Here is a 55,175-nt window from a genome sequence, read left to right as displayed (position 1 = left end):
CGTGCTGGTCGTCGTGCTGCTGTTCTACAGCGGCGAACTGGTGCATCGCGACCGGCAGACGCGCATTGCCGACGTCGGCGACGCGCTGCCTTTACCCGACTGGGTGCCGCTGGTGGCACGCAGCGGCACGCTGGCGGCGGTGGTGCTGGCCTTCCTGGGCGCTGGCGCGGTGGTGGCTGTCGGCATCCAGCTCATCAAGGGCGGTGTCGACATCCAGCCCCTGCTCTATCTGAAGGGCACCTTCATCAATGCCGCCTATTTCGTGCTGATGGGCCTGGCGTTGCTGGCCCTGCAGGTGATGGCCGGCAACCGTTACGCCGGCTATGCGGCGGGCGCGGCGTTGCTGGCCTCAGGCGCGCTGCTGCAGGGGGCACGACTGGACGACCGGCTCTACAACTTCGCGTCGCTGCCCCCTCTCGTCTATTCGGACATGAATGGCTATGGCGACCTGTCGGGCTGGGCCTGGTTCGCCCTGTACTGGGGCCTGGGCGCCGCCGCGCTGCTGGCCCTGGCGCAGATGCTGCGCACGCGGGGTACGCCGCCCACCACGCGCCAGCGCCTGGCCGCAGCGGCGCGGGCGCTGGGTGGGCGCCGGGGCCTGGTGCTGGCCACCTGCCTGGGCGCGTTCACGGCGGCGCAGGCCTGGATCTTCTACAACACCCATGTGCTGAACCGCTACACCTCGGCCGAGCAGCGGCTCGACGCCCGGGTGGACTATGAAAAGGCCTACCGCGGCCTGCTGGGCCGGCCCCAGCTCAGCCTGGCCGCACTGCGCGCCGAAGTGGAGATCTTTCCGGCCCAGCGCGCCGCCACGCTGCGCGCCCACTACACGCTGCGCAACGACACGACCGCCCCCATCGCCACGCTGTTCTTCCAGAGCGACGTCGACACCGACACCGTCATCGAGCAGTTGCCGCCGCACCGCGTCACGCGCGATGACCCACGTTTCGGCGTGCTGCTCATCGAGCTGGACCAGCCCCTGGCGCCCGGTGCCACCTTGCTGCTCGACGCCCACGTGCAGGTGCGCCCGCGGGGCTTCACCAACAGCGGCGCACTGGGGCGCATCCACGAGAACGGCACGCTGTTCACGCTGGAGGATTTCTTCCCCAAGCTCAGCTACGACGCCTCGCAGGAGCTGGACGACCCGCGCGACCGCTCGGCGCGCGGCCTGGGTGCACCGCACCGCCTGCCCGCACTGGAAGATGCCGCCGCGCGCCAGCACAACTACCTGGCCCAGTACGGCGTCCCTGCCGGCCTGATCGATTTCGAGGCCACCGTCTCCACCAGCGCCGACCAGACGGCCATCGCCCCCGGCGACCTGCAGCGCCAATGGGAGAGCGGCGGACGGCGCTACTTCCACTACAAGATGGCCTCGCCCATCCTGCCCTTCGTGTCCTTCCAGTCGGGGCGCTGGCAGACGCGGACCGCCCGCTGGCAGGGCGTCGACATCACCGTCTTCCACGACCCCCGGCATGCGTGGAACGTCGACCGCATGCTGGCCGGCGCCCAGGCCGCGCTGGCCTACAACAGCGAGCACTTCGGCCCCTATCCGCACAAGGCACTGCGCATCGTCGAGACACCGCTGTACCAGTCCTATGCGCGCAGCTTCCCGATGACCGTGCCCTTTTCCGAATCGCTGGGCTTTGTCAGCGACCTGCGCGAGCCCGGCGGCGTGGACCATGTCTTCTACGTCACCGCGCACGAGGTGGCGCATCAATGGTGGGGCGACCAGGCCATCGCCGCCAATGTGCAGGGGGCCGGCCTCATCACCGAGTCGCTGGCGGAATACTCGGCGCTGATGACGATGAAACAGCGCTTCGGGGTCGAGGCCTTGCGGCCCATCCTGCGTTTCGACGCCGACGAATACTTCCGCGGCCGCGGCGCCGAACGCGTGGGCGAACTGCCGCTGGTACGCGACGAAGGGCAGGCCTACATCACCTATCGCAAGGGCAGCCTGGCGCTGATGCGGCTGAAGAACGCCATCGGCGAAGCTGCCGTCAACCGCGCCCTGGGCCGCTTCATCGCCGAACGGCGCTACCAGGGCCCGCCCTATGCCACCAGCCTGGACCTGCTGCAGGCCCTGCGCGCCGAAGCGCCGGCCGATCAGCAGGCCCTGATCGGCGAGCTGTTCGAGCGCATCGTCGTCTACGACAACCGTGTACTCGCCGCCACGGCCAAGCCACGCAGCGATGCGCAATGGGACGTCACGCTGCAGCTCAGCCTGGCGAGGTTCGAGGCCGATGCCAAGGGCAGGGAAACGCCGCTCACCGACGACCAAGCCGTCGAAGTCGCCCTGTTCGCCGCCGCCGACCGCCCGCTTTACCGCGCCGCGCACCGCCTGCCTGCCGGCACGTCCACGCTGACCGTCACGGTCAAGGAGAAGCCCATGGCGGTCGCGCTCGACCCCGATGGCCTGCTGCTCGACCGCATCCCGGCGGATAACCGCCGGCACGTCGACTAGAGCCGGTTCAGCTGCTTGAACTCGGCCGCGCGCCGGCGCGACATCGCGACCTTGAACCCGCCCGCCAGCGTCATCTCCAGGCTGCCGGCGGGCGAGGGCCCGACGTTCTCGACAAAGCGCAGATTGACGATGTGGCGCCGGCTGACGCGCGTGAACTGCTGCGGGTCCAACCTGGCCTCCAGCTGGTTCAGCGAGCGCAGCAGCAAGGGCCGGTTGCCGTCGAAATAGACCCGTGTGTAGTTGCCCTCGGACTCGAACAGCGCGATGCGGTCCAGGGCCACGAACCAGCAGCGCTCGCCGTCCTGGATGAAGACCTTGCCGTCCGGCGCCTGGGCCTTGTCCGCCGGGGCTGGTGCAGCAGGCTTGAACTTGGCGAGCGCCTGGGCCAGCCGCTGCGGTTCGATGGGCTTGAGCAGATAGTCCAGCGCGTTGACGTCGAAGGCGCGCAATGCATGTTCGCTGTAGGCCGTCGTGAAGATGACGGCCGGCGCCGCATCCAGCGCAGCCAGCAGGTCGAAGCCGCTGCCATCGGGCATCTGGATGTCGAGGAACACCAGGTCCGGCGTCAACGCGCGGATGGCCTGCAAACCTTCCGCCACGCCGGCCGCCTCGGCCACCACCTGCACGTCCTCATGCTCGCCCAGCAGGCGGCGCAGGTCATTGCGCGCCAGGCGCTCGTCGTCGATGACGGCGACCCTCATGCCGTGGCCTCTGCCGGCAAGGTGACGGTGGCTGTCACCCAGCCCTCGCTCTCGTCGATGCTGCAGGTGGCCGTGGCGCCGAACTGCAGGGCCAGGCGCTGGCTGGCGTTGGCCAGGCCGACGCGGGTCGAGGCGCTGTCGGTGATCAGCCGGCCCTCGTTGGCCACCGTGATGCACACGCGCCCCGGCTCGCGCCGCGCGGCGATGCGGATGCGGCAAGAGCCGGTCGTGCGCTCCACGCCGTGGCGCACGGCGTTCTCGGCCAGCGTCTGCAGCACCATGGGTGGCAGCATCACGCTGCCCAGCTCGGGCGGCACGTCCACGGCCAGTTGCAGCCTCTCGTCAAAACGCAGCTTTTCCATGTCCAGATAGGCGTTCACGGCGGCGAGTTCCTCGTCCAGCCTCGCGGTGGGTCGATGCCCGGCCTGCAGGCTGTGCCGCATCATGCCCGCCAGCTGATTGATGGCGCGCGCCGCGGCGCCGGCATCTTCATAGACCAGGGCGCGGATGCTGCTCAGGCAGTTGAAGAAAAAATGCGGGTTGACCTGCGACTGCAAGGCGCGCAGCTCGGCCTCCTTGACGCTGACCTCCAGCCTCAGCTTCTCCACCTCGAAACGCTCGGCCCGCCGGCGCGACAGCGCCACGGCGTAGCAGAGCGTCCAGAACGCAAACACCATCAACCACAGCAGCACCAGCAGCACGAGGTCGAAAGCCAGCTCGTCCGCGCTGTCGGCGAAAAAGGCGCCGCCGCGGAACATCAGGTCGGACAGCAGCAGAAATCCGGTCTGCATGACGGCCAGGGCCAACAGCCCCGCCGCCAGCCGCGCCATCGGCAGGCCGCTGGCGCGGTCTATCCAGGCGCGGCGCCTCAGCAGCCCTCGCCAGGTATGGGACAGCAGCAGCCCGGTCATCGAAACGCACAGCTTGGCGACCGCAAAGCGCAGGCCGGCGCGCCAGTCGCCGAAAGACGAAGACAGCACGCCGAAGGTGGCCAGGGTGCCCCAACCGGCCAGCTGACAGACCCAGTAGTCGCGCTCCGTGCGTGTCAAGCTTCCCTCGTCTCCACTTCTGATGCCGGCGATTGTCACGGCCGGGCGGCGGTCGGCCGCCCGCGGTGGGCCAGGCAATATGTCTCACTTGAGACGGGTGTTGCAAATTGCCCGACCCCAGCCGCGGCCAAGCCTCGATAACGCACGCACGGCGCGGGCGCCGGGCCGCTAGTCTGCCCGGACTGCAGTTCCCGATATCGCCCTCACACATGGACAGCGCCAGCAACACCCCTTCGTCCGGCTTGCGTCAGAAACTCATCATTGCCGCCATCGTGGCCACCGCGCTGCTGGCCGTGCTCGGCCTGTCGACGCTGCACGAGCGCACGGCCAGCGAGGTTCAGGCGCGCAAGAACGCGACGGCCCTGGCCTTCGAGAAGGCGCCCGAACAATGGCTGGCTCACCCGCGCGAAGCCTCGGAATTCGAGCGCGCCCTGCAGGCCAAGGACGTCGCCGCCGTCGGCGTCAGCGGCAGCCTGGTGCTCTACACCGACCGCGCGGGCCACTTCTTCAGCACGCGGCTGATCGACTGCGGCCTGGGCTGCAAGCATGAGACCGGCGCCCGGTTGGGCGAACTCAGCGTGGCCCAGGGCTTTGCGCTGACCGACATCGACGTGGACGCCCGCACCGGCGGCCAGCGCCTGTTCCAGTCCCTGGAGCGCGTGGCCGGTGTGCTGGGTCCCATCCTGCTGTTGCTGCTGGTGGCCGGGCCGCTGGTCTATCTGCAGATGCGCGGGTCACTCGGCCAACGCACCCGCCTCGCCGAGAAATCCCGCACCCGTTTCGATGACGTCATCGGCGCCGAGGAAGCCAAGAAGGCCCTGCGCCGCGTGGCCGCCTTCATGAAGGATCCCAAGCAGTACGCCGCCGTCGGCGCCAAGGCCCCGCGCGGCGTGCTGCTCGACGGCCCGCCCGGCACCGGCAAAACCCTGCTGGCCAAGGCCCTGGCCGGCGAATGCGGCGCCAGCTTCATCAGCGTGGACGGCTCCTATTTCAGCTCCATGTTCTATGGCGCCGGCATCGGCAAGGTGAAGGAGCTGTTCAAGAAGGCCCGCGAGTCGGCGCCCTGCATCATCTTCATCGACGAGATCGACGGCATCGGCAAGCGCAGCAACGGCAAGGAAGCCGGCACGGGCGGCGGCGAGCAGGAACAGAACCGCATCATCAACCGCCTGCTGGTGGAGATGGATGGCTTCTCCGCGCTGCACAACGTCGTCGTCATCGGCGCCACCAACCATGTCGACAACGTCGACGAGGCCATGCGCCGCCCGGGCCGCTTCGACCTCATCGTGCGCACCGCCCTGCCCACCGTGCCGGAACGCGAGCAGCTGTTCGGCCTCTACCTGGGCCAGACCAAGGCGGCGGACGGCATCGACCTGGCCTCCATCGCCCGCACCGCTGCCGGCATGTCGCCGGCCGACATCGCCAACTGCGTCAACCGCGCCGCCGCCTATGCAGCCGAGGCCGGCGAGACGCTGGTCAGCCAGGAGCGCGTCTACCAGTCGCTGGAAACCCACCAGCTTGGTGGCGAGGTCAGCAATACCAAGGACCTCATCACGCCCGAAACCCTGCGCCGCATCGCCTTCCACGAGTCTGGCCATGCCCTGGTGGCCCATGTGCTGGAGGCCGGCAGCGTCGAGCGCGTCAGCATCGAGCCACGCGGCCCGGCCCTGGGCGTGACCTATGTGGCCCGCGCCAACGAGGAACCGTTGTACGGCGAGCGCGAGCTGCGCGGCCGCCTGGCCATGATGCTGGCCGGCCGCGAGGCCGAGCTGATCGCCTTCGGCAATGCTTCCTCGGGCGCCGCCGACGACCTCAAGCGCGCCTCCGAACTGGCCACCAACATGGTCGGCTCACTGGGTTTCGGCAAGACCTTCGGCCTGCTCAGCATGGCCGGCGTGCCGCGCGAGCTGATCGGGCCCGACGTGCAGAAATCGGTGCTCGACGAAGCCCGCGCCCTGCTGGAGAGCGCCCAGGCCGAGTGCCGCCGCGTACTGGAGGAAAAACGCGACCGACTCGACACGCTGACCGAGATGCTGCTCGGCCATGAAACCGTCAGCGGCGCGCCGCTGAAGCGCGTGCTGGCCGGCGAGCCGGCCTGACCGACGGCGCTCTCAGGCCGCCAGTGCTGCGGGCCGTGAGGGCGCCGTGGCGCGTCCGACGGACGCCTGGCCTCGGCCGCGCAGCTGACGCCTGTCGGGCGTGGACTGCCAGCCCACCAACAGCGCGGCGATATCGGGCAGGCTGTCCACGTCCACGTCCATCAGGACGGCTTTGGGCAGGAGTTCCACCACCCTGGCGCCACAGGCCGTGGCGATGGTGCCGGCGTTTCGCACACTCTCGCGGTCTGCGGCATTGTTGAAGAAGACATAGCGCGCCATCGATGTCGACATGGGCCACCCGGTTCTGAGCTGAACGTAACTGGTGGCAAACGGCGTGCCCAGACGCGTCAGTCAGCGCTGTGGCGGCAAGCGCTTCACGGTCTGGCGGCTTTTCCAGAAATCGGCCCAGGGATCCACTTTCTGCAGTGACAAGTGGTCACGCGCTGTCTTCACCGTCCATTGCGCACCACCCTTCACCTCGGCCAATTGGTCCCAGGCCACCGGCATGGAGACGCCCAGGCCCGGCCGGGCACGCGCCGAGAAGGCCGCCACCGTCGTCTGGCCTTCGCCGTTGCGCAGATAGTCGATGAAGATTTTGCCGACACGATTGCTGGGCCCGCTCTTGGCGACAAAGCGCTGCGGGATGGCGCGCGCCATGTGGGCGACGACCGCGCGGGCAAAGTCCTTCGCCTGGGCGTTGTCGATCTTGGGTTTCAGCGGCACCACCACATGCAGGCCCTTGCCGCCACTGGTCTTGAGCCAGCTGCGCAGGCCCAGTTCCTCCAGCATGGTGCGGGTCAGCAGGGCCGCTTCCTGCAAATGCGCCCAGGGTACGCCCTCGCCGGGGTCCAGGTCGAAGACGATGCGATCCGGCTGGTCGATGTGGGCGGTGGTCGTGTTCCAGGTGTGGAACTCGACGACATTCATCTGCGCTGCCGACACCAGGCCTTCTACCGAATCGACGACCAGCAGCGGTTCATGCCCGGGCCACAGGTCGGCATCGAGCTGGCGGATGCCGGGCATGGGCGTCTCGGCATGCTTCTGGAAGAACAGCTGGCCCGCAATGCCACGCGGCGCGCGCACCAGGGATACCGGCCGTTCGCGCAGATGCGGCAGCAGCCAGTCGGCCACGCTCTCGTAGTAACGCGCCAGGTCGAGCTTGGTGACGCCCGATGCGGCATCGATGACCCGCTCCGGATGGGAGACCTTGGGCGCGGGCTTGGTGGCCGCTGCCGTCACGGCCTGCTCCCGCGTGATGGCGCTGGCCGGCTTGTCCTCGCGGACACCGCGAAAGCTGGCGTGCCGGATATGGCCGTCGGCCGTCCATTCGCCAAAGGCAATCTCGACCACCAGCTTGGGCCGCACCCAGCGCTCCTGCCCGCGCGAACGACCGCCGCGCCGGCTGGGCGGCGGCGCCTCGGGGGCCACGGCCGGCTTGGCCGTCTCCAGCTTCACGAGCTGCTTGTGCAGGGCCTTGCCCTGGACGGATGACCAGCCTGTGCCGACGGCGCCGGCATGCCGCAGCCGCCCCTGCCCGTCGTGATAGCCCAGCAGCAGCGCACCGACCTCGCCCGGCGAGTTGCTGCGGTCGGTGAAGCCGAGCACGACGAACTCCTGGCGGCGCTGGCATTTCAGCTTCAGCCAGCTGTCGCTTCGCCGGTTCACATAGGGCGAGTCGGCCCGTTTCAGGATGACGCCTTCCAGGCCGATGCGGCAGGCGGCGTCCAGCACCTCGGCCGGTCCCGCCGGGAAAGCCTCGCTGAAGCGGATGCGCGGGCCTTCGTGGCCCTTCAGCAGTTTCTGCAGCACGGCGCGGCGGCTTTGCAGCGGCACGGCGCGCAGGTCGCGGTCGCCAAGGAAAGGCAGGTCGAAGAGATAGAAGACGATGTCCTCGTTGCGCGCGCCATCAATGGCGTCCTGCAGGCGGCCGAAGTCAGGCACGCCGGCCTCGTTCAGCACGACGATCTCGCCGTCCAGCCAGGCCCTGGCGATGCCGAGCTGCTCGACCTCGGCGGCCAGATGCCTGAGCTTGGCCGTCCAGTCATGGCCGTTGCGCGTGATCAGCCTGGCCTTGCCGGCCGACAGGCGCACCAGCATGCGATAGCCGTCGAACTTGTTCTCGACCACCCAGTCGACGCCAGGCGGCACGGCGGTCGCCAGCGTCGCCAGCTGCGGCTCCAGCGTCCTGGGCAGGGCCGCCTTGACGGCCTTGGCGAGGTCGGGCGTCGCCGGCGTCTCGCCGCGGCCCTCGCGCGCTTCGATCAGGCCCAGCGGCGTTTCGACGACGCTGTCCGGCAGCGCCGTCACGACGTCGTACTCGCTGCTCGGCCGCGCCCAGGCATCGCCCTTCTTCTTCAGCAGCAGCCACGCCTCCTGCTTGTCGCCCGGCTTGGCGATGCGCACCAGCTCCCACAGGCCGGCCAGCTTCTCGCCGTGCAGCTGGAAGATCAGCTTGCCCTGCTTCAGCCCCTCGTGCGGATCGCCAACCGGCGTCCATTCGCCACGGTCCCAGATGATGACGCGGCCGGCGCCGTAATGGCCCTTGGGGATGTCGCCTTCGAACCGGTTGTAGCTGACCGGGTGGTCTTCCACGCGCACGGCCATGTGCTTGACCTTCGGGTCATAGCTCGGCCCCTTGGGCACGGCCCAGCTCAGCATCACGCCGTCCAGCTCGAGGCGGAAGTCGTAATGCAGGCGCGAGGCCCAGTGCTTCTGGATGACAAAGGCCAGGGCCTTGGCCTTCTTGCGGCCGACACGACCCTGGGGCTCGGCGGTGCCGCTGAAATCACGCTTGGCGTTGTAGCGCGCCAGCGGTACTTCGGCGGCCGGCCGGGCTCTGGCCATCAGCGCTGAGCGCGTGCACGCTTGGGCGCGGGCTCGCTCTCGGTTCGTTTGGCCGCGGCCTTCTTGCGCGCCGGCAGCGGCGTGACTTTGGCGGAAGTCTTGGTGCCGGTCTTGGCCGACGGCGCCTTGCCCAGGCTCGCACGCAGGGCATCCATCAGGTCAATGACCTGGCCGCCGCCCACCGGACCATGCTCCTCGCGCGAGGAGGTGACGATCTTCTTGCCCTTGACCTTCTCCTCGATCGCCGCGAGCACCCTCTCCTTCTCCTCGTCGTGGAACTGTTCGGGGTCGAAGCTGTCCGCGGCGATCTGGCCCACCAGCTGCAGGGCCAGCTGCAGCTCAGGCTTGGAGACGGCGGTCTTGGGGATCTCCAGCGCAGCCAACGACCTCACCTCGGCCGAGTAGCGCAGCTGCTGCAGGATCAGGCCGTCCTCGTTGGCCCGCACCTGGGCCACGTACTGCTTGGCCTTCCAGGGCCATTTGGCCAGAGCGCAGCGGCCGGACTGGCGCAGGGCCTCTGCCAGCAGGGCATAAGGCTTCTCGCCGCGCTTGTCGGGGGCCAGCAGATAGCTCTTGTCGTAGTACAGCGGGTCGATGGATTCCAGCGGCACGAAGCTGACGATCTGGATGACATGGCTGCTGCCCTCTTCCAGCTCCTTGAGCTCGTCGGGCGTGAAGAGGACGAACTGGTTGTCCTCGATCTCATAGCCCTTGACCATGTCCTTGCGCTCGACGACCTTGCGGGTGCGCTCGTTGACGTACTGCTGCTTGAGCCGCGAGCCGTCCTTGTCCAGCAGGTTGAAGCGGATGTCGGCCCCGGACTCGGTCGCCGAATACAAGCGCACGGGCACGTTGACGAGTCCGAAACTCAGGGTCAGAGAGGCAATGGAGCGGGTCGAGGTCGCCATGGGGGTCTCCTGTTCAGCCCCTCAGGGCAACCGCCATGCCCGCAGCGGGCACGCCGATTGCTCCAGCCCACCTCCTGGCACTCACCGCTCCGGCCATGCCCTTCATGTCCCACGACCCGTTCAGCCTTCTGTCGATGCATGACCTGCCGCAGCGATCCGTCGTCCGCCCCCCGCAGCGCCCCGCCCTCTTCCTCGACATGGATGGCAGCCTCGTGGAGAACCTGTCCCACGACACCGATCCGCTGCAACTGCGCTTCATGCCGGGGGTCGGCGAAGCGCTGGCGCGCCTGCAGGCGGCGGGCCTCGCCCTGGTCGTCGTCACCAACCAGAGCGGGCTGGCGCACGGTCGCTTCACGCGGGCCGAGTTCGCGCGCCTGCAGCAGGTGCTGCTGCAGCGCCTGCTGCACGACCACGCCGTGCGCGTCGACGGCGTCGAGGTCTGCCCCCATGCGCCGGACAGCGAAGGGCGGCCCGCCTGCCTGTGCCGCATGCCGGCGCCAGGCATGCTGATCCGTGCCGCCCACCGCCATGGGCTGGACCTGAAGCGCTCCTGGATGGTGGGAAACACGCTGGACGACGTCGAGGCCGGCCATCGCGCCGGCGCGGGTGGCCTGCTGCTGGACAGCGGCGCCGAGACCGCCTGGCGCCGCTCGCCGCTGCGCGAGCCCGATGCGCGCTTCTTCGACTGGCCCAATCTGGCGACCTACGTCGGGAAGCTGGCGGGCAGCCCTGCGGCCGTGCCGGCGGAATGGCTGCCGCGACCGCAGGCCAGCTACACGGCCGCTGTGCCGGCGGCCTGAACGCGGCGTCAGCATCTGCGGCTGGGCGTCGGCACGGTGGGTTTACAAAAAAAGCCGCCGGGCGCAACGGCCCGGCGGCTTGACCTGGCGCGAGGATGATCAGATCTTGCGGTTGTCGCGAGTGTCCCTGACGGCCTCGCGCACGTCGCCGACGGCCTTCTGGGCCTTGCCTTCCACCTGGGTGGCGGCACCCTTGACTTGCTGCTCGGTGCTGCCGATGGCTTCACCCAGCTTGCGTTGCGCCTTGCCGGCGACGTCCTTGATGCTGCCCTTGATTTGGTCGCTGTTCATGATGTGCTCCTTTGCGATGACCCCTCATGGCGACTTGCCTAGGGAATGCCGTCAGGTTAAGCGTTAGGCCTTCTGCGCAGCACCGGCCCAGGCCTTGTCTTCGGGTGGGTCCAGTCCTACGGGTTGGCCGCGTCCGCTCTTCCTACGCACGCGCCGCGTCTCGTCCGCTGTCCCGCCCTTGCGGCCAGGTCCATGCTCCTCCTACCCTCAACTCACAGGAGAACATCATGGGCAAATACCTCCTCGCCTGGCTGCTCGGCGTTCCGGGCATCGTGCTGCTGCTGGTGTATCTGTTCTTCCACTGACGCACAGGCCCGCGGCCCGGCGCCTTGCCGGGCCACGGGCTTCTTGGCCGCTTTTTCAGGCCACGCGCCGACGCCGGTCCACGGCGTCGATCTTCAGCATCTGGCGATATTTGGTGACGGTGCGGCGCGCCACAACCAGACCCTGCTGCGCCAGTTGGCGGGTGATCTCGGCATCAGACAGCGGCGCATCCGCGCTCTCTGCCTCGATGATGTCCTTGACCAAACCACGGATGGCCGTGCCCGAGCAGGCGCTGCCGTTGGCGCTGATCATGGCGCGGCTGAAAAAGTACTTCAGCTCCAGCACGCCGACCGGCGTGGCCATGTACTTGTTGTTGGTCACGCGTGAGACGGTGCTCTCGTGGATGCCGACTTCCTCCGCAATCTCCTTCAGCCCCAGCGGCTTCATGGCCATCGCGCCGTAGTCAAGGAAGTTGTGCTGGCGCCTGACGATGGCCTCGGCCACGTCCAGGATGGTGGAGAAACGCTGCTCGACATTGCGCAGCGTCCAGCGCGCCTCCTGCAGATGGGCGCCCAGTTCGCTGTTGGCCGCCGTGCGGTGGCGCTGGAACAGGTTGGCGTAGACCTGGTTCAGCCTGACCTTGGGCACGATGGCCGGGTTGAGCTGCACCGTCCACTGGCCCCTCACCTTCTTCACGATGACGTCGGGCACCACATAGGCGACATGCGACGAGCCGAAGCGCCAGCCAGGTCGCGGGTCGAGGCGGCGGATGCGGTCACAGACGGCCTCCACGCGCGCTGGCGCTTCGCCCAGCTGCCGGGCCAGCGTGGCGACGTCGCGCGCCGCCAGCGCTGACAGATGCTGGGTGATGATGGTCTGGGCCAGCTGGCGCGTGTCGGGGCAGTCGATGCCAGGCAGTTGCAGCAGCAGGCATTCGCCCACGTCGCGTGCCGCCACGCCCGCAGGGTCCAGCGATTGCACCAGCTTGAGCGCGAACTGCATCTCCTGCAGCTCGGGCTGGGGATCCAGCCCCGCGACACCAACCAGCTCATCCAGCGGCGTGCGCAGATAGCCATCGTCATCCAGCGATTCGACGATGGTGCGCGCCAGCGCCAGGTCGCGCTCGGACAGCGGCAGCACATTGAGCTGTCCGTGCAGATGCGTCGTCAGCGAGGTCTCGACGGCCATCATGTCCAACGCGCTGAGTTCGCCGTCCTCGGCCCGGCGCTGGCCGCTGCCGTCGGCGGCCCAGAGGTCGCGGTCGCTGTTTTCCTCGTTGACGGCGGTGACGTCCACGTCGGCCGGCACCGCTGACATGTCGGCATCCGCTTCCGTCACGGCGGCATCGGCATCGTCCATCAGGCCGGACAGGCTCGACAGCTCGGGCGCGCTGCCGGCCGCGCCAGCTTCGGCCAGCGGCATCGCACCATCATCACCTTCGGGGATGTCCCCGTCCTCGGCCTCGAGGAAGGGGTTGCGGCCCAGGGTGTCGCGCAGCATGGCCGCGAAGTCCAGCGACGACATCTGCAGCAGGCGCACGGCGTGCTGCAGTCGCGGTGACAGGGTCTGGGTTTGCCGGTGGTCGGCTCTGAGATCCATGGAGGGCACTTGGATTCCTCTTGCGGGGTCGGGAGCGCGCTCTATCGCTGCAGCGCGGCAGGGGCCAAACCTTCACAACGCAACGTCCGTGCCGGGAACGGTGTTTTCCATGCATCCGGACACACAACCGCGTTTCTCCTTGTTCGACAAGGGTTTGCGTTGGCATTTCCGCAGGGTGGCGACGCGAGCCGGACCTGCGGCTTGCAGAATTTACCGATCCCGTGTGTGGCGGCGGGCAAATTCGGTAAAGCCTGCCATGCCCGCCCTGCGATTCGGGCTCGCCGGCAGGCCTGGCAAGGCGCGCCCCTTGCCCGAGATGGGCAAAGACATTTCTGTGGCCGGGGACGGGTCAGGCGCTATGGTTGCGGCCGCGCCGTCGCGCCCCGCCCCATCCCCGTCATGCCGGTCACCATCCGCTCCCGTCTGCTGCTGCTCGTGCTGTCCATCCTGCTGCCCGGCATGCTGGGCGTTGCCTGGCTCATCGGCAGCACCTACGAGGCCGAGCGCGACGCCCACGAGCGCAATCTGCGCGACACGGCCCGCGCCCTGTCCATGCTGGTCGACGGCGAGCTCTCGCGGCGCGCCGCCATCGCCCATGTGCTGGCCCAGGCCCCGGCGCTGGATGGCCCCGAACCGCTGGACGAAGACCGGCGCCTGGCCTTCGAGCGCCTGGCGCGGCGTGCCATGCAGGGGCTGGACGGCTGGGTGGAGCTGCGAGCGCCGGGCCGGGTACTGCTGAGCACGCGCCTGCCCGAAGGCAGCATTGGTGAAGCTGCCGGCCCGCCGGCGCTCAGCGCCAGCGCCGTCATGCTGCCCCTGCAGGTCCTCGCACCGACCGCTGCTGGCCAGCCCGAGGAACTGCACGCCGCCTGGGTGGAGCCTGTGACACGCGGCGGCGGCCTGCTCTACAACCTTGTCATCACCGTGAGGCCTTCGGAGCTGCAGCGCATCGTGCAGGCCCAGGCGCCTCACCCCGGCTGGATCGGCACCGTCATGGACAGCAGCGGGCGTCTCGTGGCGCGGCTGCCCGGAGGCGCGGATTTCGTGGGCCGCGAGGGCAGTGCCGAGTTGCGCCAGCGCATGGCAATTGCCCGCGAAGGGGCCTTCCAGTCGACTTCGCTGGATGGCGTGGCGACCGCCGGCTACTACAGCACATCACCGCTGGGCTGGAGCTATGTCAGCGCCATGCCGCGCGAGGAATTCGCCGGCCGCATGCCCCGCGCCGTGCAGCGCGTGGCCATCGGTGCGCTGGTGTTGCTGGGCCTGGCCCTGGGCGGTGCCGTCTGGGTGTCACGCCGCATCGAGCGGCCCATCGGTTCGCTCAAGCGCCTGGCCCAGGACCTGCAAGCTGGCCGGCCCGTGGTGGCCGAACCCACCGGCATGACCGAGGCCGACGAAGTGGCCGAGGCGCTCGCGTCGGCCGGCCAGAGCATGGCCAGCGCGCGCGCCGAGCTGGAGCGCAGCGTGGCCCAGGCGGTGGAGCGCACCCGCCAGGTCGAGCAAAAGGGCGCCCAGAGCCAGCGCATCGTCGCGCTGGGCCGTCTGACTGGCGGCGTGGCCCACGAGTTCAACAACCTGCTGGGCGTCATCAGCAACAGCATGCACCTGATGCAGCGCCATGCCAGCGCCGCAGACCTGCAGGGACCGCTGAGCGCCACGCAGCGCTCGGTCGACAAGGGCAGCCAGCTGACCCAGCATCTGCTGCGCTTCGCCGGCAAGCGCCCGGTGCGCGTGCAGACCCTGTCGATGGCGCGCTACCTGCCCGAGGTGCAGGAGCTGATGCGCAGCGTGCTGGGCCGGCGCATCGAGATCAAGGTGAAGGTGGCACCAGACGTCTGGCCCGTGCGGGTGGACGTCAACGAGCTGGACCTGGCCCTCGTCAACCTGGCGCTGAACGCCCACGACGCCATGCCCGCGGGCGGCGAGCTGCGGCTGCGGGCCGGCAATGCGGACGACGCCGACAAGGAGGGCCTGCAGAACCTGGCTCCCGGCGACTACGTGCTGCTGACCGTCAGCGACGACGGCATGGGGCTGGACCCCTCCCTGGTCGAGCATGCCTTCGAGCCCTTCTTCACGACCAAGGGCGTGGGCCAGGGCAGCGGCCTGGGTCTGAGCCAGGTCCACGGCTTCGCCACCCAGGCCGGGGGCACGGCGCGCCTGGCCAGCACGCCGGGCGTGGGCACGACGGTGTCGCTGCTGCTGCCGGTGGCCAACGATGCGCAGGAGGCCCAGAAGCCGCCTCCCGCCGACACCCCGTTGCAGAGCATTGCCGGCAGCACCGTGCTGCTGGTCGAAGACGATGTGTCGCTGGGCGACGTGACGGCTGCGCTGCTGATGGCCCATGGTGTGCGTGTGCTGCGCGCCAGCGAGCCCAGTGCCGCCCTGCTGCAACTGGACGGCGGCGCCGCGGTCGACGTGGTGCTGAGTGACGTCGTCATGCCCGGCAGCATGGATGGCGTCGCGCTGGCCCGCCTGCTGCGCGATCAGCGCCCGCAGCTGCCGGTGGTGCTGATCACCGGCTTCAACAACACGGCTGTCGGCGACAGCGAGTTTGTCGTGCTGCGCAAGCCCTGCGCGCCCGCCGAACTGCTGACCGCGCTGCGCTCGGCCATCACGACCGCCCGCGCCACCCACGCGCCACCGCTGGCCTGACGAGCGCGGGCACGCGGAATGCCCTTGACCGGACTGGACGCCCGCCGGCTGCGGCCGGGCGGTGCGCCTTCATTGAACCGCGAAAGGACATGCCATGAGCAACGACGACATCATCGACACGCTGAACGACCTCATCGAAACCTCCAAGGATGGTGAGTACGGCTTTCACGCCTCGGCGGAATACCTGAAGGATCCGTCCACCAAGCAGTCCTTCGAGCGTCGCGCCGAGGAATGCCGCCAAGCTGCTGCCGAGCTGCAGTCCCTGGTCGTTCGCCTGGGTGGCAAGGCCGAGGACAGCGGCACGGCCGCCGGCGCCATGCACCGCGGCTGGGTGGCGGTGAAGGGCACGCTGGCCGGCTACACCGACAAGGCCATCCTGGAGGAGACCGAGCGCGGTGAAGACAGCGCGATGAAGGCCTACCGCGAGGCCCTCGAGCAAGCCCTGCCGCCCGATGTGCGCCTGGTGGTGGAGCGCCAATACGAAGGCGTCAAGCGCAACCACCTGCAGGTGCGCACGCTGCGCGACCAGGCCCGCGCCGCTGTTTAAGGAGCCCCTCGCCCAGTCCCACGCCGCTGTACGCGGGTGGGCCTGGTCGGTCTTGCAGACCGCGCAGCCGACGGAGCGGCTTCCCTTCGGCAGGCACGACAAGTCCACAGGACTTGCCGTGTCCGGCCTCAGCCCCGAGGGGACGGCGATGCTTGCCGTATCGACCGGCAAACATCGCCAGAGCGGACCGGCTAGGGAACCGCCCGGCGCTCGGTCCGCAGGAAACGAAACGCTGCCCTAGCTTCGGCCGGGGCGATGTGAGGATTCGGCATCGGCATCGCCGGGCCGTTCCTCGCCTTCTTCATCCTCAAGACTCGTGGCCGTGTCGACGGCATCGAGCAGGTCGTCCAGATCCTCGCCCTCACCCGGCGTGAAGACGCGATCCACGCCGATGTCCGCGCCATCGCGCACACCCGCCTCGCCTTCGCTGGCCGCCAGGGACTCGCCCAGCGGCAGCGGTGACGCCTGGTCGTCGCGCAAGGCCACGTCCACCGGCAGGCCCGGGTCGCTGGCATCGTCATCACTGTCCAGACCGGCCACATCACTGCCGGTATCCGAGCTGTCGCCCGGTCCCAGCGTGGCCTTGTCGCGACCAGCGGGCTCGGCAGGGGCGGAATCGACTCCAAGCAGACTGCTGCGTGCCATGAGAACCTCCAGCGATGAAACGCGGGACGGCCCCGCAGGATGCTTGAGGCAAGGCATGTTCCGCCCCGGCACCAAGCTCACGGGTTGTCGTAGCTGCGCAGCGCCTCCACCGCGAAGCCATGTTCACGGGCCATCTGCGTCAGGGCCTGGCGGCGCTCGTCCGCCAGCGACGGCCGGCGCGACAGCAGCCACAGCGTGTCTCGCGCGGCGCTGCCGATCAGCGCCTCGTCGTAGGCCTCATCGACATGCAGCACGCCCTGCTCGTCCCAGGCCAGCGGCAGCCAGCGCAGGGCCTCGGGCCAATGGCTGATCCTGAACCGTCCGCCGTGGCTGCCCTGCACTGCTTCCACCAGCGCCTCGCTGCCATGGGTGCCGCTCGCATCGATGCGGCGCTGCAGCAGATCCAGCCTGCCATCGTCACGCGGCAGCAGGCCGATCTCGGGGGCCTGGCTGGCCGGTTGGCCATGCGCCGCCAGCTCGCCGACGATGAACCAGCGGCCGCTGAGCCGCTTCAGGTCGACGTCGGCGACGGTCGCCAGCGGCTCGTCCCGACGCCCACCCAGCAGGCGCTCGACCAGGGGCAGGCCCAGGGTCAAGAAGCTGCCAGCCGTGGCGGGGCTGACACGCTGGCGCCAGCGCTCGGGCAGCAGCGGCCAGGCCAGGCCAATCAGCTGCATCCAGGGCAGGCGCGCCAGCAGCGGCGCGCCGCCCGACGTAGGGGGCGCGGGCGGTGCGGGCCGGCGCCACAGCGCGGCCAGGGCCGCCACGGTGAGCAGGCCGGCGCCGACCGGCGGCAACCACTGCCGAGGACTGAGGCGGTCGCGCAACTGACCGCTCAGGCTGGCAACGTCGCGGCGCAGCCTGTCCTCGCGGGCGATCAGCCGCTGCTCGACCGCCAGGATGCGCGCATCGATATCGCCCTTCATCTCAGCGCGCGACGGAGCGTTCATGGTGGCCTTCCTCGGGCAAGGGCCCGGGCTCGGGATCGGGTGCGACCATCAGATGCCGGCGCGTGGCCGGCAGCTTCAGCATCGGCAACAGGGAGCGCACGCGCAGCAGGGCCGCGACGATGGCCAGCACATTGACCGCGATGGCCACCAGCAGGGCGACCGCCCATGGCATGCCCGCCGTCACCAGCAGCCTGACGATGGCGGCCCACATCGCCAGCCACGCGGTCACGCCCAGCACGGCCACGGCCACCAGCAGGGCGACGATCTGGGCCAGGGCCTGCAGCGCGCGGTGCAACTCCAGCGACAGCAGCTCCACGCGGTCGCTGACGAGGCCGGGCAGCTCACGCCACAGGGCCTGCAGCTGCGCCATCACGGACGCAGCTGCAGGGTGCGGTTCAGGCCCGGGCAAGCCGGGCTCGGGGTCGATCAAGGCCGCCTCAGCGCGCAAGGCGGGCGATGAGCACGCCGACGGCCAGGGCCGTGGCAACGGCGGCCAGCGGATGCTCGCGCACCGTGTTGCGCAGGCTCTCGGCCCATTCGTCGCCCAGCTCGCGCGCGTCGCTGGCGCGCTGGCTCAAGGCCTCGCCGGCGGCCTGCACGCCGTCCTGCACGCGCTGCACGGCGGGCGCAGCAGTTTCGGCCATGCGATCGATGGCGCTGTGTGCGCCCTGCACGACGCGGTTCAGCACGTCGTGGCCGACGGCGGCGCCCTTGTCGACAGCATCACCCGCCTTGGTGGCCGCGTCGTTGATGGCGGTCGCGGCCGGCGCCGGTGTCGCGGGCGAAACCGAAGAGGTGGGGAAAGGGGAGTTGGCAGTGGTGGTCATGGTGGTTCTCGGGTGGGGTGAATCGGAAAGAGGTTCAGCGCGTTGCGCTGCGGCGGTTGGCGGCAGAACTTGCGGCAGGCCTTGCTGACGCCGGCCTAGATGGCGCCAACGCTGCCGGTCACCGGGAGCACGATGCCGGTGATGTAGCCGGCGCAGGCTGGTGAGGCGAGGAAGACATAGGCCGGCGACAGCTCCTCGGGCTGGGCCGCGCGCTTCATGTCGGTCTGCTTGCCGAATTCGGCCACCTTGTCGGCCGGCGCATCGGCCGGATTCAAAGGCGTCCAGACCGGCCCCGGCGCCACCGCATTGACGCGGATGCCGCGTTCGAGCAGGTTGCTGGCCAGCGACTTGGTCAGCGCATGGATGGCGCCCTTGGTGGCCGAGTAGTCGAGCAGTTTGGCGCTGCCCTTGAGGCCGGTCACCGAGCCGGTATTGATGATGGAAGCCCCGCGCTTCAGATGCGGCAGCACGGCGCGGGCCATGCGCAGATAGCCGCCGATATTGGTGTTCAGCGTCTCCATCATGCGCTCGTCGTCGATGTCCTCCAGCGAAGCGGCATGCTCCTGGAAGGCGGCGTTGTTGACGAGGACGTCGATCCTGCCGAAACGCGCAATGACCTGGGCCACGGCGCTGTCGCACCAGGCACTGCTCTTCACGTCGCCCTGCAGCAGCAGGCATTGACGGCCCTCGGCCTCGATGCAGCGCCGCGTCTCTTCGGCGTCCTCGGTCGACGAGTGATAGGCCACCGCCACGTCGGCGCCCTCACGCGCGAAAAGCACGGCCACGGCGCGGCCGATGCCGGAGTCGGCGCCCGTGATGAGGGCGACGAAGTCCTGCAGCTTGGCACTGCCGCGGTAGTCCGGCGCCATGAAGCGCGGTGCCAGCTCCAGGTCAGCCTCGCGGCCGGGTTTCTGCAGGTGCTGGGCCGGCAGGTTCTCGGGCTGCTCGCGCGCCCCGGCCTGAACGGCGCCGCCGTCGTCGGGCTTCGCGGCTTGGGCGGCGTCGGCCTGGTCCTGGCGTTTCTGGATGCCGCGCTGGGTCCCGAGCGTCTTGTCGGTAGCGCTCATCACGACCCCTTCTTCATGGCGGCGGCTTCGGTCTCCTTGCCCGAAGGCGTCTGCGCATCCAGGCCGCGGTCGGGCGACTCGGCCACCTGGGCGATGTCGCCCGGGCGTTCGATGAGCTCCTCGATGATGAAGTGGCCGTAATGCTGGGCCCGCTCAGCGCCGCAGCGGCGCGCCACCTCGGCCACTTCGGTCGCCTGGTCGTCGTTGCCCACCTTGACCACCAGCCAGTGGTAGCCCTTGGCGGCCAGGGCCCGGTGGGCCAGCACCAGGTTCATCTCCTGACCCACCGCGGCAATCGGGCTGGCATGGGCAATGTCGACGTCGATCTGGTTCAGCATCTCGCGATCGCTGTAGTGGTGCACGGCGGCATCGTCGAGGCCGAGGTCGGCCATCGCCTGGCCGGCGCGGGCGGCCTGCCCGGCCTCGGGAAATGAAATGACGACATGCCCGACGGGTTTGAAGACGCCGAAGCTGCGCGGTGCGTCGGTGGTGGCGGCAGAAGTGGTCATGGCAAAGGTCGGGTTGGCGAAGAGCCTGTGTCTGGCAATAGCGGTGCCTGCATACGCGGGCACGCCGATTGCCGTTCGCCGCTGCTCACCTTCGGAGGATCCATGCCCACCCCAGCCCGCCGACCCGTTCTCTATGTGGAGGACCATCCGGTCAATGCGCTGCTGATGGCCGCCATCCTGGAGAGACGACCCGAACTGGAGCTCGTCATCGCCGCCAATGGCGAAGAGGCGATGTGCCTGGCTGCCGGGCTGCGGCCCACGCTGCTGCTGCTCGACCTGGGCCTGCCCGACTGCCACGGCAGCCGCCTGCTGGGCCTGCTGCGCGCCCTGCCCGGCTGTGAATCGGCGCCAGCGGTGGCTGTGACCGCCGACACCCAGTTCCCCGTTGCGGACTGGGGCTTCTGCGACCTCTGGCCCAAGCCGCTGGACGTCGACGAGGTGTTGAACCGGCTGGACATGCTGGCGGGCACGCACCCCTCGCCAGCGCCGCCCCTGCCTGAGCTGCGCGGCCCATCGATGCCTGCTGCCCTCGCGCCGCTGGGGCGCTGAGCCGCGCGACCTAGGCAGGCGCTCCCGCGGCCTGCACGATGCGGTGCACCAGGTGCAGTTTGCGCACCGCCGGCATCGACAGCACGAAGGGATAGAAGTCCGACACGCCCATGCTGCGCGACAGCTCATTGAGCACGCCGGTCAGCTCCATCCAGCTGTTGATCAGCTGCAGGAAGTCGGCATCGGCCACCAGCTCGCCGTCGAAGCGCTCGTAGCTGAGTTCCACGCGCTCCCCGTCCAGGCCGAAGCTGCGCGCCGTGTCCAGCGTGTCGACCAGATGCAGATAGTGGGCCCAGGTCTCGGCCCAGTCCTCCCAGGGATGGGTGCTGGCATAGGCGCTGACGAAGCGCTGGCCCCAGTCGGCCGGTGCACCGTTGGCGTAATGACGTTGCAGCGCCTGCGCATAGTCCTCCCGCTCGTCGCCGAACAGCTCGCGAAACGGTTGCAGCCAGTCCGTGGGTTCGACGAGGCGCTGCCAGTAGTAGTGGCCGGTCTCATGGCGCAGATGGCCCAGCAGCGTGCGGTAGGGCTCGCCGAGCTCGTGGCGCCGCGCTTCGCGGTTGGCGTCGTCGGCTTCGGAGACATCCAGCGTGATGACGCCGTCGGCATGCCCCGTGACGACCGCCGGCCCCTCGGCCGGTGCCAGCAGCAGGTCGAAGGCCAGGCCGTGCTCCACGTCTTCCGACTTGGACAGCACCGGCAGTTTCAGGCCGATCAGCGACGACACCAGGCGGCGCTTGGCCTGCTCGATGCGGCACCACCACAGACCGGCATCGGGCTGGGACAGATCCGGCACCGTGCGCGTCAACCGGCAGCAGCGGCACAGCGTGAGGCCAGCCAGCATCTCGGTGGCATCCAGCAGCCAGTTGCAGGCGGCGGCACTGTCCAGGTTGGCGCAGCGGGCATAGCGCGGCGCCCGCCGCGCCGGCACGCCGGCTTCGCGCCAGGTTCCGCCGCGAACCGGTTCCAGCGCCAGCAGCTGGCCGCGCAGCGCGGCATAACCCAGCGGCCGGTGGCAGGCCAGGCACTCGCTGTTGCGGAAGAACACCGGCCGGCCGCAGGCGCAGCTGAAGGCGCGCGGCGTGGTTGGAGCCGGCAAGGCTCGCGGCGTGGCGGCAACGGGCAGCATCAGCGCAGGCCGCCGTGATCAGGCCAGCGCGGCCTGGCCCGGCATCGCCTCGGCGGCTTCGGCCAGCTGCAGCAGCTGTTGTTCGAAGCGGCGCTGCACACCGGTCCAATCGGCCTGGGTGGCGGCCAAACGGGCCTCCATGCGCATCAGGCCGTCGGGCGCGCAGGCGTCCAGGGCACGCGTGGCGGCATCCAGGAAGGCATCGGCCGAATCCAGGCCCTCACAGGGCGGGGCCAGGCAGCCGCTGACGCCATCTCGCACATACTGGGCGGCGGCACCGCTGTCGAAGGCGGCCACGGCCAGGCCGCTGGCCATGGCCTCCAGCGTCACATTGCCGAAGGCCTCGGTCTGGCTGGGGAAGAGGAAGACGTCGGCGCTGGCGTAATGGCGGGCCAGCGCGATGCCGGTCTGCATGCCGACGAAGCGGGCACGGGGATGGGCGCGCTCCAGCGTGGCCCGCATCGGCCCGTCGCCGACCACCACCATGCGCAGGCCGGGGCGGCGCGCGCTCAGCCGCTCGAAGGTCTGCAGGGCCAGGCCGACGTTCTTCTCCGCCGCGAGCCGGCCGACATAGAGCATGACGCGATGGTCATTGCCGACGCGCCAGTCGCCGCGCAGCCGCAGGTCGCGGCGGTCGGGGGCGAAGAAGCGCGCATCGACACCACGGCCCAGCACCTGCAGGCGATCGAAGCCATGGGCCGTGAGTTCGCGCTGCAGCTCGGCGGTGGGGACGAAGTTGAGATTGGCCATGCCGTGCAGACGCTTCAGATAGGCCAGCACGATGGGCTCCATCCAGCCCAGGCCGTAGTGCCCGCAATAGGCGTGGAAATTGGTGCGGAAGTCGGCGCTGCGGGCGATGCCCTCGGCACGCGCCGCGCGCAGCGCCGACCAGGCCAGCGGGCCAGGCGTCGCCACATGCACGAGATCGGGCGGGCCGCCGTGCTCGCGCCACAGCGTTCGCAGGGCCGCCGCCGTGGCCCAGCCATAGCGCAGCCCCGGATACATCGGGATGGGACCGCCGCCGCAGCGCCATTCGAGCCTGTCGCGGCGCGGCATCTCGCCGGGCTGGCGCGGCCGGATCAACTGCACCTCGTGCCCGGATTCGCGCAGATGCCGCAGGGCGCGCTCGGACGTCAGCGACACACCGTTGATCTCGGGCGGAAAGGTCTCGGTGACAAAGGCGATGCGCACGACATTTCACTCCGGCGGGTTGCAGCCTGATGTCATGGCAAACCGGGTGCCCGCTTCAGGCGGCCCGCGAGCGCAGCAGGGCCAGCAACTGGCGTTCAGCGGCATTCAGCCCGGCCCGCGTCGCCGGCGCCGTCCAGGGCCGCGTGCGCAAGGCGGCGCGAGCCGCCTCGTCGCCCAGCACATTACCCAAAGCCAGCACGCGCGGATGGATGTAAGCCTTGCGGCAAACCGCGGGCGTGTTGCCCAGGCGCTGGGCTACCGCGGCCAGCAATTGCGGCGGGCGACAGGGCTCGGCGCCCTCGGCGCAGGCCTGCAGCGTCAGCTGCAGGGCCAGCACGCTGCCGTGCCAGGTGCGGAAATCCTTGGCCGTCACGCGCTGGCCGGCGGCCTCGGCCAGCCAGGCATTGACGTCGGCCGAATCGACAGCACGACTCTCGCCGTCATCGTCGACATAACGGAACAGCTCCTGGCCGGGCAGCTCACGGCAGCGGCGCACGATGCGGGCGACGCGGCGATCGGTCACGCTGACTGCATGGCGCACGCCGCTCTTGCCGACGAAGGACAGCCGGATGGCATCGCCCTGCACGCCGGCATGGCGGTTGCGCAGCGTGGACAGGCCATAGGAGCCGTTCTCGCGCGCATAGCTGCTGTTGCCGATGCGCAACCAGGTGGTGTCCAGCAGACGCACCAGGGTGGCCAGCACGCGTTCGCGCGTCGGCTCGCCCGGCCCGGCCAGGGCGCGCTGTACGCGTCGGCGCAGCCGCGGCAGCACGGCACCAAAACGCAGCAGGCCGTCGAACTTGGTCTGGCCGCGGCCGGCCATCCAATCGGCGTGATAGCGGTATTGCTTGCGGCCGCGCGCATCGCGACCGGTGGCCTGCAGATGGCTGTCGGCATGCGGGCTGATCCAGACCTGTTGCCAGGCCGGCGGGATGGCCAGCTTGCGGATACGCGCCAGGGTGGCCGGGTCGCGAACGACGCGGCCACGTTGGCGGTAGCGAAAGCCGTCGCCGGCGGCCTCGCGGGCGATGCCGGGAGCGTCGTCGCTGAGCCAGCGCAGCCCGGCTTGGCGCGCCTGGCGGACTTCGGGAGTGGAAGCGGATTGCGGCATGCGCACGCCCAGGCAGGCGGCGTGCCAGGCATGCCGATTGCCCCCGCCGCGCAATGCGCGTGAACTACCCCAAGCCCGAGCAGCAGGCCCAGGAGACCCTCCCCGGCCCGGTCCACCATCTGCTGGACGTGTCGATGTTCTGGGGCGCCACCGGCGGCGTACGACGCACGCTGATGGCCAAGCACGAAAGACTGCGCCCCATGGGCTGGCGCCACACCGTCATCGCGCCGGGTGCGCAGGGGCCGGGCCTGCTGGACTGCGGCGGCGTGCCGCTGCCGCGCAGCGGCGGCTATCGCGTCGTGCTGGGCCGGGGCCGGGCGTTGCGGCAGATGGAATTCGTCGCGCCCGACCTCATCGAGTCGGCCGATCCCTATGTGCTGGCCTGGGCCTCGCTGGCGGCGGCCGAGCAATTGCGTGTTCCGGCAGTCGCTTTCTGCCACAGCAGCCTGCCCGAGCTGGCAGCCCGCCTGGGTGGCGGCGCCGAGCGCTGGGCGCGCCGCTACCTGGTCAATCTCTATCGCCATTTCGATCTCGTCATGGCGCCCAGCCGCAGCATGGTCCAGCGCCTGCAGTCCTGGGGCGTGAAGCGCGTGACGCTGCAGCCGCTGGGCGTGGACTGCTCGGTCTTCACGCCCTGCGCCCAGGACGCCGCCTGGCGGGCCCAGTTCTGCGCCGACCGGGGCCTGGCGCCGGACACGCGCCTGCTCATCTACACCGGCCGCTTCGCGCGCGAGAAGCATCTGCAACTGCTGGCCGATGCCGTGGCGCTGCTGGGCCGCGGCCATGTGTTGCTGGCCGTCGGCGACGGGCCGGCACCACCGGTGGGCAATCAGGTGCGGGTGCTGCCGCCCGAGTGCGACAGCCAGCAACTGGCGCGCATGGTGGCCAGCTGCGATGCCTATGTGCATGCCGGCGACCAGGAGAGTTTCGGGCTGGGCGTGCTCGAGGCCATGGCCTGCGGCACGCCGGTCGTGGTGGCCGGTTCTGGCGGCCTGGCCGAGCTGGCGCTGGATGCCGGCCTGCTGGTGGACCGGCCGCGCGCCGGGTCCTGGGCCGAAGCCCTGGATGCCTGCCTGAGCGGCAACAACGCGGCCCAGCGCCGCGCCGCCCTGGCCCGCGCCCAGGCGCAGGACTGGCCGCGCGTGCTGGCGCAGATGACGGGGCGCTACACCGCCCTGCTCGGTCGCTCGGCCCAGCCGGCCCCGTCTGCGATGGCCTCTGCGCTGGCGCTGAACTGGCCGACGACGTAGAGCTTGCCGGACTCTTCGACGCCGCCGTGGCCTGACTGCCAAGGCCGCAGCAAGGCCTGCGTCTGGCGTTCGAGATCGCCCCAGCGCAGCGCCGCCACGTCGGCCTCGGCCAGCAGCTCGTCGAGGCTCACGAACTGCAGCTGCACCAGGCCTTCCAGCAGGGCCACGAGGGCGCGCTGCCGGTCGTCGGCCGCCTGGGCACCCAAGGCGGCCAGCCTGCGCAGCGAGTCGACCGAATCCCTGGCCTGGTCGAGGGCGGGCCAGGCCTGAGGCCGGCAGGCCGACAGCGCCGGATGCAGCACCTCGTCCTGAAGCTGGCACAACAGCTCCACACCAGAACGCAGCCGCAACAGCGCCAGCGCGGGACGGTAGCGGGCGCCATGGCGGCAGTTGTCGAACTGCTCGTTCAGCGCCTGCTGGAAGTCGGCCAGTTGCGCCAGCAGCGGCAGGCGGGTCACGACGGCCTGGGCCGTCAGCGGGAATTGCGCGAGCTCAGCAGATGCCATAGCGCAAACACCAGCGTTCCCACGGCCGCTGCGGCGATGGCCGAGCGCACCGGCTCGTCCCGCACATAACCCAGCGTACGGTCGGATGCTCTCGCGACGCGAGAGCGCACATCACTCAGCAGCGGCGCGACGGCGTCGGCTGCGTCGTGGATCAGATCGGCGTGACCCATGGCCTGTCCTTCATCGGAATGTCGGGACAGGCGGCGTGGCAATCGGCGCGCCTTGCGCTGGCCTTCAGTCCTGCGGCGTGCTCAGGTCCGTGGGCTGGGCGCCCTCGGCCGCATATTCCTTCAGGCGGTTGTACAGCGTCTTCAGGCTGATGCCGAGGACGGCGGCGGTGCGTTCCTTGTGGTGGTTGAAGTGGCGCAGCGTGGCCAGCATCAGCGCGCGCTCGGCCTGGGCCACGCTGGAACCGATGGGCAGGGTGATGAAGGGAACGTCGGCGTCCAGGCCCTGCATCTGGGGAGGCCGCGGCACCGGCGCCGGGGCGCTGACCGGGGCCGCCACCGGCAAGTCCTGCAGGGCCGGAGCGCCCCAGGCTGACGTCATCCCGGCCTCGGGGCTGCCGGGCAGCCAGGTTTCGTCGATCACTTCGCCCGGGGCCATCACATAGGCCCGCTGCACGACGTTGCGCAGCTCACGCACATTGCCCGGCCAGGGATAGCTGACCAGGGCCGCCAGCGCGGCCGACGAGAAGCGGCGCACCGCGCCCTCCTGCTCGCTGATGGCGGCCAGGAAATGATTGGCCAGCAGCGGGATGTCGGCGACGCGGTCGCGCAGCGGCGGCAGCGCAATCGGGAAGATGTTCAGGCGATACAGCAGGTCCTCGCGCAGCTTGCCTGAGGACACGGCCTGGTAGGGCAGGCGGTTGGTGGCCGCGACGATGCGCACATCGGTCTCCAGCGCCGTCGTGCTGCCCACGCGCATGAAGCGCCCGGTCTCCAGCACGCGCAGCAGCTTGACCTGCAGCTCCAGCGGCATCTCGGTGATCTCGTCCAGGAACAGGGTGCCGCCGCTGGCGCGCTCGAAGAAGCCCTGGTGCTGGCGCTCGGCGCCGGTGAAGCTGCCCTTCTCGTGGCCGAAGATCTCGCTCTCGATCAGGTTGGGGCTGATGGCCCCGCAATTGACGGCCAGGAAGGGGCGCTTGCGGCGTCGGCTGAGGTCGTGCACCGTCTGCGCGACGACCTCCTTGCCGGTGCCGGACTCGCCGGTGATGAAGACCGACACGCTGGTGCCCGCCACGCGCGAGATCTGCTCGTAGATGCGCTTCATCGGCGCGCTTCTTCCCCACAGATGTCCGAAGTGGCCCGACTCGTCCAGATTGGCGGTCAGGTCCTCCACCTCGGCCTGCAGGGCCGCCGGCTTCATGATGCGCGACAGCACGCCCTGCAGCTGCTTGAGGTTGACGGGCTTGACGAGGTAGTCGGCCGCGCCCAGGCGCAGGGCCTGCAGCGAGGTTTCCAGGCTGGCATGGCCGGTGCACAGCACCACCTCGGAGTTGGCGACCAGCTTGGGGTCGGCCAGCAGGTCCATGCCGTTGCCGTCGGGCAGGCGCAGGTCCAGCAGCAGGATGTCGGGCTGCTGCAGCGAAATCTGCCGGCGGGCGTCCCGCATGTTGTGGGCGACCGCCACGGTGAACTGCTCGCCGGCGATCAAATCGCGCAGCGAAGCGGCCGAATCATGGTCGTCATCCACCACCAGGGCATGCGGCATCGTTTCCTTCCAACGTATATGAGTGACGGGGCCAGGGCCCTCGCGGAGAAATTATTGTCAACACATTCCGCCCCGGTCTGAAAAATTTCCGCCCAGGGGTTCGTGTATCAGCCGGTAAGCCGTCGGGCACCCCCGCTGCGCCGACTGGCCGCCCACCGTACCGTTATGCCCGCGCTTCGGCAACCCTTTGTTACATGTCGCTGATCCCCGCGACATCGTGAAGCCCACTCGCCGGCCTTGCGGCAAGTTCTACCGGTCGTCTCGACAACCGAGCGGCCCGCGGCGCCGACGCCGTGCGAGGTGGGTACGCCGCTTGCCGAGAGGTCTCAGTTTGGTGCGTTCGCAAAGGCCTCATGAAGCAATCTCGCGGCTGGCAGATCGGCAGCTGGGCACGCGCCCTCGCTATGGCGTTGTCACTGGCGGGCACGGTCGCCTGCGGCACGCTGCCGGAACAGAACCGGCGGCTGGCGCCATTGCCTCCCCAGCAGGTTGCCGATCGCGTCACGATGCAGGGCCGCCAGGGCCCGGTGTCCGAGGCGGTTGAGGCCCGCGACCTGGCCCGCGTACGCGACGAAGGCAACGGCGCCCTGTTCGAGCGCCATCTAGGCGTACTTGCCGCGCAAGGCGAAGCCCAGCTGCTGCGCGGCAACACGGCCAAGCTGCTGGTGGACGGCCCCGCCACGTTCGCGGCAATGAAGGCGGCCATCGCGGCCGCGCGTCATCGGCTGCTGGTGGAGTTCTACATCGTCGAGGACGAGGGCGTTGCCGCCGAGGTGGGCGAGCTGCTGCTGCGCAAGGCCGCCGAGGGCGTCAAGGTCGCCTTCATGTATGACAGCCTGGGTTCCATGGGCACCGACAGCGCCTTTTTCGACAAGCTGCGCCAGGGTGGCATCGCCGTCTGCGCCTTCAACCCGCTGAACCCGCTGGAACGCCCGGGCCACTGGGGCGTGCTGGAACGCAACCACCGCAAGATGCTGGCAGCCGACAGCGATGTGGCCTTCACCGGCGGCATCAACCTCAGCAATGTCTACGCCGAGGGCTCCTTCGGCAGCGCCCGCCGCCAGCGCCCCCCGGAGGACGCCGACAAGCGCGGCTGGCGCGACACCCAGATCGAATTGCACGGCCCCGTCGTGTCGGCCCTGGCCGCCGTGTTCCGGGAGTCCTGGACCCGGCAGGGCTGCGAAGGCGAGCTGGCGCCGGCCCCGACGCCGCGCGTGGCGACGCCCGGCCAGCGCGTCGTCAAGCTGGTGGCGGGCGACCCGAGCGCGGGCATCAACCCGAGCTACACGGCGCTGCTGCATGCCATCGACGCCTCCCAGCGCAGCGTGCAGCTGACCATGGCCTATTTCGCCCCCGGCCCGGAGCTCATCCAGGCCTTGTGCGACGCCGCACAACGTGGCGTCGCCGTGTCACTCGTGTTGCCGGGACGCAGCGACGTGTCGCTCGTGCTGCATGCGGCGCGTTCGCGCTATGCGCAGCTGCTCGATGCGGGGGTGCAGATTCACGAGATGACGGGCTCCGTCATGCACGCCAAGACGGCCGTCGTGGACGGCGTCTATTCCAGCGTCGGCTCCAGCAATCTCGACTGGCGCAGCATCGTCGGCAACCACGAGATGGACGTCATCGTGCTGGGCGACGACTTCGGCCAGCAGATGCAGGCCCTGTTCGCCCGCGACCTGACGGTGTCGCAGCACATCGATGCGGCGCAATGGGCCAAACGCGGCCTGGGCCAGCGCCTGATGCAGGGTTTTGCCCGGCTGGTGGAGCCTCTGCTTTGAGCAGGCATCCCGTTTGCCACTGGTCTGCGGGTTTATTCAGCACCTCGGAGTCTTGCGATGACGATTGACCTCACGGGCACCTCTTCCATGAACGACACCGGCCAGGTGGCGGCGGCCGGACGTTTCCTGAACGACATGCGCCTGGAACGCGCGCGCCGGCCCGGCGGCAGCAGCACCGGCCGGCTGATGCGCCGCAGCCGCACACGCACGGCCGGCATCCGCTTTGAATGGGTGACACGCACCATCGGTCCGGTGCTGCGCGTCGTGGCCACCTGGACTGACCGCCACGGCCAGCCCCACCACACCTCTTTCTCGGTGCAATGCAACGGCCTGGAAGGCGCGCTGGACCGCGCCATCGCCGCGCGCTGCTCCTGCGGCGCGCCGCCGCCTGACCGCGAGGACCTGCTCAAGCGGCTGCAAGAGGAATTTGCGACGGCACCGCTGGCCGCCAGCCTGCTCGCCGGCATGGCGCCGGGCAGGACGCTACTGACCGCTCAGGGCAACTTGGCCAGCATGGCCGCCTCGGTGGCCTCGTCCCAGGCCAACGGGTAAAGGCAGCGGGCCTGGGTCAGCAGCTCGGGCCGGCCGCCCCACAGGGCGATCTGCTCGCGCACCGTTGCCAGGTCGATGCTCATCAGCACGGCCGGCGCGTTCACACGCGGGTTGTGGCGGGCCGTCGTGTAGGGCAGCAGGCCCAGATAGCGGCGGTAGAAGGCGACGTGGCGCGGGTTGACCTCGATGATGAGGCGCTCGCAGCGCGCCTTGCGGTGGGCATGCAGATAGCCCAGGTGAAAGATCTGGGCCAGCACGCGCTTGGCGTTGTGGGAATGGCGGTCCACGGCCAGGCTGCCAAATTCGCAGAGCTTGACGCCGGCGCCGCGCCATTCGGCCAGCTCTTCCTCGAACAGCTTGTCGGCATGCAGCCCGCCCTTGCCGTCGAAGCGCACCGACAGCGTGCCGACGATCTGCTCGCCGTTGCGGGCCGTGCAGACGATGTCGCCGTCCTCGTTGCGACTGCTGAAGCGCTCCTTCGAGACGGCCAGGCCGCGGTCACCGTAGCGGCGCTCGACGAGGTCGTAGGCGTCCCCATCCAGCGAACCGAAATCGCTGTCCAACTCCAGCGGCGGGCCGCCGTTGGGGTTCAGCGGCGTGCGGCGGCTTTCTTCAAAGGTGGGGATCATCAACAGCATCCTTAGCGCCCAACGCGCCGAGCGGCGGAGTCTAGGGATTGAATTGGTGCATTTCGTTGAAGGTCACAGACCGATACATCTAAATCGGTGACTTTTGGGGGTTAACCCCGTCGTCGGAAAGCGCTACAGCGCCCAGCCGCGGGGCACGACACCCCCCAGTTCGAGGGGGCGTGGACGGGACGCAAAGGCCCCCGGGTGCACCAGGCGGTGGCGCCCGCCCCAGAAAAAAGGCCACGCAATGCGTGGCCTCGAGGCAGGAGCGCCGCGGGATCAGACCGCGTACTTGCCGACCAGGCGGTTCATGTTGGTCAGCGACAGGCGATGCATCTCGATCATGGCCAGCAGGCCGTTGCGATGCAGCTGCAGCACCTTGTCGTCGGGCAGCTCGGCGTACTTCTTCTCGTCCAGGGCCATGAAGCCCTCGACGTCGAGCTTCTCGTTGTTGGGCAGCGTGGCTTCGAAGCGCATGTCCTGCAGCAGGTCCATCTCGACCAGCAGGTTGCAGATCAGGCGGGTGCGCTCGGCTTCCTGTTCGAAGTTCTCCAGGAAAGACTTGGCGTTGACCAGGAACTCGGTCGGCTGGCCGTCCTTGAACAGGGCTTCGCCGGTCGTCTCGTTGAAGGCCGACCACTTCAGGTCGTAGCAGACCGCCATGTTGTCGGTCTTCTCATCCAGGCGGGCCATCGCGAAGGGGTAGCGGCGCACATAGGCGGGCACGTAGTTGCCGGTCCACTTGTCGCCATCGACGAACAGGTTGGAGCCTGCCTTCAGGCCCAGCACGGCCAGCGGCGCAACGGCCTGCTTGCCATCGGGCGAGGCCTGGCCGGCGCGCACGAAGACGATGGGGAATTCCTTGCAGGCGTCGCCAAATTCGACGGCAGCCAGGAAGACCGAGTTCTGGTCGGCCACGCGGGACACGACAGATTGCGCGGTGTCCAGCTTCAGGTTCTTGTGGACTTCGCGATCCAGCGGCAGCAGTTCGCCGTACATCGGGGGGTTGCTCATGATTCTTTCTCTCTCGTTTCCTCGGCCAGACGACTGACCAGCACTTTGTCCACACGCTTGCCATCGAGGTCCACGACCTCGAATCTCCACGCGTCCCACTCCACGACATCGGTCGTGCGCGGCAAGCGCCCCAGCAGCAGCATGATCATGCCAGCCAGGGTGTTGTAGCGCCCACGATCCTCTTCGGGCAGTTCCTTCAGCTCCAGGCGGTCCTTCAGCTCGGGCACGGGGATCAGGCCGTCGATCAGCCAGCTCCCGTCCTCGCGCTGCACCGCCCAGGCGTCACCATCGCTCGGAGCATTGAACTCTCCGGCAATGGCTTCCAGCACATCGCGCACGGCAATCACACCCTGCACCTCGCCGTACTCATCGACGACAAAGACCAGCGGCGCATCCGAGACGCGGAAATGTTCCAGCAGTTCCATGCCCGACAGCGTCTCGGGCACGAACAATGGCGATTCCAGGCCCGCCATCAGGTCCAGCGGCAGGCCTTCGAGCATGCCGGCCAGCAGGGCCGGCGCGTTCGCAACGCCCAGCACTTCATTCAGGCCGCCGCGGCAGACCGGGTAGCGGTTGAAGCCATGCTCGCGCAACACCGCAAGCACCTCGGCCGGCGTCGCGTCGACTTCCAGCCAGGCGATCTCGGCGCGCGGAATCATCATCGAGCCGACCTGGCGCTCGTCCAGGCGGAACACATTGCGCACCATCTGGTGCTCGTGCTCCTCGATGACGCCGGCATCCAGGCCTTCTTCCAGGCTGGCGGCGATCTCTTCTTCGGTGACGCCGCGCTGGCCCTTGTTGCGCAGACCCAGCAGGCCCAGCGTCGCCTCGGTCATGAAGCTCAGCGACTTCACCAGCGGCCGCGCGGCCACCGAGATGAAGTTCATAGCCGGCGCGACCAGGCGGGCCACCGTCTCGGGATAGATCTGGCCGATGCGCTTGGGCACCAGCTCGCCGAAGACGATGGTCAGCAGCGTGATGATGACGACGACCAGGGCCGTAGCGGCGATGTCGGTCGCATGCGGTGCCAGATGGAAGGTCTCGGTCAGCCAGCGCGACAACGGGCCGGAGAAGGCCGCATCGCCAACGATGCCGTTCAGCACGCCGATGCCGGTGATGCCGATCTGCACCGTCGACAGAAACTTGGTGGGGTTGTCGTGCAGGTCCATCGCGGCCTGCGCACCGCCCTCACCACTCTCCACCATCACCTGCAGCCGGGCCTTGCGGCTGGCGGTCAGCGCCATTTCCGACATGGCGAACAGGCCGTTGATCAGGATCAGAAAGAGAACGAGAGCGGTATCCATCGAAGGCGCCAGACCAGGGTAAACCCCAGGCGGCGCGGGGCAAAAACGAAGCCCGGGAGACTATCAGATGGGCGTGACACGGCCCACCGTGCGATCCCTCGCTCGGGGGCCGGGACAATCCGGGCATGAACTACCTGATCGGTGACCTGCAGGGCTGCTGCGACGCGCTGGAGCGTCTGCTGCAGCAGCTGGACTTCTCCCCGTCTCGCGACCGCCTGTGGCTGCTGGGCGACCTCGTCAACCGCGGCCCGGCCTCGCTGGCCACGCTGCGCCGCCTGATCCGCCTGGGCGACACCGCCACCTGCCTGCTCGGCAACCACGACCTGCACCTGCTGGCGGCCCACCACGGCGTGCGCCACCCGCACCGCGGCGACACCCTGGACGACATCCTCGCCGCCCCCGACCGCCACGCGCTGATGGACTGGCTGCGCCACCAGCGCATGGCCGTCTTCGAAGCCGGCTGGCTGATGGTGCACGCCGGCGTCGTGCCGCAATGGAGCCGCGACGACACCCTGACTCTGGCCGGCGAGGTGGAGGCCGTGCTGCGCGGCCCTGCCCTGCCCGACTTCCTGCACGCCATGTACGGCAACGAGCCGGCCCGCTGGGCCCCCGACCTGGCCGGCACCGCACGGCTGCGCTTCACGGTCAACGCGCTGACGCGGCTGCGCTTTTGCACCGCCGACGGCGAGATGGACTTCAAGACCAAGGACGGCGCCGGCGCCGCACCCGAGGGCTTCATGCCCTGGTTCGACGCGCCGGGCCGCCAGACGGCCGGCACGCCGATCGCCTTCGGCCACTGGTCGACGCTGGGCCTGCTGGACCGGCCAACGCTGCTGGGGCTGGACACCGGCTGCGTCTGGGGCGGCCAGCTGACGGCCGCGCGCGTGGACGGCACGGCGCGCGAGATCATCCAGGTGCAATGCGAGCAGGCGCAGAAGCCGGGGGCATGATCCGGCGCCCTTAGAATGCGGCTCCCTCGCAAGCGCGGGGTCCACGGAGGCTTGGGGGAGCGGTTTAACCCAACGGTCTTGAAAACCGTCGGCCGGTCAAACGGCCCGTGAGTTCGAATCTCACAGCCTCCGCCAGCGGAACGCGAGAGCGCCGTGGCCGCAATATTTCCTGGCCAGAGCCTCCGGGCCTGTGCAGCTTCGCAAAGCTATGCCGTGCGCAGGCGCAGTCGTTCGCGACCCGCCCCCAAGTCGGGTAACAAGCTGAAACCATTTGGCCTCACAGGGGCGTAGAAGCGCTCGACCTTGCTAACGTTGAAAAACGTGAATATGGGGAGCCGCTGCTGTCTACTTCCGCTACCGTCTATGTGCTTCACGTCGATGACCACCTGGACAACCTTCAGACCACGAAGCTGATCCTGGATCGTCCCGGCTTGGAGGTGGTCTCCGCCGAGTCCGCCATCGCTGCGCTTGACCAGTTGCGCAAGCAGGACTTCGCGCTGGCCCTGGTCGACGTCAACATGCCTGGCGTCGACGGCTTCGAGCTCGCGCAAATCATGCGGGGCGACACGCAATTGCGCGAGGTGCCCGTCATCTTCATCACGGGCGCCAGCACAGACCCGGTGAACGCGTTTCGGGGATACGAAACGGGGGCCGTCGACTTCCTCGTGAAGCCCGTGCCTCCCCTCGTTCTGGAAGCCAAGGTGGGCGCCTTTGTATCGCTCTACCTTCAGCGCAAGGCGCTTCGTGACGAGAAGGACTACTTTGAACGCCTGTTGCGGGCCAACCAGCAAATGGCCACGGAGCTGGAACACGCGCATGAGCAGGCACTCCAAGCAGCGTTCACAGACGAATTGACCGGCGTTCCCAATCGACGCCATATCCTGAAGCTGGCAGAGAGCGCACTGACGGACCCGAGAAAGCACTCCCAGCCGGTGAGCTTCGCCGTGCTGGACCTGGACTTTTTCAAGAAGATCAACGACACGCATGGCCACGCGAGCGGCGACGCCGTCCTGCGGCATTTCTGCGAAAGCACCCAACGCCACCTCCGTGCAGGGCAGGCCGTCGGGCGGATCGGTGGTGAGGAGTTTTTGCTGCTGCTGCCGGGCACCACCCTGGCTGATGCCCAGACCGCACTGGAGCGCCTTCGCCAAACCCTCGAGCCGCACGCTGGCATTCGATACACGTTTTCCGCGGGGCTCGCCCAGGCCCGCCAAGGCGATACCGTCCACACGGTCATCGAGCGTGCGGACCGGGCGCTTTACCTTTCGAAGGAACGTGGCCGAGACTGCACTTCCAGCGAGCTCATGGACTTGTAGCGCCAGGGCTGGCCGCGTGAAGCGGGTGGCCGATGGATCACTCGTCAACGATGACCTGGAAGCCGCCAAAGATCATCCGCTTGCCATCGAAGGGCATGCCTTCCGGCCCCTTCTGCATGCTCGGGTGTTCCATCACCTTCTTCATGCCCGCATCGCGGACCTGCTTGGAAGGCCAGACGGACCAAGAGAAGACCACCGTCTCGTCGGGCTGGCACTGCACGGCCAGCGGAAACGACGTCAGCTTGCCTTCAGGCACGTCGTCGCCCCAGCACTCGACGACCCGCAACGCACCGTTCTCCTTGAACAGTGCGGCCATCTCCAGCGCCAGCTTGCGGTAGAGCTCCCGATTCTGGTTCGGCACCGGGACGACATATCCATCGACGTAGTTCATGGCCGCTCTCCATTGAGGTTGCACGGCGACACCGCCGCTACGAAGACGACGGTCCAGCCGCATCAATATCGACAGGTCTGCATTGCACGTCTGTAAACGCGTGTTGCATAGCCTCCTACGTGGGCGCGGCCGCTCGAAGACGCCATGACGGCCCCGACGTCGCATCTAATCCATGACGGCCCAGCAACAGGATGCACCATGTCAAGCTATGTCGATGAAGTTCTGGTCCCCGGTGAACGGCTGGTTCATCAGGGGCGCACCAGCCTGTGGTCGGTCTGGCATCTGCTGCTGTTCGGGCTGCTGCTGCTGCCTGCCTTCGGCCTGGGGCTCGTGCTCTGGGTGGTCGCCTACGTCCGCATCCGCTCGACCGAGTTGGCGGTGACCACCAAGCGCCTGATCGTCAAGCACGGCTTCATCCGTCGCCACACCATCGAGATCAACATCAACAAGGTGGAGAGCATCCAGGTGGACCAGTCCTTCACGGGCCGGATGCTGAACTTCGGCACCCTCGTCATCGCCGGCACGGGCTCATCGCATGCGCCCATTGACGGCATCGCCGACCCGCTCGGCTTTCGCCGCGCCTTCGTTGAGGCCCAGGACTCGGCAGCCAGCAGCCAGGCTTAGCGCCCGCCTAGGCGGCGCATCTGCTAGCGTGCCGCCATGGACATCCCCTCTTTCCGCTACCACCCCGACCCGCTGGCCACCGGCGCCATCGAAGCCCGGCAGATCACCTGCATCTGTTGCGGCCAGGCGCGCGACTTCGTCTATGTGCAGCCGGTCTACGCGACCAGCGACCTGGACGAGAAGCTCTGCCCCTGGTGCATCGCCGACGGCTCGGCGGCCAGCAAGCTGGGGGCGAGCTTCTCGGACCCGCAGCCGCTGCTGAAGGCGGGTATCGCACAAGACGTCGTGGACGAGGTGAGCCTGAGGACGCCGGGCTATTCCTGCTGGCAGCAGGAGGAGTGGCTGGCCCATTGCAACGACGCCTGCGAGTTCCACGGCGATGCGTTGGAAGAGGATGTGGAGGACGCCAGCGAGGCCGTCAAGGCCGACTGGCGCCAGCACTACGGCCTGACCGAGAAGGACTGGGCCCGGGCCACCCGCGACTATGAGCCCGCGGGCGACAACGCCTTCTACAAATTCGTGTGCCGGCATTGCGGCGTGGTGCGCCTGGGCTGGGACAAGTCCTGACGCCGGCCGCTCCCATCCTGGTGCAGACCTGACCCTCCACGCCTCAACATGAGGCAGCCCGCCCAAAAAAAGGCCCCGAGCTGAACCAGCTCGGGGCACGAATCCATCCAGGCGGATGGAGGAGACAACTGACTGCTTCTGTCTTTGCAGATTGCGTGCCAGGTCTCCACCGGTGCCGAGGATTTCAGGGGTAGTTGGTCACCGTCGGCGTGTAGGCCGCGTTGCAGGCCGTCTGGTCGCCTGTGCTGTTGATCGGATGGACGATGCCGCCATTCGATCCCAGGCAGACCGAGATGAGGCTGTGGAAGCGCACGTTCGAGTTGACGGGCGCTTCGACGGCGCGGTCCAGCAAGATGTTGGCGTTGGTGAAGACGCTGTAGACGCCCAGGCCCCAGGCCTCGTGGCTGGTCACGTTGTCGGCGACCTTGTACGACGCGAACCCGCGGCCGGTGGCGCTGTTCCACGAGGCCTGGCTGGGCGGGTCGTAAGGGATCTCCGACTGGTAGAAATAGACCCGGCCGCCGTTGCCGTTCCACACCACCTGGTGGTTCTGGAAATGCTCGACGAAGAGGCCGTAGACGGTCACGTTGTTGCCGTTGACCCAAAGGCCGTAGGACGAGGGGTTGCTGGTCCAGCCCACGCCGGCGCCATGGTCGGCACGCCACAGCCAGGTGTGGTCGACGATGGTGTTGTGGGCATTGATGCTGAGGCCGAAGGCGACCCGCCCGGCCGCCGCGCCGCCGATGCGGAAGAACACGTCGTGCAGCACGGTGGGGTTGGCCGCATGGCTGGCGCTGGCACCGTTGGGGCCCACTTCCAGCAGCACGCCCGACTCGGTGGCGCCCGCATCGAAGAACAGGCCGGCGATGGTCAGCCCATCCACGTCGGCCGTCTTCATCAGCGGCTGGCCGTTGTCCGAGCGCAGGGTCGGGAAGCCAATGCCCAGCAGCACGGTGTTGGGGTTGTTGACCTGCAGCGTCTGGGTCAGCACATAGATGCCCGGCGTGAAGAGGATATGCCGGCCGGCCGCCAGTTGCGCGTTGATGGTGGCCGCGCTGTCCGTCGGCTTGGCGATGAAGAATTGGGCGATGGGAATGGTGGTGCCCGGCGTGGTGGCGCCGTTGGACCAGGTGATGCCCGAGCTGTTGCTGCGCAGCGAAGGCAGGCGCACGGCATAGCTGCCATTGGCGTCGATGAAGAGATAGGGCTTCTCGCGTACCACCGGGGTCTCGTTGACCTTGGTGTAGCGCTGGCCCTGGGTCGGGAAGTTGCCGGCCGGCGCATTGGGCACGCCGACAAAGACCATGTTCCAGCCCGAGCCGGTCCAGCTGCCCCACTGGCTGTTGCGCGAGATCCATTGCTGCTGCGAGGCCGAGTTGACCTGGCCGTCGACCAGCACCTCCGAGAACCAGCCGCCGCTGGACCAGCCGTTGTTCTGGTTCAGCTTGATGTTGCCGCGCACATGCATGCGCCGGAACGGAATGGCCTGGGACACCGCCCATTGCATGGTGTTGTTGCCGATGCCGAGGCTCGGCGTGACCGAGAAGTTCTCGGCGCCGCGCCAGAAGTTCTGCGTTGCGTTGTCGCCGCCGAGATAGGCGTCGGAGCGCAGGTCGCCGTTGACGTGGACCTGGTCGGGGTGGCTGCCCAGACCCAGCACCTGGGTGTAGAAGCCGACCGGGATGCGCAGGCCGTTGTAGGTGCCGGGCGTCAGCAGGATGGCGTCGCGGCGGTCGCCGAAATGGTTGCCCTGCTGGGCGCTGTAGACGTCGTTGATGATGCCCTGCAGATTGGGCGTGCTGGGGCTGAGGATGCGCACATTGGGCCCGAGATCAGGCGCGGGGCCGGGGCCTGTGGTGACGGTCGAGAGGACAAACTGCTCCCAGGCTCCGACCGTCTGCCGGTTGGCCACCAGGGCGCCGCCAATGTTGAGGTCGGCGCTGACGTACAGATTGTTGGCCGCCGAACGCAGCGCCACCGTGCCGTTGGATTGCGGCACGAGGGTGAACTGCTCCCAGCCGCCGACGCTGGGTCGGTTGCCGATCAGCCGGGCCGTGTTGGGCGAAGCCAGGCCGATGTCGGCCGCAACGAAGTTGCCGCTGATGGTGGCCTTCAACGACACCGTGCCGTTGGCGTTATTGACGACTTCGAACTGCTCCCAGGTGCTCGCCGTCGGCGCAGTCGCCGTCAGGTAAGAGGTTCCCGTCGCGGTCGCGCTGACGAAGTTGTTGTTGGCGACGGCCTGCAGGGTCGCTGCCTCCGTGCTGCCGAAAACGCCCAGCAGGGCCGCGAGTGCGCCGCCGTGGAGGAATCGTCGAAAGGCTGTGGGCCTCATCCAATTCATGCTTGTCTCCTGTTATTGCTGCCGTCTTTTGTCCGGATTTGGAACCGGTTCCACGGCTGACGCGAGTTGAGCATTTCCGCCCGGGCGCGGGTTTAAGGGTTAGCCCGTCGCCAACGCTGTCGACAGCGCGATTGCCTAAAATCGGGGACATCACGAGTCTGGCCGCCTGCAGGCAGCCGTTGCGGCTCTCCCACCTCATCCAGCCCTTCACCCGCGCGCACCGCCGCCCGGGTGCAGGCGCCCTGCTCCCGGTTTCCATGGACATCGTCGTCAACGAAGAACTCAAGGCCTATATCGATCCCCTGACGCCCGAGGAGCACGAGGCGCTGGAGCGCAGCATCCTGGCCGAAGGCTGCCGCGACGCCCTGGTGCTGTGGGGCGATGTGCTGGTGGACGGCCACAACCGCTACGGCATCTGCCAAAAACACGGCCTGCCCTTCCGGACGGTGCAGAACCCGCGCTTCAAGTCCTTCGAGGACGTGCACCTGTGGATGATCGACCAGCACCTGGGCCGGCGCAGCATCTCGGACTTCCAGCGCGGCGTGCTGGCCCTGCGCAAGCGCGAGATCGTGAACGAGCGGCGCGCACGCATCGCGGCCGTGGCCGGCCTGGAACCGGTGGCCCCCGCGCCGACAGCCGACGCAGCCCCTGCCCCCGACAAGCTGGACACGCGCGAGGCCCTGGCCAAGGCGGCGCGCCTGAGCAGCAACCAGGTCGTGATGATCGAGAAGATCCAGAAGCAGGGTGCGGCCGAGCTCGTCGCGGCCGTCAAGGCCGGCACCATCTCCATCAACGCGGCCGCTGCCGTGGCGACGCTGCCGGCGCAGGAGCAGGCCGCCGCCGCGGCTGCGGGCGCCCAGGAACTCAAGCAGGCGGCCAAGCGCGTGCGCGAGGCCAAGCGCAAGGTCACCATCGCCGTCAGCGCGCCGGACGAGGGTGTACCGGCCGCTGATGCTCAGGCTGCCGAGCCGACGATGGAATTGCTGCGCCTGCGTGTGGCTGAACTCGAGGCCGAGAACGCAGTTTTGCGCCAGGAGCTGGCGGCGCTGCGCGCGGCCGCAGCCTGAATCAGGGCTTGCCCGTGTAGCGGGTGTGGAAGCGCCGGCCCTGCGCATCCATGGCCTGCAGCCACAGCTCGGACGTGACGCTTTCCAGCGGCGTGTAGGCGGTAGCCAGCGTCGCGGTGGTCTTGGGAGGCAGCGGCGCCGCCGTGTCCAGCACCGTGGGTGTGCCACCGACCGTGGGCGTGAAGACACGCTTGATCTCGATGATGCGCAGGTCGGGGTTGGCCGCGGCCCAGCCGGACCAGTTGATCACCAGGGCGCCGCTCTGCAGCGAGGCGGCGGACACCGGGCTGGTGGTCGAGGCGCTGTCGATGCTCGGGAAACGCGTCGTGGCCGGCTCACCGAGCACGTCGGCACGCAGCCAGGCATTGCGCGTCTCGGCCACGCCGGCGATGGTGTAGCTGGTGATGAACTTGGCGCCGCGCACGCTGTCCGCGCCGCCGATCCAGCCGACCGCAGCGCGCTGGATGGCGATGTCGCCCACACCACCGGTCGGGATCAGGTTGGTGGCGCCGGGTGTGGACGACACGCACAGCATCAGGCGGCCGCAATAGCCGAAGGGGATGCTGTAGCCGCCGGGCATCTGCACCGTGGCCGAGCTGAGCAGCTGGGTCGGCGGAATGCCGGGGATCGGGTCGGCCGTCTGCGACTGGATCTCGATCTGCAGGCCGATGCCCGGGTTGGGCACGACGGCCGTGCTGGCCGTGCCATCGGCGCTCAGCGCGCGGTAGCCCAGCGGGTAGACGGCCACCGACAGCTTCTTACCGTTGCCGATGAGGTTCCACTTGTTGGTGGTCGTGGCCGACTTGTTGTAGCTGACGGCGTCGCTGAAGAGGTCGACGGTAGCGCCGCTGGAGTCGCTGATGATGGCGCCCACCAGCACCTTGGCGCAATTGCCGGCGGTCGGCGCGTCGTCGGCGCAGCCCAGCAGCTGGAAACGGCCGAACTGTCGGTTGCCCGTCGTGTAGGTGGACAGGATGCCAGCCAGGTCGGCCTTGCTGCGGCCGTTGTGCTTGTCGTAGCCGGTGACCAGGGTGTTGTTCAGGATGGTGCTGACGTCACGCCCCTGGGCGATGAGCTGGTTCAGCGCGGCGCCCAGGTCATCCAGGCCAGACAGGGTGCCGAGCACGGTCGTCGCGCTGGTGGCCGCCTTCAGCGTCGACGTGATGGCATTGGCCGGCGTGCCGCTGGCCTTGAGCAGCTCGGTCTGGGCCGTGGGCAGCTCGACGACCACCTCGGCCGTCGGCGCGGCAATGAACTTGTTGCCGATCTGCAGGACCGGCACATTGAGCTTGGAGCGGGCCAGGTCGACACGCACGCTCTCGATGAGCAGATCGTGAGCGCCCTTGTTGGCGGCGAAAGTCGAGTCGGCCAGCAGGTCCAGCGACGCCGCATCGGTGATCTTGAGGTCGCTGATCTGGGTCTTGACCAGGGTCTTCAGGAAGGTGGCAGCGGCGGAAACCGCCGTGGCCATCTGCGACAGCTGGCTGCCGCTGGTGGAAGCCGCGGCAAACACCGGCGCCGGCTCGGTACCCAGGGACAGGGCGACGATGGCATTGGTCAGCGGCGTCACATGACCGACCATGGCGGCGCTGATGGTGGGCACCGTCGAATGCAGGACCTGCATGGTGCCGGCGGCGTCCAGGCCGCGCGCCTGGATGAAGAGGGGCGCGGCCGGGCTGGTGGTGCTCAGCGTCAGGCTGTAGCTGCCGTCGGTAGGGTGCGTGGTGGCCGAGCCCACAGCCTTGCCCTGCCCGTCGACGATGCTGACCTGGGCGCTGACCAGGGGCGCACCGGTGGCGGCCACGCCGCGCAGCGTGGGCGGTGTTTCCAGGGGTGGCGTGCCACCGCCCCCGCCACCTCCGCCGCCACAGGCGGTGAGGGACAGGGTCAGCAGGAGAGCGGCGAGGCGGTACAGCATGGCGCGGGCGGAAATCTGGCTGGAGCCAGTGTGCCGAAACGCCCCTCTCGCATTCGCCAGATAACGGGGCGAACTTAGGGCTTTACCCAGCGGCTCCCGCAGAGCCGGCTTTGCCGGGCTGCGCGGAGCGCCCCCCTGAGTGGGCTGAGGCCGGACACAAAGAGTCCTGAGGACTCTTTGTGCCTGCCGAAGGACAAGGCCTCTGGCCTTGGCACGGCGTCAGCCGGTAGGGGTGGGCCAAGTTCAGCGGCTGATCTGAACCCAGGCCAGCTCCAGCCAGTTGTCGGGCCGGTGCACGGCCGTGACATTGGCACGGGCGCCCCAGGGCACCACCTGGCGGTGCAGGGGAATGATGTTGACCTGCTCGCGCAGCTCGGTCAGCGCGCCGCGGATCTGCTGCTCACGCTTCTTGCCGTCGGCTTCGACGCTGGACTGGGCCGCCAGCGCATCCGCCTTGTCGTTGTGGAAGCCGCCGAAGTTGTAGTTGCCCACGCCCTTGTCGCCGCGGTTGCGGTAGAGCGGCGTCAGGATGCTCTCGGCATCCGTCACCGAGCCGCCCCAGCCGTACATATAGAGGCTGGTGTCGTACTTCTCCAGCTTGGGGAAATACAGCACCCGCGGCATGGCGTTGACCTTGACCTTGATCTTCAGCTGGGCCCACATCGAGGCGAGTGCGGTGCAGATCTCCTCGTCGTTGATGTAGCGGTTGTTGGGGCAGTCCAGCGTGACCTCGAAGCCCTCGGCAAAGCCGGCCTCGGCCATCAGCTTCTTCGCAGCGGCCAGGTCATGCGGCAGGCGGGTCTGCAGGGCCGGGTCGTCGAAGGAGGCCTGGCCCGAGGGCGTCAGCGCGCCAGTGGGCACGGACAGGCCGGCCATCAGCTTGGTGCGGATGGCCTCGATGTCGATGGCCTGGTACAGGGCCTTGCGCACGCGCAGGTCCTTGAAGGGGTTCTTGTCGCCTGGCACATTGCCGTAAAGCAGCTTGTCGCGCGACTGGTCCATGCCGATGAAGACGAGGCGGTTCTCCGGGCCTTCGATGACCTTGACGCCGGCCGTGCTGCGCAGGCGGGCGATGTCGCGCGGGGCGGGATCGAGCACGAAGTCCACCTCGCCCGAGACCAGGGCGGCCAGGCGGGTCGCGTCGGTCGCGATGGGCGTATAGACCACCTCCTGCAGATTGCCCTGGAACTTGTTCCACCAGTTCGGGTTGCGCTTGAGCACGGTCTTGATGCCCGGCTGGCGGCTGGCAAGCATGAAGGGGCCGGTGCCGTTGGCGTTCAGCGCCGTGAAGCTCTCTTCTTTGTTCTTGAAGTCCAGTGGCTTGGTGACCTTGTGGGTCTCGCACCATTTGCGGCTCATGATCCACAGCTGGTCGATGTGCTGCAGAAAGATCGGGTTGAAGGTGGTCAGCTGGAAGTCCACCGTCAGCTCGTCGACCTTCCTGGCCGTGCCGACGGCATTGGCCCAGACGGCGATCTGCGATGTCGGCTCCTTGGCGCGCTGCACCGAGAAGACCACGTCATCAGCAGTCAGCGGCGTGCCGTCGTGGAATTTGACGCCCGGGCGCAGCTTGAAGCGCCAGGCCAGCGGCCCGGTCTGCTTCCATTCCGTGGCAAGACCCGGCACCAGGGCCAGCTTGGCGTCGCGGTTGGTCAGGCGCTCGTAGATCTGGCCGTTGACCATGTTGGTCAGGCTCTCGTTCTGGGAGTCCGGGTCCATGGTCTGCGGGTCGCCCTGGCTGGCCCAGCGCAGGGTCTGGGCCTGGGCGCCGCAGGCGAGTGCCAGCAAAGCCACGCCAATCCATCGTTTCATCACTGATCTCCCAACTGCAGGTACCGCGGCAGTTTAGGAGGATGGGCAAAGCCCCTGCATCCGCGTTTCGCGGCTATGGATCAGCGTTTTGCGTTGGGATTCCAGAGCTCGTCGAGATGGCCGAAGTTCCAGTTCTCGGGTGGCTCACGGCCGGCAATGCGGTCGGTGGACGTGGACAGGTCGATGAGCTGCACCGGGATGGGCATGCTCGACTTGGTCGAATAGAAGACCTTGACGCGCGGCGTGACCAGCGAGGTGGCGTTCTGCTCGACGACGACGGCCAACTTGCCCGACTGCAGCTTCACCAGGGTGCCGGTCGGGTAGATGCCCACGCTCTTCACGAAGGCCTGGAAGATGACGGGATCGAACTGGCCCTTCCACTGCGCCATGCGCTGCAGCGAGCCGGCCGGGTCCCAGGCTTCCTTGTAGGGCCGCGTGGAGGTGATGGCGTCGTAGACATCGCAAACGGCGCCCATGCGCGCCAGCACGCTGATCTGCTCACCGGCCAGCTTGTGCGGGTAGCCGGTGCCGTCCATCTTCTCGTGGTGATGCAGGCAGACGTCCAGGGCCGAGGCCGGCACCTTGGCGCCATCCTTCAGCAGGTCCCAGCCGCGCTCGGGGTGGCCGCGCATGACGGTGAATTCGGCATCGGTCAGCGCGCCGGGCTTGTTCAGCACCTCCAGCGGCATCTGCATCTTGCCGACGTCGTGCAGCAGGCCGGCCAGACCGGCCTCGCGCTGCTGGGCTTCGTCCATGCCCAGCTGTCGCCCCAGCGACACCATCAGGCCGCAGACGGCGACCGAGTGCATATAGGTGTAGTTGTCCTTGTCCTTCAGCCGGGCCAGGCTCAGGAAGGCAGACGGGTTGCGCGCCAGCGAGGACGTGACCTCGTCGACGATGGGCAGGCAGTTCTCGGTGTCGATGGCCTTGCCCAGGCGGGCTTCGCCGAACAGGGCCGTGACGGCGACGCGGGCCTTGTGCAGCACCTGGGCCGCGCGGTCCAGCTCGGCCTCCATGCTGACGCGGGGCTCGGGCACGCGGGCCTCGGGAGGCGGCGGTGCCGGCGGGCGCTCAGGCACCACGGTCACCACGACCGGCGAAGACGCGGGCGCGGGCGCTGTCTCGACGTCACTACCCTTGTCGTTGTCTATCCATACCGCCGGCACGCCGCTGACCTTCAACGCAGCCAGGTCGGCGGGATCGGTCAGGACAAACTTGGTTTTCCAGAAGGGATGGGAGAGCCAAGCACCCTCCATCGCCTGGAGGAACATGCCCAGCCTCACCTCGGTGGTGGGGATCTTCTTCAGCATGACACCGTCGTCTATGTAACGCTGAGTATCCCCGCGGGTCAGGGATTGCCACTGTGCAGCCCTGCACGCTTTTCGCCCGGGGCAACAAAAAGCCGCCCTCCAGGGGCGGCTTCCGGGGCCGAGGCCAGCGCTGATCAGCGGAACTTGCTCTGCGGCACGGTGGCCAGCTCGGTCGGCAGCGTGCTGATGTAGCTGGCAATGGCCTTCAGCTCGGCATTACTGAACTGCTTGACCTGGCCGGCCATGACGCCGTTGCTGCGGCCAACGCCGGGGTTCTTCTCGGTCTTGTAGGCCTTCAGGGCCACCGTCAGGTAGTCGGCATGCTGGCCGGCCAGCTTGGGATAGCTCGGGTCGATAGGCTTGCTGAAGTTGGCGCCGTGGCAGGACACGCAGGCGCCCTTGGTCAGCAGCTCCGTCACATTGGCGGGCGCGGCCGGGATGCTGTCGGCCACCGCCGGCAGCTTGGCCTGCTGTTCATAGAAGGCAGCCACGTCGTTCATGTCCTGCTCGCTCAGCGAGCCGGCGATGCCGCGCATGGTCGGGTGCTTGCGGTCACCCTTGGCATAGGCCTGCAGGGCCGACACGATGTACTTCGCGTTCTGGCCCGCGATCATCGGCACCTTGTGAATCTCGGGGAAGCTGGCCTGGTAGCCGACGATGCCGTGGCAGCCAATGCACATTGCGACCTTGGTCTCACCGGCCTTCACATCCTGGGCCTGGGCGGCAAAGGCGCCAAAGGCAGCGGCCAGGGCGAGCGAGATCTGCAGCAGTTTTTTCATGGTCCCCAGGGGTGTGATGTTCTTGAGCGGCGGCGATTATAGGAGGCCTCCTATACTGGTCCGGCCCCCTTCTAGCCCCGGTTTTCCCCATGAAATTCCAAGGTTCCGATCAGTACGTCGCCACCGCCGACCTGATGCTCGCGGTGAATGCGGCCGCCACGCTGCAGCGCCCCCTGCTGATCAAGGGCGAGCCCGGCACCGGCAAGACCATGCTGGCCGAGGAAGTCGCCAGCGCCCTGGGCATGCCTCTGCTGCAGTGGCATATCAAGAGCACGACCAAGGCCCAGCAGGGCCTTTACGAGTACGACGCCGTCAGCCGGCTGCGCGACAGCCAGCTCGCCGGCATCGAGGGCAGCGACCGGGTCAAGAACATCGAGAACTACATCGTCAAGGGCGTGCTGTGGCAGGCTTTCGAGGCCGACCAGCCCGTCGTGCTCCTCATCGACGAGATCGACAAAGCCGACATCGAATTCCCGAACGACCTGCTGCGCGAGATCGACCGCATGGAGTTCTATGTCTATGAAACGCGCCAGCTGGTCAAGGCCAGGCACCGCCCTCTCGTCTTCATCACCTCCAACAACGAGAAGGAACTGCCGGACGCCTTCCTGCGCCGCTGCTTCTTCCACTACATCAAGTTCCCCGACGCCGAGACGATGAAGAAGATCGTCGACGTGCACTTCCCGACGCTCAAGAAAGACCTGCTGGCCGCGGCGCTGAAGAACTTCTACGACGTGCGCAACCTGCCGGGCCTGAAGAAGAAGCCCAGCACCTCGGAGCTGATCGACTGGCTCAAGCTGCTGGTTGCCGAGGATGTGCCGGTGGACGCCCTGCAGGCCAAGGACGAGAAGGTCAGCATCCCGCCGCTGGTGGGCGCCCTGCTGAAGAACGAGCAGGACCTGACGCTGTTCGAAAAACTCGTGTTCATGCAGCGCAACAACCGCTGATGCAACAGCCGGACTTCAACCGCGCGATGCGCGAGGGCCTGGCCGATGCCATCGGCTTTGTCGGCGGCGCCCTGGCCGGCTGGTGGCTGGGCCGGCGGTTCGGCATCGATTTCGTTGCCAGCACCGACTGGAACGCCCAGCAAGTCGTCGGCCTGGTGCTCATCGTGGCCGGCTGCGGCGCGGGCCGCTTTCTGGCGCGGCGAGTGATGCTCAAGGACAAGCCATGAAGCCCGTCACCCCCACCACCCTGGCCGCCGGCCCCATCCGCCTGGTGCCGCTGACGCTGGAACACGTGCCCGGCCTGCAGGCCGCTGCCGCCGATGGCGAGCTGTGGAATCTGCGCTTCACCAGCGTGCCGGCGCCCGACGAGACCACGGCCTATGTCGAGGTGGCGCTGAAGGGCCAGGCCGACGGCCACCGCCTGCCCTTCGCCGTGCTGGACGCGACGACGGGCGAGGTGCTGGGCTCGACCAGCTATCACGACATCGTGCCGGCGGTGGAGCGCGTCGAGATCGGCTACACCTGGTATGCCCAGCGCGTGCAGCGCAGCGCCGTCAACACGACGGCCAAGCTGCTGCTGCTGACGCATGCCTTCGAGACCCTGGGTGCCAAGCTCGTCGGCTGGCGCACCGACAACTTCAACCACGCCTCGCAGCGCGCCATCGAGCGCCTGGGCGCCAAGCGCGACGGCGTGATCCGCCACCACGCGCTGCGCCGCGACGGGACGGTGCGCGACACCGTCATGTACAGCCTGACCGCGGGCGAATGGCCCGAGGTCAAGGCCCACCTCCATTGGCAACTGGCACGACCAAGAGCATGAGCAAGAAAACCAAGGCCTTCGATGTCAACTCTCTCTGGGCCTTGGATCGCATAGGCGACTCCAGCCTCAGCCCCGATGGCGCCCAGGCCGTCGCCGGCGTCACGCGCTACGCCATGGAGACCAACAAGGCCCAGAGCAGCCTGTGGCTGTTCTCGACGCTGGGCGGTGAACCGCGCCGCCTGACCGAGGCCGGCGAGAAGGACGGCAACCCGCAGTGGAGCCCGCGCGGCGACCTGATCGCCTTCACGGCCCGGCGCGAACAGGGTGGCCAGCGCGATGAGGAGACCCAGCTCTATGTGATCCCGCCGGATGGCGGCGAGGCACGCCGGGTCGGCCACATTCCCACCGGCGTCGAGTCCTTCAAGTGGTTCCCCGATGGCCGGCGCATCGCCTTCGTGTCATGGGTCTGGCCCGGGCTGAAGGCCGCCGCGCAAGACCAGGCCCTGCACGACTTCAAGGCCCGCAAGGAGACCGCCTACGTCACCGACGAGGCCCTCTACCGCTTCTGGGACCACCACGTGCCCATGGGCCGGGTGCCGCATCTGCATGTCATGGACATCGAGACCGGCAAGGCCCGCGACCTTTTCGAAGGCACGGCCTGGGAGCTGAGCCGCGCCGAGCCCGATGCCAACGCCTTCGACGTCTCGCCCGACGGCAAGCGCATCGCCTTCGCTTTTGATCCGGGCGCCGAGAAGAAGCTGGATGCCCGCTTCGCGCTGGCCGAGATCGATGTGCGCACGCGCCAGGCGGCCACCCTGCTGCAGGACGGCGGCTGGGATTTCGGTGCGCCGCGCTACAGCCATGGCGGTGCCCACCTCGCCGTCCTCGCCAGCCACCAGGCCCTGGGCCACAACCGCCCGAATCAGCTCGCCGTGCTGGATCAGCAGGGACGCTGGGCCGTCTTCAGTGAAGACTGGGACCACGAAGTCAGCGCGCCACTGCGCTGGACCGAGGACGACCAGAGCGTCCTCTTCGCCGCCGAGGAGCGCGGCTGCCGCCACCTGTGGCAGTTCGCCCTGGGCGAGCGCCTGGCCGAACCCATCTTCCAGGGCGGCCATGTCGGCAGCTTCTCGCTCGCGGCGGACTTCGTCGTCATCAACCACGACAGCGTGCAGTTCCCGCCGCGGCTGTCGGTGCTGGGCGACGACGGCGTGCGCCGCATCGAGGCGCTGAACGACGCGCGCCTGGCCGAGCACCGCTTTGGTCGGCATGAAGAAGTGACCGTCAAAGGCGCACGCGGCGACGACGTGCCGATGTGGCTGATCTACCCGCCGGGCTTCGACGCGAAGAAGAAGTGGCCCGTCATGCATGTCATCCACGGCGGTCCGCACACGGCCTTCGGCGACAGCTGGCATTGGCGCTGGAACCACCAGGCTTTCGCCGCGCAAGGCTATGTCGTCGCCTGCGTGAACTACCACGGCTCGTCAAGCTACGGCTTCGAGTTCCTGGACAGCATCACCGGCCACTGGGGCGAGTACGAGCTGCAGGACGTTGAGGCCGGCACCGACTGGCTGCTGAAAAAGCCCTGGGTGGACAGGAAGCGCATCGTCGCCACCGGCGGCAGCTATGGCGGCTACATGGTGGCGTGGATGAACGGCCATGTGAAGGCCGGCCGCTACCAGGCCTATGTCTGCCACGCCGGCTGCTACGACTGGCAGGCCATGTATGCCGACGACGCCTATGGCTGGCACCGCAAGGAGCTGGGCGCCGCCTACTGGGACGACCCGGCCCGCGTGGCCTCGCAAAGCCCGCATGCCTTTGCCCAACACTTCAAGACGCCCACCCTGGTCATTCACGGCGCCATGGACTACCGCGTGCCCGATGCCCAGGGCCTGGCCTACTACAACACGCTGAAGTCCCTCGGCGTGCCCTCGCGCCTGGTGTGGTTCCCGGACGAGAACCACTGGGTGCTGAAGCCGCGCAACAGCCGGCTCTGGTACGGCGAGTTCTTCGCCTGGCTGGAACAGCACACCCAGCGATGAAGCGGCGCGGCCTGCTGGACGCCGCTGCCGCCGTGCTGGCAGCGGCCGCCCTGCCCGCGGCCGCGCGCAGCCGGCCACCCCAGGCCGAACTGCGCCGCCTGCAGGCCCATCTGCGCTTCCTGGCCGACCCGCTGCTGGAAGGCCGCGAGGCCGGCACCCGCGGCTTCGACATGGCCGCCCAGTACGTAGCGGCCCAGTTCGCACAGCTCGGCCTGCAACCCCTGGGCGAGGCCGGCGGCTATGCCCAGGCGGTGCCGCTGAAGACGGCGCGCCTGGACCTCGGCAAGCCACCCACGCTGGAGCTGTGCCGCGGTGACAGTTGCGAAAGCCTGGCCTGGCTGGACGACTTCCTGACCGGCCCCGACATCCACCTGGCCCGCTCCGAACTCAGCGCGCCGCTGGTCTTTGTCGGCTACGGCATCACCGCGCCGAAGTTCGGCCTGGACGACTACGCCGGTCTGGACGTCAAGGGCAAGATCGTCGTGACCTTGTCCGGCCGCCCGCCACGGCTGCCGACCGAGGAAGGCGCGCATTTCAGCAGTGGTCGCACCAAGGCCGAGCTGGCCGTGCAACGCGGCGCCATCGCCGTCTTCCGGCTGGCCACGCCGCGTAGCGAGATCGTCGCCCCCTTCCACAACGGCCGCCGCTTTGTCGACGGCCTGGACATGGAATGGCTGACGCCCGAGGGCCGCGCCGGCAGTGACGTGCCGGGCCTGCTGGGCCGTGCCAACCTCAGCCTGCAGAAGGCGCCGCAGCTGCTGGCCAGCCTGACCGCCGACTACACCCAACTGGTGGCCGATGCCGAAGCCGGCCGACCGATACCGCGCGGCGATCTGGGCCTGAGCGCACGCCTTGTCCGAGACAGCATCCACGGCCAGGCAGGCAGCCACAACATCGTCGGCCGCATCGAGGGCAGCCACCCGCGGCTGAGGCATGAGCACCTGCTGTTGACGGCTCATCTGGACCATCTCGGTCGCAAGGGCGATGTGATCTACCCCGGCGCCATGGACAACGCCGTGGGCGTGGCCCTGTTGCTGGAGACGGCGCGACTGCTGGTCCAGGCCCGGCCGCAGCGCTCCGTCATCGTCGCCGCGCTGACGGCCGAGGAGAAGGGCGAGCTCGGCTCGTCCTACCTCGCCAGCCATCCACCGGTGCCGGCCGGCTCGCTGGTGGCGGCCATCAACATCGACATGCCCATCCTGCTGCACGACTTCAGGGACGTGGTCACGCTGGGCGCCGAGCATTCGACCCTGGGCGCCGCGGCTGCGCGCGTGGCCCGCCGTCTCGGGCTGCAGACCTCGCCCGACCCCATGCCCGAGCAGAGCCGCTTCACGCGCTCCGACCAGTACAGCTTCGTGCGCCAGGGCATCCCGGCCATCATCCTGGGGCCGGGTGGCGCGTCCTTCGATGCCAGGGAAGACGGCAACGCGCTGATGAGCGAGTTCCGCCGCGAGCGCTACCACCAGCCCGGCGACGACCTCGGCCAGCCCTTCCACTGGCGCGCCGTGCAGCGCTTTGCCCAGTTGCAGGCGGAAGTGGTGATGGAAGTGGCGAACGAATCCGGCCGGCCGCACTGGCTGCCGGGCAGCTTCTTCCGCCAGACCTTCAGCCCGGGTCGCTGAGCCAGTCGATGTCCGTGCACAGCACCTGCAGGCTGCCACCGGGCCCGCGGGAGGCGACCGACAGCGTCACGCACATCTGCGCGCCATGCAGGCTGAGATATGGCCGCGTCATCTGCACGACGCCCGGCTCGTCCAGCGCGCGGCGGAAATAAGGCCGCCGCGCCCAGCGCGCCTCGCCGGCACGTCCGAGCGGCTCGAAGCGCGGGTCCAGCGACGCATGCGCCACGCCGGGCGGCAGCAAAGGGTCGGCCAGGTGGCGGCCCTGCTCGTCCAGCAGGAAGCAGACCTGCACACCCGGCAGGGCCAGCAGTTCGGCGCAGGCATCGGGCAGGCTCAGGGCCTGCAGCCGCGCCTGGGCACGCTTGAGGGCCTCGCGATAAGGCGCCACATGGCCGGCATGCGCGCGCCGCGTGCCGGCATGGCGCTCGTCCAGCAGCGTCCAGATGGCCTCGATCTCTTCCGACGCGCCCTCGGGCCCGAGCATGCCCGGCACCGGCCGGCCAAAGACGAAGCCCTGCACCATGTCGACGTCCACATCCAAGGCCAGCATGGCCTCGTCGCGCGTCTCCACGCCTTCCAGCAGCACCAACGACCCGCACTCGTGCAGCAGCGACACCATCTGGGCCAGCACGCGGGCGATGCGTGGCGAGCCGCAGGCGCGGCGCAGCAGGCTGCGGTCCAGCTTCACGATCTCGGGGTGGATATGCCAGATGCGGTCGAAGTTGGAATGACCCGCGCCGAAGTCGTCCAGGGCCAGCAGGCAACCGGTCTCGCGCACATTGGCGACGGCACGCTCGAAGTCGGCCTCCTGGGCCATGACGTCCTCGGTCACCTCCAGCACGACGCGGTGCATGGGCAGGCCCAGGGACTGCATGGTGCGCACCGACGACTCCAGCGCCAGGCTCTGCTGGGCGCCATGCACGAAGACCGCGGGATGAATATTGAGGAAGAGCCACCCCTCATCTCCGGCCTGATGGACGAAGTTGTGGACATGCAGCAGCCGGCACAGCCGGTCGGCCGCCCACTGCTGGTCGAAGCTGCGCAGCTGCTCGAAGAATTTCAGCGGCGAGACGGACTGACCGGTCGGGTCGGACACGCGCAGAAGCGCCTCGTAGCCCACGGCGCGCCGGTGCGGGAAGCTGAACACCGGCTGGAAATGGCTGTCCAGCTGCCAGTCTCCCTGCCGTGCCCGCCAGCGGCCGTCTTCCATCTCCAGCGACTCGACGAGCCGCAGCAGCATGGCGTCCGCGCCGGGCGGTGCAATGGCTTTCAAGGGCGGTCCTGTGCGAGCGACATGCGGCCCATACTAGCCATGCAGCCTGCAAAGGCGCGGGAATATCGCACTGCATAATCGTTTTCAACCTTGCCGCCCCCTTAGCCAAGCGCCCATGCCGACCCCGTCCTTGCAAACGTTGCGCGCCGCCCAGCCCCCGGTGGCGCTGCGGCAATGAGCGCAGCGCCAGCCGACCCCTCCGGGCGCCCCGCGCCAGAAGACCCGGAAGAGCCAACCGTCGCCATGGGCGTCAAGCTGACGCCCGGGCACACCATCCCGGCCGGCACCCGCCTGCACGACTACCGCATCGACCGCGTGCTGGGTGAAGGCGGCTTCGGCATCGTCTATCTCGCCACCGACGTCGCGCTGGAGCGGCAGGTCGCCATCAAGGAATACCTGCCCTCGTCGATGGCGGCGCGTGCCGGCCGGTCGCTGACGGTGCTGGTCAAGTCGGCGGAGCACGAAGAGACCTTCCAGATCGGGTTGAGGAGCTTCGTCAACGAGGCCAAGCTGCTGGCCCGCTTCGACCACCCCGCCCTGCTCAAGGTGCATCAGTTCTGGGAGCAGAACGGCACGGCCTACATGGCCATGCCCTACTACCAGGGGCAGACGCTGAAGGACGCGCTGGCCAAGCTCGGGAGGCCGGCGACCGAGAACGAGGTGCGTGCCTGGCTGATGCCGCTGCTGGATGCGCTGGAGGTGCTGCACAACGAGCACTGCTACCACCGCGACATCGCGCCGGACAACATCCTGCTGACCGACCACGGGCCGCTGCTGCTGGACTTCGGCGCCGCACGCCGCGTCATCGGCGATCTCACGCACGCCCTGACCGCCATGCTCAAGCCGGGCTTCGCGCCCATTGAGCAGTACGGCGACATGCCGGGCGTCACGCAGGGCCCCTGGACCGACATCTTCGCGCTGGCCAGCGTGCTCTACGCCGCCATCAGCGGCCGCCGCACGGTGGCCTCCGTCGAGCGCCTCCTCGACGACCAGTTGCGCCCGCTCGCCACCGTGGCGGCCGGCCGCTGCGGCAACGCCTTCCTCGCGGCCATCGACCGCGCGCTGGCCATCCATCCCAAGGACAGGCCGCAATCCATCGCCGAGTTCCGCGCCCTGCTGACTGCCCACGACACGCAGACCATCGATCTGCTCGAACTGGAGGCTCTGGGCCTGCCGTCAGGCGACGAAACGGTGCTGATGCCGGACTTCGACCCGACGCAGGCGGCACCGGGCAGCAAGTCGCCGGCACCACGCGAGCCGACACGCACCCAACCGTCGGCGCCCGCGCTGGCTCCCGTGCCGCCGCCCCCACCGGTGCGGCCCGCACCGCCGCCGCATCGTCCGTTGCCCGATCCCGCGCAGCCCCCCGTTGCCGTGGTCACGCCGCCGGCATCGCGCCGCGGCCTCATCCTGGGCCTGGCCGGCGCGGCCGGCCTGGGCGTGCTGGCCTGGGGCGGCTATCGCCTGCTCTCCACACCGGCCCCCGCCGAGCTGCCGCCGGCGCCCTTGCCGGCATCGGCACCCGCCTTGACCCCCGCTTTGGCACCGCCGCCTGCACCCATCGCGTCCAGCCCCGCCGTTCCGGCAGCTTCCGCGGCTTCGGCGCCAGACACGGCCGCCTCTGCAGCACCGCCGCCCCCGGCACCCGCGCCAGCCCCTGAGCCGGCACCCGCGCCAGCGCCGACACCCGCGCCCGCACCGGCTGTGCCCAAGCCGCGTCCTGCGGCGCCCGCCCCCGCGCCTGTTGCCACGAAAGGTGCGAAATGCAGTGATATTCTGCAAAAGGCGTCACTGGAACCCCTAACTGCGAGTGAGGCCGCTTACCTGAAGAAGGAATGTCGATGAGTAGCGCCGGCCACACGAATCGCATCAATTTTTCAGCGCACCTGGGGCGCGTGATCGCCCTCGGTTGCATGGCCGTCCTCGCAGGCTGCCTCGCCACGGGGCCGACACAGCCCACGGTGTCCACCAATGAGCGGTCCTTCAGCGAGGCCGTCGTCATCGCCACCGATGGCCTGGTGTCCCAGACCCAGAAACTGCCCGCCTTCCTGGCCAAGATGGAGTCCAAGATCGTTCGCAAGAACGTCGTCGTCGATCCCATGATCGACGCGGCCAGCGGCCAGCAGACCCAGACCACCCAGCTGCTGGAGCGCCGCATCGGCGAGCGCCTGGCGGCACGCAAGGAAGGCGGCTTCGACCTGCTGCCCTTCAAGACCGAAAACCTGGCCAAGGTCCAGTACCTGCTGACCGGCACCCTGACCCGCCAGCCCGGCACCGCCGTCAAGCGGCCCTTGAACATCAACCTGGCCCTGGTGGAGATCAAGACGGGCCAGGTGGTGGCACAGGCCTCGGCGCTGGCTCGCGATGACGGCCTAAACCACACGCCGCTGGCCATCTACCAGGACAGCCCGGTGCTGGTGAAGGACAAGGTCATCGAGGGCTATATCAGCACCTCGTCGACGCCGCCGGGCAGCGCGGCCAATGCCGTCTACATGGAGCGCGTCGCGGTGGCCAGTG

General features: G+C 68.6%; 50 protein-coding genes and 1 tRNA gene (2 of these 51 running past the window's edge). 22 read left to right on the top strand and 29 right to left on the bottom strand.

Annotated elements, in window-relative coordinates; genetic code table 11:
• Positions 1–2,461 carry the 3' portion of an ABC transporter permease/M1 family aminopeptidase gene (locus ACS5PN_RS22870; protein WP_439466311.1) on the top strand. Its footprint begins 1,097 nt before the window's first position, so 2,461 of the gene's 3,558 nt are visible here — the last part of the coding sequence; its start codon lies beyond the left edge, outside the window; the stop codon is at positions 2,459–2,461.
• Here ACS5PN_RS22870 and ACS5PN_RS22865 read toward each other — a convergent pair.
• Together ACS5PN_RS22865 and ACS5PN_RS22860 are read right to left on the bottom strand one after the other, a co-directional pair.
• A complete protein-coding gene (locus ACS5PN_RS22865) occupies positions 2,458–3,162 on the bottom strand; it encodes a LytR/AlgR family response regulator transcription factor (protein ID WP_439466310.1) in 705 nt (234 codons plus the stop codon). The two genes, ACS5PN_RS22870 and ACS5PN_RS22865, sit on opposite strands and share 4 nt — an antisense overlap.
• Positions 3,159–4,211 carry a sensor histidine kinase gene (locus ACS5PN_RS22860; RefSeq protein WP_439466309.1) on the bottom strand — a complete coding sequence of 351 codons (1,053 nt, stop codon included), beginning with the start codon at positions 4,209–4,211 and terminating at the stop codon, positions 3,159–3,161. The genes ACS5PN_RS22865 and ACS5PN_RS22860 overlap by 4 nt, the downstream gene beginning before the upstream one ends.
• Before the next feature lie 209 nt (positions 4,212–4,420).
• Between ACS5PN_RS22860 and ACS5PN_RS22855 the strand changes: the two genes are divergently transcribed.
• Positions 4,421–6,310, top strand: coding sequence for an AAA family ATPase (locus ACS5PN_RS22855; protein ID WP_439466308.1), 1,890 nt, complete (start codon positions 4,421–4,423; stop codon positions 6,308–6,310).
• Between the two features lie 12 nt (positions 6,311–6,322).
• Here ACS5PN_RS22855 and ACS5PN_RS22850 read toward each other — a convergent pair whose 3' ends face one another.
• Genes ACS5PN_RS22850 through ACS5PN_RS22840 form a run of 3 tightly spaced genes read right to left on the bottom strand, consistent with a single transcriptional unit; the run spans position 6,323 to position 10,062 of the window.
• The gene (locus ACS5PN_RS22850; protein ID WP_439466307.1) at positions 6,323–6,601 is read right to left on the bottom strand and encodes a hypothetical protein; all 279 of its coding nucleotides are present in this window, start codon (positions 6,599–6,601) and stop codon (positions 6,323–6,325) included.
• A 60-nt stretch (positions 6,602–6,661) separates the two neighbouring features.
• Entirely contained in the window at positions 6,662–9,154 is a 2,493-nt protein-coding gene (ligD, locus tag ACS5PN_RS22845; protein ID WP_439466306.1) for a DNA ligase D, read from the bottom strand.
• Positions 9,154–10,062 (bottom strand): Ku protein, encoded by a 909-nt coding sequence (locus ACS5PN_RS22840; RefSeq protein ID WP_439466305.1) that lies wholly within the window; start codon positions 10,060–10,062, stop codon positions 9,154–9,156. Before ACS5PN_RS22840 ends, ligD begins: the two co-directional genes overlap by 1 nt.
• A 95-nt stretch (positions 10,063–10,157) precedes the next feature.
• On the opposite strand from ACS5PN_RS22840, the gene ACS5PN_RS22835 reads away from it, so the two are divergent.
• Complete coding sequence (locus ACS5PN_RS22835; protein WP_439466304.1) at positions 10,158–10,862, top strand: D-glycero-alpha-D-manno-heptose-1,7-bisphosphate 7-phosphatase; 705 nt, start codon at positions 10,158–10,160, stop codon at positions 10,860–10,862.
• A 99-nt stretch (positions 10,863–10,961) separates the two neighbouring features.
• Here the strand turns inward: ACS5PN_RS22835 and ACS5PN_RS22830 are convergent, their stop codons facing one another.
• Positions 10,962–11,153, bottom strand: coding sequence for a CsbD family protein (locus ACS5PN_RS22830; protein WP_439466303.1), 192 nt, complete (start codon positions 11,151–11,153; stop codon positions 10,962–10,964).
• A 360-nt stretch (positions 11,154–11,513) separates the two neighbouring features.
• On the bottom strand, positions 11,514–13,025 hold the full coding sequence (gene rpoN / locus ACS5PN_RS22825) for an RNA polymerase factor sigma-54 (protein WP_439466302.1): 1,512 nt from the start codon (positions 13,023–13,025) through the stop codon (positions 11,514–11,516).
• Between the two features lie 390 nt (positions 13,026–13,415).
• Between rpoN and ACS5PN_RS22820 the strand changes: the two genes are divergently transcribed.
• Together ACS5PN_RS22820 and ACS5PN_RS22815 are read left to right on the top strand one after the other, a co-directional pair.
• Positions 13,416–15,668 carry an ATP-binding protein gene (locus tag ACS5PN_RS22820; protein WP_439466301.1) on the top strand — a complete coding sequence of 751 codons (2,253 nt, stop codon included), beginning with the start codon at positions 13,416–13,418 and terminating at the stop codon, positions 15,666–15,668.
• Between the two features lie 94 nt (positions 15,669–15,762).
• A complete protein-coding gene (locus tag ACS5PN_RS22815) occupies positions 15,763–16,215 on the top strand; it encodes a PA2169 family four-helix-bundle protein (protein ID WP_439466300.1) in 453 nt (150 codons plus the stop codon).
• A gap of 237 nt (positions 16,216–16,452) precedes the next feature.
• Here the strand turns inward: ACS5PN_RS22815 and ACS5PN_RS22810 are convergent, their stop codons facing one another.
• The 6 genes from ACS5PN_RS22810 to ACS5PN_RS22785 form a co-directional block, all read right to left on the bottom strand.
• A complete protein-coding gene (locus ACS5PN_RS22810; RefSeq protein ID WP_439466299.1) occupies positions 16,453–16,860 on the bottom strand; it encodes a hypothetical protein in 408 nt (135 codons plus the stop codon).
• 77 nt (positions 16,861–16,937) lie between these two features.
• Positions 16,938–17,810, bottom strand: a complete 873-nt coding sequence (locus tag ACS5PN_RS22805; RefSeq protein WP_439466298.1) for a lipocalin family protein — start codon at positions 17,808–17,810, stop codon at positions 16,938–16,940.
• On the bottom strand, positions 17,788–18,180 hold the full coding sequence (locus ACS5PN_RS22800; RefSeq protein WP_439466297.1) for a phage holin family protein: 393 nt from the start codon (positions 18,178–18,180) through the stop codon (positions 17,788–17,790). Before ACS5PN_RS22800 ends, ACS5PN_RS22805 begins: the two co-directional genes overlap by 23 nt.
• A gap of 67 nt (positions 18,181–18,247) precedes the next feature.
• Complete coding sequence (locus tag ACS5PN_RS22795; RefSeq protein ID WP_439466296.1) at positions 18,248–18,637, bottom strand: DUF883 family protein; 390 nt, start codon at positions 18,635–18,637, stop codon at positions 18,248–18,250.
• Positions 18,638–18,732: 95 nt separating this feature from the next.
• Positions 18,733–19,704 carry an SDR family oxidoreductase gene (locus ACS5PN_RS22790; RefSeq protein WP_439466295.1) on the bottom strand — a complete coding sequence of 324 codons (972 nt, stop codon included), beginning with the start codon at positions 19,702–19,704 and terminating at the stop codon, positions 18,733–18,735.
• A complete protein-coding gene (locus ACS5PN_RS22785) occupies positions 19,704–20,213 on the bottom strand; it encodes a hypothetical protein (RefSeq protein WP_439466294.1) in 510 nt (169 codons plus the stop codon). Before ACS5PN_RS22785 ends, ACS5PN_RS22790 begins: the two co-directional genes overlap by 1 nt.
• 102 nt (positions 20,214–20,315) lie before the next feature.
• Here ACS5PN_RS22785 and ACS5PN_RS22780 point away from each other — a divergent pair, with 102 nt between their 5' ends.
• Positions 20,316–20,762, top strand: coding sequence for a response regulator (locus ACS5PN_RS22780; protein WP_439466293.1), 447 nt, complete (start codon positions 20,316–20,318; stop codon positions 20,760–20,762).
• Between the two features lie 10 nt (positions 20,763–20,772).
• Here the strand turns inward: ACS5PN_RS22780 and ACS5PN_RS22775 are convergent, their stop codons facing one another.
• The 3 genes from ACS5PN_RS22775 to ACS5PN_RS22765 are packed head-to-tail and all read right to left on the bottom strand — an operon-like array spanning position 20,773 to position 24,193.
• The gene (locus tag ACS5PN_RS22775; protein ID WP_439466292.1) at positions 20,773–21,891 is read right to left on the bottom strand and encodes a zinc-binding metallopeptidase family protein; all 1,119 of its coding nucleotides are present in this window, start codon (positions 21,889–21,891) and stop codon (positions 20,773–20,775) included.
• A gap of 18 nt (positions 21,892–21,909) precedes the next feature.
• Positions 21,910–23,082: a glycosyltransferase family 4 protein gene (locus ACS5PN_RS22770; protein WP_439466291.1), complete on the bottom strand. Its 1,173-nt coding sequence runs from the start codon at positions 23,080–23,082 to the stop codon at positions 21,910–21,912.
• A 55-nt stretch (positions 23,083–23,137) separates the two neighbouring features.
• Positions 23,138–24,193, bottom strand: coding sequence for a DNA topoisomerase IB (locus tag ACS5PN_RS22765; protein ID WP_439466290.1), 1,056 nt, complete (start codon positions 24,191–24,193; stop codon positions 23,138–23,140).
• Positions 24,194–24,246: 53 nt separating this feature from the next.
• On the opposite strand from ACS5PN_RS22765, the gene ACS5PN_RS22760 reads away from it, so the two are divergent.
• Entirely contained in the window at positions 24,247–25,443 is a 1,197-nt protein-coding gene (locus ACS5PN_RS22760; protein ID WP_439466289.1) for a glycosyltransferase, read from the top strand.
• On the opposite strand, the gene ACS5PN_RS22755 is transcribed toward ACS5PN_RS22760, so the two are convergent.
• From ACS5PN_RS22755 to ACS5PN_RS22745, 3 genes are all read right to left on the bottom strand, one after another.
• Positions 25,359–25,949: a hypothetical protein gene (locus tag ACS5PN_RS22755; protein WP_439466288.1), complete on the bottom strand. Its 591-nt coding sequence runs from the start codon at positions 25,947–25,949 to the stop codon at positions 25,359–25,361. The genes ACS5PN_RS22760 and ACS5PN_RS22755 overlap by 85 nt on opposite strands.
• Positions 25,916–26,119, bottom strand: coding sequence for a hypothetical protein (locus ACS5PN_RS22750; protein ID WP_439466287.1), 204 nt, complete (start codon positions 26,117–26,119; stop codon positions 25,916–25,918). Before ACS5PN_RS22750 ends, ACS5PN_RS22755 begins: the two co-directional genes overlap by 34 nt.
• Before the next feature lie 64 nt (positions 26,120–26,183).
• Entirely contained in the window at positions 26,184–27,662 is a 1,479-nt protein-coding gene (locus tag ACS5PN_RS22745) for a sigma-54-dependent transcriptional regulator (RefSeq protein WP_439466286.1), read from the bottom strand.
• Between the two features lie 353 nt (positions 27,663–28,015).
• On the opposite strand from ACS5PN_RS22745, the gene ACS5PN_RS22740 reads away from it, so the two are divergent.
• Positions 28,016–29,440, top strand: coding sequence for a phospholipase D-like domain-containing protein (locus tag ACS5PN_RS22740; protein ID WP_439466285.1), 1,425 nt, complete (start codon positions 28,016–28,018; stop codon positions 29,438–29,440).
• A 57-nt stretch (positions 29,441–29,497) separates the two neighbouring features.
• On the top strand, positions 29,498–29,992 hold the full coding sequence (locus tag ACS5PN_RS22735; RefSeq protein ID WP_439466284.1) for a hypothetical protein: 495 nt from the start codon (positions 29,498–29,500) through the stop codon (positions 29,990–29,992).
• Here the strand turns inward: ACS5PN_RS22735 and ACS5PN_RS22730 are convergent.
• From ACS5PN_RS22730 to ACS5PN_RS22720, 3 genes are all read right to left on the bottom strand, one after another.
• Positions 29,935–30,621 (bottom strand): N-acyl amino acid synthase FeeM domain-containing protein, encoded by a 687-nt coding sequence (locus tag ACS5PN_RS22730; RefSeq protein ID WP_439466283.1) that lies wholly within the window; start codon positions 30,619–30,621, stop codon positions 29,935–29,937. The two genes, ACS5PN_RS22735 and ACS5PN_RS22730, sit on opposite strands and share 58 nt — an antisense overlap.
• Positions 30,622–30,900: 279 nt before the next feature.
• Positions 30,901–31,635 (bottom strand): SapC family protein, encoded by a 735-nt coding sequence (locus ACS5PN_RS22725; RefSeq protein WP_439466282.1) that lies wholly within the window; start codon positions 31,633–31,635, stop codon positions 30,901–30,903.
• Positions 31,632–32,939 carry a hemolysin family protein gene (locus tag ACS5PN_RS22720; protein ID WP_439466281.1) on the bottom strand — a complete coding sequence of 436 codons (1,308 nt, stop codon included), beginning with the start codon at positions 32,937–32,939 and terminating at the stop codon, positions 31,632–31,634. Before ACS5PN_RS22720 ends, ACS5PN_RS22725 begins: the two co-directional genes overlap by 4 nt.
• A gap of 125 nt (positions 32,940–33,064) precedes the next feature.
• Here ACS5PN_RS22720 and ACS5PN_RS22715 point away from each other — a divergent pair, with 125 nt between their 5' ends.
• The 3 genes from ACS5PN_RS22715 to ACS5PN_RS22705 all read left to right on the top strand — a co-directional run bounded on the left by ACS5PN_RS22715 (position 33,065) and on the right by ACS5PN_RS22705 (position 35,205).
• Positions 33,065–33,889, top strand: coding sequence for a symmetrical bis(5'-nucleosyl)-tetraphosphatase (locus tag ACS5PN_RS22715; RefSeq protein WP_439466280.1), 825 nt, complete (start codon positions 33,065–33,067; stop codon positions 33,887–33,889).
• Between the two features lie 45 nt (positions 33,890–33,934).
• Positions 33,935–34,024: transfer RNA gene (locus tag ACS5PN_RS22710), tRNA-Ser, on the top strand.
• Positions 34,025–34,254: 230 nt separating this feature from the next.
• The gene (locus ACS5PN_RS22705; RefSeq protein WP_439466279.1) at positions 34,255–35,205 is read left to right on the top strand and encodes a GGDEF domain-containing response regulator; all 951 of its coding nucleotides are present in this window, start codon (positions 34,255–34,257) and stop codon (positions 35,203–35,205) included.
• 37 nt (positions 35,206–35,242) lie between these two features.
• On the opposite strand, the gene ACS5PN_RS22700 is transcribed toward ACS5PN_RS22705, so the two are convergent.
• The gene (locus ACS5PN_RS22700; protein ID WP_439466278.1) at positions 35,243–35,596 is read right to left on the bottom strand and encodes a DUF1428 domain-containing protein; all 354 of its coding nucleotides are present in this window, start codon (positions 35,594–35,596) and stop codon (positions 35,243–35,245) included.
• Between the two features lie 198 nt (positions 35,597–35,794).
• Between ACS5PN_RS22700 and ACS5PN_RS22695 the strand changes: the two genes are divergently transcribed.
• Entirely contained in the window at positions 35,795–36,220 is a 426-nt protein-coding gene (locus tag ACS5PN_RS22695) for a PH domain-containing protein (protein WP_439466277.1), read from the top strand.
• Positions 36,221–36,256: 36 nt separating this feature from the next.
• A complete protein-coding gene (locus tag ACS5PN_RS22690) occupies positions 36,257–36,787 on the top strand; it encodes a CbrC family protein (RefSeq protein WP_439466276.1) in 531 nt (176 codons plus the stop codon).
• Positions 36,788–36,971: 184 nt separating this feature from the next.
• Here ACS5PN_RS22690 and ACS5PN_RS22685 read toward each other — a convergent pair whose 3' ends face one another.
• A complete protein-coding gene (locus ACS5PN_RS22685) occupies positions 36,972–39,131 on the bottom strand; it encodes a hypothetical protein (protein WP_439466275.1) in 2,160 nt (719 codons plus the stop codon).
• A 257-nt stretch (positions 39,132–39,388) separates the two neighbouring features.
• Here ACS5PN_RS22685 and ACS5PN_RS22680 point away from each other — a divergent pair, with 257 nt between their 5' ends.
• The gene (locus ACS5PN_RS22680) at positions 39,389–40,198 is read left to right on the top strand and encodes a plasmid replication/partition related protein (RefSeq protein WP_439466274.1); all 810 of its coding nucleotides are present in this window, start codon (positions 39,389–39,391) and stop codon (positions 40,196–40,198) included.
• A gap of 1 nt (position 40,199) precedes the next feature.
• Here ACS5PN_RS22680 and ACS5PN_RS22675 read toward each other — a convergent pair whose 3' ends face one another.
• The 4 genes from ACS5PN_RS22675 to ACS5PN_RS22660 all read right to left on the bottom strand — a co-directional run bounded on the left by ACS5PN_RS22675 (position 40,200) and on the right by ACS5PN_RS22660 (position 46,017).
• Positions 40,200–42,116 (bottom strand): hypothetical protein, encoded by a 1,917-nt coding sequence (locus ACS5PN_RS22675; RefSeq protein WP_439466273.1) that lies wholly within the window; start codon positions 42,114–42,116, stop codon positions 40,200–40,202.
• A gap of 243 nt (positions 42,117–42,359) precedes the next feature.
• The gene (locus ACS5PN_RS22670) at positions 42,360–43,928 is read right to left on the bottom strand and encodes an ABC transporter substrate-binding protein (RefSeq protein ID WP_439466272.1); all 1,569 of its coding nucleotides are present in this window, start codon (positions 43,926–43,928) and stop codon (positions 42,360–42,362) included.
• Positions 43,929–44,008: 80 nt separating this feature from the next.
• Positions 44,009–45,238: an HD-GYP domain-containing protein gene (locus ACS5PN_RS22665; RefSeq protein ID WP_439466271.1), complete on the bottom strand. Its 1,230-nt coding sequence runs from the start codon at positions 45,236–45,238 to the stop codon at positions 44,009–44,011.
• 134 nt (positions 45,239–45,372) lie between these two features.
• Entirely contained in the window at positions 45,373–46,017 is a 645-nt protein-coding gene (locus ACS5PN_RS22660; protein WP_439466270.1) for a c-type cytochrome, read from the bottom strand.
• A gap of 89 nt (positions 46,018–46,106) precedes the next feature.
• On the opposite strand from ACS5PN_RS22660, the gene ACS5PN_RS22655 reads away from it, so the two are divergent.
• From ACS5PN_RS22655 to ACS5PN_RS22635, 5 genes are read left to right on the top strand one after another with little or no spacing between them, the layout of a single operon-like run.
• Entirely contained in the window at positions 46,107–46,961 is an 855-nt protein-coding gene (locus tag ACS5PN_RS22655; protein WP_439466269.1) for an AAA family ATPase, read from the top strand.
• Positions 46,961–47,188, top strand: coding sequence for a hypothetical protein (locus ACS5PN_RS22650; protein WP_439466268.1), 228 nt, complete (start codon positions 46,961–46,963; stop codon positions 47,186–47,188). The genes ACS5PN_RS22655 and ACS5PN_RS22650 overlap by 1 nt, the downstream gene beginning before the upstream one ends.
• The gene (locus ACS5PN_RS22645) at positions 47,185–47,781 is read left to right on the top strand and encodes a GNAT family N-acetyltransferase (protein ID WP_439466267.1); all 597 of its coding nucleotides are present in this window, start codon (positions 47,185–47,187) and stop codon (positions 47,779–47,781) included. The genes ACS5PN_RS22650 and ACS5PN_RS22645 overlap by 4 nt, the downstream gene beginning before the upstream one ends.
• A complete protein-coding gene (locus ACS5PN_RS22640; protein WP_439466266.1) occupies positions 47,778–49,763 on the top strand; it encodes a S9 family peptidase in 1,986 nt (661 codons plus the stop codon). Before ACS5PN_RS22645 ends, ACS5PN_RS22640 begins: the two co-directional genes overlap by 4 nt.
• Positions 49,760–51,385, top strand: coding sequence for a M28 family metallopeptidase (locus ACS5PN_RS22635; protein ID WP_439466265.1), 1,626 nt, complete (start codon positions 49,760–49,762; stop codon positions 51,383–51,385). The genes ACS5PN_RS22640 and ACS5PN_RS22635 overlap by 4 nt, the downstream gene beginning before the upstream one ends.
• Here the strand turns inward: ACS5PN_RS22635 and ACS5PN_RS22630 are convergent.
• A complete protein-coding gene (locus ACS5PN_RS22630; protein WP_439466264.1) occupies positions 51,369–52,658 on the bottom strand; it encodes a sensor domain-containing phosphodiesterase in 1,290 nt (429 codons plus the stop codon). The genes ACS5PN_RS22635 and ACS5PN_RS22630 overlap by 17 nt on opposite strands.
• A gap of 174 nt (positions 52,659–52,832) precedes the next feature.
• Between ACS5PN_RS22630 and ACS5PN_RS22625 the strand changes: the two genes are divergently transcribed.
• Together ACS5PN_RS22625 and ACS5PN_RS22620 are read left to right on the top strand one after the other, a co-directional pair.
• Positions 52,833–54,503 carry a serine/threonine-protein kinase gene (locus ACS5PN_RS22625; RefSeq protein ID WP_439466263.1) on the top strand — a complete coding sequence of 557 codons (1,671 nt, stop codon included), beginning with the start codon at positions 52,833–52,835 and terminating at the stop codon, positions 54,501–54,503.
• On the top strand, positions 54,500–55,175 hold the 5' portion of the coding sequence (locus tag ACS5PN_RS22620) for an OmpA family protein (RefSeq protein ID WP_439466262.1). The gene runs 560 nt beyond the window's last position; only the first 676 of its 1,236 coding nucleotides appear in the window; its start codon is at positions 54,500–54,502; the stop codon falls past the right edge of the window. The genes ACS5PN_RS22625 and ACS5PN_RS22620 overlap by 4 nt, the downstream gene beginning before the upstream one ends.

Source organism: Roseateles sp. NT4 (genome assembly GCF_051857475.1).
GTDB lineage: Bacteria > Pseudomonadota > Gammaproteobacteria > Burkholderiales > Burkholderiaceae_C > Pelomonas.
Note: the sequence above shows the minus strand (reverse complement) of the source record. Positions and strands in the feature narration are given on the sequence as shown.

What these genes read in the sequence shown, in the direction of transcription:
- ACS5PN_RS22865 (WP_439466310.1), bottom strand. Translation starts at nt 3,162, where the DNA reads ATGAGGGTCGCCGTCATCGACGACGAGCGCCTGGCGCGCAATGACCTG.
- ACS5PN_RS22855 (WP_439466308.1), top strand. Translation starts at nt 4,421, where the DNA reads ATGGACAGCGCCAGCAACACCCCTTCGTCCGGCTTGCGTCAGAAACTC.
- ACS5PN_RS22850 (WP_439466307.1), bottom strand. Translation starts at nt 6,601, where the DNA reads ATGTCGACATCGATGGCGCGCTATGTCTTCTTCAACAATGCCGCAGAC.
- ligD (WP_439466306.1), bottom strand. Translation starts at nt 9,154, where the DNA reads ATGGCCAGAGCCCGGCCGGCCGCCGAAGTACCGCTGGCGCGCTACAAC.
- ACS5PN_RS22840 (WP_439466305.1), bottom strand. Translation starts at nt 10,062, where the DNA reads ATGGCGACCTCGACCCGCTCCATTGCCTCTCTGACCCTGAGTTTCGGA.
- ACS5PN_RS22835 (WP_439466304.1), top strand. Translation starts at nt 10,158, where the DNA reads ATGCCCTTCATGTCCCACGACCCGTTCAGCCTTCTGTCGATGCATGAC.
- ACS5PN_RS22830 (WP_439466303.1), bottom strand. Translation starts at nt 11,153, where the DNA reads ATGAACAGCGACCAAATCAAGGGCAGCATCAAGGACGTCGCCGGCAAG.
- ACS5PN_RS22820 (WP_439466301.1), top strand. Translation starts at nt 13,416, where the DNA reads ATGCCGGTCACCATCCGCTCCCGTCTGCTGCTGCTCGTGCTGTCCATC.
- ACS5PN_RS22815 (WP_439466300.1), top strand. Translation starts at nt 15,763, where the DNA reads ATGAGCAACGACGACATCATCGACACGCTGAACGACCTCATCGAAACC.
- ACS5PN_RS22810 (WP_439466299.1), bottom strand. Translation starts at nt 16,860, where the DNA reads ATGGCACGCAGCAGTCTGCTTGGAGTCGATTCCGCCCCTGCCGAGCCC.
- ACS5PN_RS22805 (WP_439466298.1), bottom strand. Translation starts at nt 17,810, where the DNA reads ATGAACGCTCCGTCGCGCGCTGAGATGAAGGGCGATATCGATGCGCGC.
- ACS5PN_RS22800 (WP_439466297.1), bottom strand. Translation starts at nt 18,180, where the DNA reads ATGGCGCAGCTGCAGGCCCTGTGGCGTGAGCTGCCCGGCCTCGTCAGC.
- ACS5PN_RS22795 (WP_439466296.1), bottom strand. Translation starts at nt 18,637, where the DNA reads ATGACCACCACTGCCAACTCCCCTTTCCCCACCTCTTCGGTTTCGCCC.
- ACS5PN_RS22790 (WP_439466295.1), bottom strand. Translation starts at nt 19,704, where the DNA reads ATGAGCGCTACCGACAAGACGCTCGGGACCCAGCGCGGCATCCAGAAA.
- ACS5PN_RS22785 (WP_439466294.1), bottom strand. Translation starts at nt 20,213, where the DNA reads ATGACCACTTCTGCCGCCACCACCGACGCACCGCGCAGCTTCGGCGTC.
- ACS5PN_RS22780 (WP_439466293.1), top strand. Translation starts at nt 20,316, where the DNA reads ATGCCCACCCCAGCCCGCCGACCCGTTCTCTATGTGGAGGACCATCCG.
- ACS5PN_RS22775 (WP_439466292.1), bottom strand. Translation starts at nt 21,891, where the DNA reads ATGCTGCCCGTTGCCGCCACGCCGCGAGCCTTGCCGGCTCCAACCACG.
- ACS5PN_RS22765 (WP_439466290.1), bottom strand. Translation starts at nt 24,193, where the DNA reads ATGCCGCAATCCGCTTCCACTCCCGAAGTCCGCCAGGCGCGCCAAGCC.
- ACS5PN_RS22760 (WP_439466289.1), top strand. Translation starts at nt 24,247, where the DNA reads ATGCGCGTGAACTACCCCAAGCCCGAGCAGCAGGCCCAGGAGACCCTC.
- ACS5PN_RS22755 (WP_439466288.1), bottom strand. Translation starts at nt 25,949, where the DNA reads ATGGCATCTGCTGAGCTCGCGCAATTCCCGCTGACGGCCCAGGCCGTC.
- ACS5PN_RS22750 (WP_439466287.1), bottom strand. Translation starts at nt 26,119, where the DNA reads ATGGGTCACGCCGATCTGATCCACGACGCAGCCGACGCCGTCGCGCCG.
- ACS5PN_RS22745 (WP_439466286.1), bottom strand. Translation starts at nt 27,662, where the DNA reads ATGCCGCATGCCCTGGTGGTGGATGACGACCATGATTCGGCCGCTTCG.
- ACS5PN_RS22740 (WP_439466285.1), top strand. Translation starts at nt 28,016, where the DNA reads ATGAAGCAATCTCGCGGCTGGCAGATCGGCAGCTGGGCACGCGCCCTC.
- ACS5PN_RS22735 (WP_439466284.1), top strand. Translation starts at nt 29,498, where the DNA reads ATGACGATTGACCTCACGGGCACCTCTTCCATGAACGACACCGGCCAG.
- ACS5PN_RS22730 (WP_439466283.1), bottom strand. Translation starts at nt 30,621, where the DNA reads ATGATCCCCACCTTTGAAGAAAGCCGCCGCACGCCGCTGAACCCCAAC.
- ACS5PN_RS22725 (WP_439466282.1), bottom strand. Translation starts at nt 31,635, where the DNA reads ATGAGCAACCCCCCGATGTACGGCGAACTGCTGCCGCTGGATCGCGAA.
- ACS5PN_RS22720 (WP_439466281.1), bottom strand. Translation starts at nt 32,939, where the DNA reads ATGGATACCGCTCTCGTTCTCTTTCTGATCCTGATCAACGGCCTGTTC.
- ACS5PN_RS22715 (WP_439466280.1), top strand. Translation starts at nt 33,065, where the DNA reads ATGAACTACCTGATCGGTGACCTGCAGGGCTGCTGCGACGCGCTGGAG.
- ACS5PN_RS22700 (WP_439466278.1), bottom strand. Translation starts at nt 35,596, where the DNA reads ATGAACTACGTCGATGGATATGTCGTCCCGGTGCCGAACCAGAATCGG.
- ACS5PN_RS22695 (WP_439466277.1), top strand. Translation starts at nt 35,795, where the DNA reads ATGTCAAGCTATGTCGATGAAGTTCTGGTCCCCGGTGAACGGCTGGTT.
- ACS5PN_RS22690 (WP_439466276.1), top strand. Translation starts at nt 36,257, where the DNA reads ATGGACATCCCCTCTTTCCGCTACCACCCCGACCCGCTGGCCACCGGC.
- ACS5PN_RS22685 (WP_439466275.1), bottom strand. Translation starts at nt 39,131, where the DNA reads ATGAATTGGATGAGGCCCACAGCCTTTCGACGATTCCTCCACGGCGGC.
- ACS5PN_RS22680 (WP_439466274.1), top strand. Translation starts at nt 39,389, where the DNA reads ATGGACATCGTCGTCAACGAAGAACTCAAGGCCTATATCGATCCCCTG.
- ACS5PN_RS22675 (WP_439466273.1), bottom strand. Translation starts at nt 42,116, where the DNA reads ATGCTGTACCGCCTCGCCGCTCTCCTGCTGACCCTGTCCCTCACCGCC.
- ACS5PN_RS22670 (WP_439466272.1), bottom strand. Translation starts at nt 43,928, where the DNA reads ATGAAACGATGGATTGGCGTGGCTTTGCTGGCACTCGCCTGCGGCGCC.
- ACS5PN_RS22665 (WP_439466271.1), bottom strand. Translation starts at nt 45,238, where the DNA reads ATGCTGAAGAAGATCCCCACCACCGAGGTGAGGCTGGGCATGTTCCTC.
- ACS5PN_RS22660 (WP_439466270.1), bottom strand. Translation starts at nt 46,017, where the DNA reads ATGAAAAAACTGCTGCAGATCTCGCTCGCCCTGGCCGCTGCCTTTGGC.
- ACS5PN_RS22655 (WP_439466269.1), top strand. Translation starts at nt 46,107, where the DNA reads ATGAAATTCCAAGGTTCCGATCAGTACGTCGCCACCGCCGACCTGATG.
- ACS5PN_RS22650 (WP_439466268.1), top strand. Translation starts at nt 46,961, where the DNA reads ATGCAACAGCCGGACTTCAACCGCGCGATGCGCGAGGGCCTGGCCGAT.
- ACS5PN_RS22645 (WP_439466267.1), top strand. Translation starts at nt 47,185, where the DNA reads ATGAAGCCCGTCACCCCCACCACCCTGGCCGCCGGCCCCATCCGCCTG.
- ACS5PN_RS22640 (WP_439466266.1), top strand. Translation starts at nt 47,778, where the DNA reads ATGAGCAAGAAAACCAAGGCCTTCGATGTCAACTCTCTCTGGGCCTTG.
- ACS5PN_RS22635 (WP_439466265.1), top strand. Translation starts at nt 49,760, where the DNA reads ATGAAGCGGCGCGGCCTGCTGGACGCCGCTGCCGCCGTGCTGGCAGCG.
- ACS5PN_RS22625 (WP_439466263.1), top strand. Translation starts at nt 52,833, where the DNA reads ATGAGCGCAGCGCCAGCCGACCCCTCCGGGCGCCCCGCGCCAGAAGAC.